The sequence below is a fragment of the Schaalia vaccimaxillae DSM 15804 genome (genome assembly GCF_000420425.1).
In the GTDB taxonomy this organism is placed as follows: domain Bacteria; phylum Actinomycetota; class Actinomycetes; order Actinomycetales; family Actinomycetaceae; genus Pauljensenia; species Pauljensenia vaccimaxillae.
The window spans coordinates 115,344-173,014 of the sequence record NZ_ATUX01000005.1; the positions used below are offsets into that span (position 1 = coordinate 115,344).

Consider the following 57,671-nt stretch of genomic DNA (forward strand, 5'->3'; position numbering starts at 1 on the left):
GTAAATCTCAGGGTCGCGTTGGCCGTCGTCGCCAACAAGGACCCACTTAATCCATGGCATTGTGCGCGTTAGTTTGCGCAGCTCGCGACGCTTATGTTCTCTACCTGACCGGAACCAACCAGTATTCGAAGGGCCAAAATCAGTCATCAGGAAACCACCGTTGGGGTAGCCACCACGCTCGAGAAAATCTCGAAGCGTTGGAACCACATTCCATGCTCCAGTCGACAGATACATGACAGGCATTGTCAGCTTGGTGCCATCCTGACCAACGGGCGTCAGCTGCTTGCGCGTAATTGCTGACAAGAGTTTTGACATCCCCGGCACGGCTTCGCGTGAGGAAACCCGGTCAACGAAGGAGTATTTCGCGGCAGTTAGAAGTCGCGGAAGCATCGTGACGATCACCGTGTCGTCAATGTCAGACACGACTCCGTACTGCTCTTGTTGGCCGACGATGCGCAGCTTGACGGGGACGGGATGGCCCGCGCGGATCCGGTCCATTCCACTTGCCGTGACGGTTGTGGTACTACGAGGTCGGGTTTGCGCCCCTGCCAGATCGTCTCCTTCGCGCAGCCCCATCGCGTTGACGTCGCCCTCGTGGAGCACTTGGATCCAGGCGGTGTGGTTTCCGGCTGCGAGCCCGTGTCCGGCAACCGTCAGATCGATGTATCCGCCGCGGTCGGCGAAGGTCACTCGACGGGCCTGTCCTACAGTGACAAGGACGGGTTGGCGGGGGACCTGAGCGTCGAAGAATTGACGCCAGCCGCGCCGATCTTTGAGCCATAAGCGTTGGTCGCGTTGGCGTTCCATAATGACTCGACCCAAGATTCTGGCCCGAGTGGTTGATCCGTGTCCGCCGAAAGCGACGACTCCGGGGTGAAAACCCCAGTCGTAGAGTGTGCGTGCAATGGTCGTGGAGCCAAATTCACCGGCTGCGTTGGCAACGGAAAGCGCCAGTGACGGCGTCTCATCGTCGATGACGGGGCGCAGTCGGGCTACTCGTCGGAGAAAATGTCGCAGGCTCACGCATGTCATTGTGCCCGATGAGTTGGACTTATGGGTGAACCGGATGTGGCCTGCGGCTTCTTATCCAGCCGTACTATCTGTGTGCGAATGCCGCGTAGGTACGCGGATCGGTCATTGTCGAGGGGGCTGTGTTGAAGCCCTGACAACGAGGCCGGGTTGGAACTTTTTATGGGAGATCCGCGCCGAATCCTGCCCTGAAGCCAGGAGCATTTCAACGGCTTCGACGCCGAGTTCTTCCATGGGTTGGCGGATTGTGGTCAGCGGCACCGACATTTCCGATGCGATCGCAATGTCGTCGAAGCCGACTACAGACACGTCCTTGGGAATAGAAAGGTGCAGGTCGCGTAGTACGGAGACGACACCGAAGGCGATGAGATCATTGGCGCAGAAAATTGCGGTCGGGAAGTCTGCAGGGAGGGTTGGTGGGGCCTCGTCGGAGGCGGCGAGGTCGATCCCCGCGCCGGTCAGTAGGCTTCGTGAGCTCATGCGGCCGGCCTCGGCGGTAAAGTCCTCGCCCTCGTGGGCAACGAGTTGGATCTGGTGCTCCGGGTGTTTGGCTTGGAAAGCATCAATGGCATCTTGGACGCCGAGGGAACGTTGGCGGGCCTGACGAACCGTGTGCGGCCCGTTGAAGAAGGCGATATTGCGGTGTCCGAGGTTAAGGAGGTGCTCGATGGCGAGGGCGGCTCCGGCGCGGTCATCGATGGAGATGGAGGGCATATCCTCGGTGTTTCCGGGGAAGTCGAAGAGGACGACGGGGATGCCGCGTTTGACGATCTCGTGAGCGACCTCGAGATTTTCGTCGGCTGGGGTCAGCAGGATGCCTCTGACGGCTTGGCCGGCGAGGGCGCGCAGGAGTTCGGCCTCGGTGTGTTCATCTGCGTGGGTGGAGGATAGGGACATGACGCAGCCTGCTTGGCGTAGGCGTTGTTCCATTCCTGCTGCTGCCTGCATGAAGAATGGGTTCGTCAGGTCGAAAACAGCGACCCCAACCAGGGGGGAGACTCCACGACGTAGAGCTTGAGCGGTTGGGTTGGGGACGTAGCCGAGTTTGTAGATGGCGGCTTCGACCCGTTCACGCACGTCGTCGCGTACGGTCCCTCTGCCATTGATGACATTGGAGACGGAGCCAACGCTGACCCCTGCTAGGGCTGCGACATCTTTGACTCCTGGAGCCTTATTGGCGGGCATTTCTTGGTCCCTCTGTACTGACGTTTGTCCGGTGGTGAATTCCAGGAATAGTCCTGGTTGTGCTGCTATAGACCCATTTAACACGTGTATGTGGCGCAAAGGAATCCGGGTTTGGGGGCAATGTAGACGAAACGATTCATTTTGGAAAGGTCACGATTTGAATCGCGTTTCAATTCTGTGTTGACATACGCGGCGAAACCGTGCCAGACTCCAGATCACTGAATCGTTTCAACCTCAACGTGGAGGTGGTCGCGTGCAACGCGAAACTACTCAGCCCGTTGTCTCCTTGCAGCATGCAGTAAAGAAGTTTGGAAACTTCGTTGCGATGGCAAATGGATGCATCGAGCTGTATGCGGGCGAGATCCACGCCCTGGCCGGCGAAAATGGCGCAGGCAAATCCACTCTGGTCAAGGTCCTCGCAGGCATTCATCAGCCAAATGCTGGTGAGTTTCTTGTTGACGGCCAGCCTGCCGTCTTCAAAACCCCAGCCGAGTCCAAGGCCGCCGGAATCTCGGTCATCTACCAGGAACCGACCCTCTTCCCCGATCTGAGCGTCGCAGAGAATATCTTCATCGGCCGCCAGCCCGCCAAGGCCCTTGGCATGATCGACCACGCAAAGATGCGCGCCGATGCCCAAGATCTCTTCGACCGCCTCGAAGTTGATATCGATCCGGCCATGTCAGCAGAAGGCTTGTCCATCGCCGATCAGCAGATCCTCGAGATTGCCAAAGCGATCTCCCTGGATGCCAAGGTCCTTATCATGGACGAACCGACTGCTGCACTTTCGGGCCACGAGGTCGAACGCCTCTTCACTATTGCTCGTTCGCTGCGTGACCGCGGCGCAGCCCTGATGTTTATCTCCCACCGGATGGATGAAATCTTCGGCCTGTGCGATCGCGTGACAATCATGCGCGACGGCAACTACGTCTCTACGCGCATGCTGTCAGAAACCGACGAGCCACAGTTGGTTCGGGACATGGTTGGCCGCTCGGTCGAACAGCTCTTCCCCAAACTTGAAGCCGAGATCGGAGACGTTGTCCTCAAGGTTGACGGGCTCACCCGCACCGGTGTGTTCGAGGACGTATCCTTCGAAGTGCGGTCCGGTGAGATTGTTGGCCTGGCAGGCCTGGTCGGTGCAGGCCGCTCGGAAGTTGCGCGCGCCATTATGGGTATCGACAAGGCTGACAGCGGTACGGTCGAAGCTTTCGGCAAGAAGCTACGCAATGCCGACACGGTCGGGGCCATCAAGGCTGGCCTCGGTTTTGTGCCCGAGGATCGTCGTAAGCAAGGCCTGGTGATGAACCTGTCGGTGCTTCGTAACACCACCTTGACACTGCGTGACAAGCTCGCCAAAGCGGGCCTCATCAATGACGCGACCGAAGCTCAAACCGCCGAAGAATGGTCCAAGAAGCTCGAGGTCAAGACCTCCAGCCAGTACAACCCGGTTTCCTCCCTTTCGGGCGGCAACCAGCAGAAAGTTGTTCTGGCCAAGTGGCTGGCTACCGACCCCAGGATCCTCATCGTTGACGAACCAACGCGAGGCATTGACGTCGGCACCAAGTCCGAGGTTCACCGTCTGCTGTCCACTCTGGCCCAGTCCGGCGTTGCCATCATCATGATTTCCTCCGAACTGCCCGAGGTGTTGGGTATGTCTGACCGCGTCCTCGTCATGTGCGAAGGCCGCATCACCGGCGAATTCTCACGTGAAGAAGCCAATTCAGAGAATGTCATGACCGCGGCCACCGATCACACGAAGGCGGCATCATGAGCACCGCAATCGCAGCCCCTAAAAAAACCAGCCCTCTGCGCAAGTTCTTCACTCAGCGCGAGATTCCCGTCATCGTGGCTTTGCTCGCCCTGGTCATCATCACCTGGGCCCTCAACCCTCGATTCCTCACCCCCCAGGGTGTTAAGGACCTCCTGCTCAACGCGACCATCGCGATGCTGATGGCGGCAGGGCAGTCGCTCATTATTTCGAGCGAGGGCGTCGACCTGTCCGTCGGTGCGATCCTTGGTTTCTCAGCGTTCTTCACGGGATTCCTCTTCGCCGAGGTTCCCAACATCCCGATCATCGTCGTCTTTATTGCAGGAAGCCTGCTGGGCGCGATACTCGGTGCAATTAACGGTACGTTGGTGACGAAGGCAAAGGTGCCAGCCATGGTCATCACCTTGGGCACCATGTACGTGTTCCGAGGAGCCCTGAACTGGTGGGCCGGATCCACCCAGTACTTCGCCGGTGACCGTCCCCATTCCTTTGGTGAGATGGGTGTGGCCACAGTCTTCGGATTCCCCGTACTGACACTCCTTGCCATCGGTGTGATCGCTCTGGTGTCGATCTACCAGCGTTACTTCCGTTCCGGTCGTGACCTCTACGCCATCGGATCCGACCGCGAGGCCGCCGCCGTCTACGGCATTCCCGTCGGCAAGCGCGTGTTCTCCGCGTTCGTTATCAACGGTGCCCTCGTTGGACTGGGTGGCGTGCTCTACGCCTCCCGATTCAATGCCATGGGAGCCACGACCGGTACCGGCATGGAACTCGACATTGTTGCGGCCTGTGTCGTCGGCGGTGTGGCCATGACCGGCGGTGTCGGTTGGGCCTACGGCGCGGCGATCGGTGCCCTGCTGCTCAACACCATGACCTCGGCGCTGACAGCAGTGGGGGTGTCGAAGTTCTGGCAGAAGGCCGTCGTCGGCATGCTCATCATCGTCGCCATCCTCATTGATCGGATCTCCACGATCCGTCGCCAGGAGGCCTTGCGTAAGAAGGGAGCGGCAACATCATGAGCACCGCTAGAACCCAGACGAAGAAACAGGGCAGCGAAGTTATGCGTCGCCTGTGGGTATCCAGGGATACCAAGATGGCCCTGATCCTCATTGCAGCCGTCCTTCTCGCCCTCGTATTGATCCCGCGATTTGGCCAACCCAGGACCCTGACATTCCTGACCCTGGACGTGGCCACCACCCTCCTCATGGCCCTGCCCATGACGCTGGTGATGGTTAATGCCGATATTGACCTATCCGTCGCCTCCACCGCAGGTCTGATCTCAGCGGTCATGGGTGTTCTGGTCCAATCCGGCATGAACTTCTGGCTCGTCGTTGTGGTCTGCCTGCTTGTGGGTATCGCCTGCGGTGCCTTCAATGGCATCATCACCGCATACGTCGGGATCCCAGCCCTAGCGGTCACCATCGGTACCCTTTCTCTCTACCGAGGCCTGGCTCTGGTGGTCATCGGCGATAACTCGATCTCCGCTTTCCCCGAGTGGGCAACCAGCTTCGCCACCGGTAGCTTTGGTGCAACGGGGATCCCGTATGTGTCTGTGCCTCTGGCGATCTTTGTCCTCGCCTTCTGGATTCTTCTGCACAAGACTCCCTACGGACGAGGCCTGTACGCCCTCGGACATTCGCAAGAAGCGGCGCGCTTCGTTGGTATTGATACGAAGAAGTCACGCATGATTGCCCTGACTCTCTCAGGCTTCATGGCAGCGGTGGCAGGTATCTTCTACACGCTTCGCTACTCAGCCTCCAAGTCCGACAACGTCGAAGGCTTGGAACTGACCGTCATTGCCGCGATCGTCTTTGGTGGCGTCTCGGTCTTCGGTGGTAAAGGCTCGATCTGGGGTTCGCTCTTCGGTGTCTTCACCGTCGGTGTCCTCAACTACGCTCTACGTCTCAACCGCATCCCAGAGGTCGTCCTTGTGATGATCACCGGTCTGCTCCTCATCGGATCCGTTGTGGCTCCCTCGATTGTCAACGCCTTCAAGGAATGGCGATCGAAGTCGCAGCGATCCACCGCCAAGTAACTGCACACTCACCCACAACACTGGCGCGACCGCGCCGACTGAAAGGAAAGACGAAGATGTCTCGACTCAACCGCAGCGTCGCTGCATTTGGAGCCATGGCCATCATGGCCTCCATGTCCCTGGCCGCATGCTCGGGAGGCGCCGACACCACCACCGATAGCACCGCCTCGGGCTCCACCGAAAAGCCCGCAGCCACAGCTGACGGCAGCTACGACGTTGCCGACGCCACGATCACTCAGATCCCCAAGCAGCTCAATAACCCCTTCTCCGACGTCATGCTAGGTGGAGGCAGCGAAGCTGCCAAGGAACTTGGATTTGCCGATGCCCAGGTTGTTGGCCCGCTCGAGGCCTCGTCCTCGTCTCAGGTGTCCTTCATCAACACCGAGATCCAGGCCGGAACCAACGTCCTGGTCATTGCAGCCAACGACCCCGATGCGGTGTGCCCTGCGCTGAAGGATGCACGTAGCGCAGGCACCAAGGTTGTCACCTTCGACTCCGATGCTTCCGAGGATTGCCGTGACCTGTTCATCAACCAGGTCGATTCCAAGCAGGTTGCGCTAACCATGCTCGAGATGGTCTCCGAGCAGATCGGCGGCGAAGGCAACATCGCCATCCTGTCCGCTACCGCGACCGCGACGAACCAGAACGCCTGGATCAAGTTCATGGAGGAAGAGATTGCCTCCAACGACGCTTACAAGGGCATCACCATCGTTGACAAGGTTTACGGCGACGACGAGGACACCAAGTCCTTCCAGGAGACCCAGGGTCTCCTCCAGGCTCACCCCGACCTGGACGCCATCGTTTCGCCGACCACCGTTGGTATCGCGGCGGCTGCCCGCTACCTGTCGACCTCCGAGTACAAGGGAAAGGTTGTCCTGACCGGCCTGGGCCTGCCCAACGAAATGCGCTCCTTCATCAAGGATGAGACCGTCAAGGAATTCGCTCTGTGGGATCCCGCCCAGCTTGGCTACGTGGCCACCTACGCAGGTGCTGCTCTGCACTCGGGTGCTATCACCGGCGCCGTGGGTGACACCTTCACCGCTGGTTCCCTGGGTGAGCGTACCGTTGAAGAGGGTGGCGTTGTCCTGGTGGGTGACCCGGTCAAGTTCAACGCTGACAACATTGATGACTACGACTTCTGATCCTCGATAGTCCAAGTGGCGGGGCGGCTGGGGATATTCCCCGACCGCCCCTGCTGCTCAGAGGCCAAGCCCTTTTGTGGGCGGGTTTGGTTGAGGCAGAACGGCCTTGCAGCGGCTTGAACATGCTTGAAAAAGTGCGTATGCCCTTGACAAGGTGAAACGATTCATTTTATAGTTGCGGCTAACAGTTCCTATTCAATGACGAAGGAGGATACATGGCCGAGTTCCCAGATCTTGACAGCCTTCTGGACAGCAATGAACAGCAGTCGCCAACACGCCAATGCTTCCTGCTGAGAGTCCGCCCCGAGATGCTCGCCGAATACGTCGACGTCCACCAGCGAGTCTGGGACGAAATGCGCCAAGCCCTCACCGACAGCGGATGGCGCAACTACTCACTCTTCCTCGAAAAAGAAACAGGACTATGTGTCGGATACTTCGAATCCGATGACGTCGACGCAGCGCAAAAAGCCATGGCAGACACCGAAGTTAACACCCGGTGGCAAACGGCAATGGCCAAATACTTCCAGCCCAACGGTGGAGGCAGCGCCCAGATCCTGCCCCAATACTTCTACCTTCCCTAAACAGCGGAACCCGGGCGGCCTCGCCCTCGTCCCCACACACCACGAAATAAACCTCTGAGGAGAAACCCCATGGTCGCCCTATCTGACCTCACCGCCGAGCAGCGCCGCCTACTCAATGAACAAACCATCGAAGTCCCCTCGTGGGCCTACGGCAACTCCGGCACCCGCTTCAAGGTATTCAGCACCCCCGGAACACCTCGCGACCCCTTCGAAAAGATTGCAGACGCTGCCCAGGTCCACAAGTACACCGGCCTAGCCCCCCGAGTCTCCCTGCACATCCCGTGGGACAAGGTCGACGACTTTACCAAGCTGCGCCAGTACGCCGAAGAACTCGGCGTCCAGCTTGGCACCATCAACTCCAACGTGTTCCAGGACAACGACTACAAGTTCGGCTCCCTGACCAACACCGACGAAAAGATCCGCGCCAAGGCCATCGCCCACCACGTCGAATGCATCGACGTCATGCGCGCCACCGGATCCAAGACCCTCAAGATCTGGCTGCCTGACGGCACCAACTATCCCGGCCAGGACTCCATGCGCGTGCGCCAAGACCTGCTGGCAGACTCCCTGGCCCAGATCTACAAGGAACTCGACGACGACCAGCAGCTCCTCCTCGAATACAAGTTCTTCGAGCCCTACTTCTACACCACCGATGTGCCCGACTGGGGCACCTCGCTGGCCCACTGCCTCGCCCTGGGTGAGCGCGCCGTCGTCTGCCTCGACACCGGCCACCACGCCCCCAATACCAACATCGAATTCATCGTCATGCAGCTGCTGCGAGCCGGACGCCTGGGTGCTTTCGACTTCAATTCGCGCTTCTACGCAGACGACGACCTGATCGTCGGCGCCGCTGACCCGTTCCAGCTCTTCCGCATCATGCGTGAAATCGTCACCGCGAACGCGCTGGACAAGGACTCGGGCGTCAACTTCATGCTCGACCAGTGCCACAACCTCGAGGAAAAGATCCCCGGCCAGATCCGCTCCGTCATCAACGTCCAGGAAGCCACCGCCAAGGCCCTGCTCGTCGACGAGGATGCCCTCAAGAAGGCTCAGCTCGAACACGACGTCATTGCAGCCAATGACATCCTCATGGATGCCTTCTGGACTGACGTTCGCCCGCTGCTGTGCGAACTGCGTGAAGAAAAGGGTCTCGAGGCCGAGCCACTGGCAGCCTTCAACGCCTCCGGCTACCTTGCCAAGATTGCCGAAGAACGCGTGGGTGGCCAGCAGGCCAGCTGGGGCGCCTGATCACCACTGACACCTAAGGCCGCTCCGCCCAAAGTATTGAACCGGATGGCAGCGAATCCCACTATGGGGACACATTGCGATGGAGGGCCGTCCCGCACCCCGGCACGGGTGCGCGGGACGGCCTCATTCGTGCCAACGCCGTGACCACGAAACGAGAAATAATATGACTTGGACCGTTGCAGCAGTTGACCTAGGAGCCTCATCCGGGCGCGTCTTGCGTACCGTATTCAATGAGGGCGTCCTGAGCGTCGAGGAATGCGGGCGCTTCCCCAATGGCCCGGTGCGCGTTCCTGTCAACGGCGGCGACGACTTCGAGTGGGACATTCTTGCTCTGTGGACGGGCGTGCGTCAGGGCCTGGCCGAGGCTGCGCGCCGAGGACCCGTTGATGCCATTGGCATCGACACCTGGGCTGTGGACTACGGCCTGCTGGATGTCGATGGACGCCTCGTCGGCAACCCTCAGTGTTACCGCTCCCCGCGCACGGCGGACGCCGTTGATGCCGTCTACGCGGTGATGAACGCCGACGTGCTCTATGCTCGCAACGGTCTGCAGTTCCAGCCCTTCAACTCGATGTTCCAACTCATTGCCGACAAGGAACAGGCCCGTGCCCGTGAGGGCGTCAAAATGCTAATGATCCCCGACCTTCTTGGCTATTGGTTGACAGGTCGGCGTGTCTGCGAGGTGACGAATGCATCGACGACCGGCCTCGTAGATCCCCACACCCGCTGCTGGGACCCCGAGGTTCTCGCACTCCTCGCTGAGCACTTTGGCGTCGATGTGCCCGGTCTCCTGCCCGAACTCGTCGAACCCGGCGAAATCGTCGGCCCCGTGCGCCTGGACGGTGTTGACCTGCGGACCTCTGCGGGTGAGCCGACTCCTTTGGTTGCTGTGGGGACTCACGATACCGCGTCGGCTGTGGCAGCAGTTCCTGCAGTCGACGGCAAGCGCTTCGGTTTCGTGTCATCAGGTACTTGGTCGCTAGTTGGCACTGAATTGGATGAGCCGGTGCTTTCTGCCGACTCGCGCGCCGCGAACTTTACGAACGAACTAGGGGTGGACGGCACTGTGCGATACCTTAAAAACATCATGGGCATGTGGGTTCAGCAAGAGTGCCTGCGACAGTGGCGAGCCCAAGGAGACGCAGACCTATCCTGGCCCATCCTGGACGCTGAAACGGATGCGGCCCAGCCCATGCGAACGCTCTTCGACATCAATGACCCCGAGTTCTTCGCGCCCGGAGACATGCTAGGGCGGATCAACGCCTGGTGTGCGAAGGTCGGTGAGCCCTTGCCTGAGAACCGCGGGCAGCTGCTGCGCTCGATCACCGAGTCACTTGTGGTTGCCTACCGGCGGGCACTGCGCGAAGCCTCGGAGCTATCGGGCCGCCTCCTCGAGGTTATCCACATCGTTGGCGGCGGCTCGAAGAATGCCCTCCTGTGCCAGGGGACCGCCGACGCAACCGGGCTCCCCGTGGTTGCAGGCCCAGTTGAGGGAACGGCCTTTGGCAATATGATCGTGCAGCTACGGGCTGTTGGGGCTCTTGAAGGCAGCCTGTCGGATCTGCGTGTGGTGGTTGCTGCGTCTGAGACGGTGACCCGGTATGAACCGCGGCCCGAGGCAATGGCAGACTGGGATGCCGCCGAGAAGCGGGTGTGTGGCTAGGCCCCGGCAGCCGCTTCCTCCCCGCCGACTCCCAGTCGTTCCTTTTTCCGCCGAGAGCAGACCTTATGGTCGTTTTTGGCCCGAAATTGGGCTGGATTTGCCCACAAAGTCTGCTCTCGGCGCATGTGGGGGCTAGAAGACGCTCTGAAAGCCAAGTCATTTCGGTTTCACCCGCAGTTTTAGACACAGTCGTTCGGCAAGTTTGGAGCGCTTCTGGCGTTTTCGCAGGTCACAGAGGTGCGCCTAAATTTGCAGCGGGTGCAGACGCCACGACTGTGTCTATTTTTGCGGGTTGGGGAAGGCTAGAGCCGGTATAAGGGCAAGACAATCGGGGCCTGCCCGTCCAGAATCGGACAGGAGGCCCCGATCCTTATGCGGGCTAGCTCTGCGTCATCCATTTCCGGCTGGCCAATGAGATGCCACCCGCACAGGCCGTGATTGCCGCAGCAGCCAAAATCACCGCGGTCGTCAAGCCAGTTGCGGCTAACGAGCCCGACTTTCCTGACGCTTTCTTGGCTTTAGTGGATGACTTCTTTGCCTCATCAGACAAAGATGAACCTGCACCATCCGAGGCTTTGTTGCCTGAGACGATCACCGTCACACGCGCCTCCGCTGACAAGGCCGGATCGGCTTGGGACAACACAACTCGATGTGCTCCCAGATCAGCATCTGTGGGAATCGTAAATGTGAAGGTCACCGAACCATCCTCATCAGCAACAGCAGAACCAATCGTCACCGGATCTGAATAGAACACAGCATCGACCGCGACCTCTGGGGCGAAGCCACTGCCTTTAATGATGATTGCTGCGCCTTGCTCAACGCGCTCGGGATCGACCTCAACTGACGGTGCAAAGGTGGGAGTGCTCTGGTCAACGGGCGTCACCGTTCGCAACACGACTGGCTCCATCAGACCTGCCGGCATTAACTGATCCGAACCATGTGTTGACGCATAAGCTATGTACTTCGCGTTCGCTACCGGATCAGTCGCGTAAGCCTGTTTCAGACAAACCCTGCGATTGTTTTGCGCAGGCTGAACTTCAATCTCGATGGTGTTCTCACCAGAGACAAGAGCCTCGGCAATATCCACACGGAACGGTGAATGCGTCAACTGCTTCGTCAAGGCTGACGGCAGTGCCGAATTCACTCGGACAGTAACAGCTTGGCCAACAGAACCAAGGTCAAGAACGGCTCCGCCCTCGCGAATCTCGTCAACATTCGACACGTTGAAGCTGGTCCGGTAGGTGCCAGCATTGGTTACGCACGCCAGCTGCCCATCAAGAAAATCCGAGGATGTCCAGTCTCCCAGAACACTGCCGCCGTCTTCACCAAAGACCTGGGATTTAGAAACAGAAGGCACCTTTGCTCCGATATTGTCCGCGGTGACTTCCAAGGTGAAATCAGCCAGTTCAAGTGTCTGATCACCGCCGAAGGTTGTGATCGAATCAGGTAGCCCAGCCGATAGATGCTCAGCGGAGAAAGCTGAACCCGCGGGCTGACAGAGGAGAACAACTGCCCCATTGGCTTCAAGAGTTGCGTTGGCCGTGCTATTTTCAACATCTGACTTGTGGATTGTGCCTTGCTCGAGGTCGAGCCAGAAGCAGGTTGCAGACGCATCTGCGACCTGCGCTGTCAGCGTTGTCGCGGAGTCAGCTGAAGTGTTACGGAAATAAGCGAGCTCAGCGCCCTCGTCGAGGCTGCGGCGGTTGAAACGCACCGAATCGTTGGTCGCGTAGGAGATCGCCGCCGTCGAATCCGCCTTAAGGGCAGTCACGAGGGTGTCCGTTGATGTCAGACCGCCCATCGCTTGAAAGATTGCGACTGCCTGCGCGTCGAGGTCGGTGTAAGCGCCATCGGCATAACCCGGCTGCGAGCTCACTGGCGTTTCGTGGAAGTAAATCGGCGCTCCTGCAGACCGCAGGGTCTGCAAAGCTTTGAGAGTTTCCAACGGAACCGAAGCGGCTTCAACGACGAGGGCGTCGTAGCGAGTGTTGCCATTGGCAATCAGTTCTCCGCCTTCCCAGACCAACCCATTGATGATCGTGTCGTCGTTGATCATGTCCCAGGCCAAGCCATTCGATTGAAGGACGTTAATCGTTGAAATCGGTGTGGCGTCGGAACCAAAACCTGCAGTCTGAGCGAGGTCTTCCAGCATGGGCTTGTAAACAGCCACGTCAGCGCTGGGCGAACCCAACTGCATGGTGTAATTCGCGCGCGACGCATAAGCGTTCAAAGTTGGCCAGTACGAGTTCAGAGGATTTTTTCCTCCATAGCAACACCAATGGTTGGCCATGCACGCCATCCTTCCTCAGTGAACAGATCGTCATCCGAGGACGATGCCTCAGAGCCGAAATAAGGGGCGGATAGGCCGTGGTAGAAGAAGTTATTGACTCCCGAAGTGGCCATCAAGTCGTAGCCCTGTTTGAGGAACTCTGGAGTGACAGTAAATGGTACTGAACCAAGAGTGAAGACCTCCGATGTCACCAGCTTCTTTCCATACAGGTGAACGCCCGAGGACACGCGTTTGAGGTTGTATTCGTTGAGGCCTTCAGTTTCTGGAATGTCGACGTACTTGGCTGCTCCCAAAATATCGATCGGGGATTGTAAGCCTGCTGGCGGTACAAGATGCCGTAGTTAGCTAGGGTCGTCGAGAATGCTTCCATTCCGTCCTGGAATGCTTCGTTCACGAGCTGCGCATAGTCGTAGTTGACACGCTTTGCCTCGTCAGCAGTCAGTCCTGCATCAACCAGGCTCACGTCGCCTCCGCTGAAGCGGCTGAGCTCAAGTGGATTAAGCCCCTGATCAGCAAAGTTCAGCTTGATAGTCGGAGCACCGTCAATAAGGAACGACTCCCCGAAATACTGGTAGAAACTGGGAATGAACTTCGTGATGTCGTAGCCGAGCAGCTCTTTCGACTCTGCGGCTGCCTGAACTACCTGGTTGTAGTGCGCATCCGTGTAGAACTCGTAGGAGTCATTGAAGGCTGCGCGCACATCACGCGAATTGATGATTTTGTTCAGCTCGGCTTGGCCTAGCCAACCGTTGACCATGTTGGTTACTGCTCTGCCATCGAGGTGGTCAACGACGCGGTTGCGCTGTCCGGTAGTCGTGTTCTCAACGATTGAGTTGAAGCCATACGAGCCAGTGTGTGTTGAATCCAAGGCGATGACCTCATAGCGACCAGCTTCAAGTCCCGCCGTATCGAGATTGACAGTAGCGGCCCCTGCTTGCGGATACAGGACCGTCGCATTCGCCAAATCAACGACTGTCTTATTTTGGTAGGTCTTGACCGATGAGAGATCCGATGACAAGGACTGGTTGTTGCTGGATAGTGGCTCGCCCTCGTCAAGGACTTTGGCAATGATTACGCTGGAAAGCTCAGCTACCGACGGATCCCATTCGGCAAAGTCGAAGCCAAATTTTTCGGTGGCGAAGATGGGGGAAGCTTCGACATCAGGAATTTGAATGTCAATGGCGGCGCCGGGGGTGATGTTAAGCGTTGACCTACCCAAGGCCATTGTGGCCTGAGAATCCGCTAGCGCCACAGAGTCGTCGTTGGCCAGGTATCCCGAACCGATATTGAGGTCAACGATGATGCCAAGTTTGTTGGCGTGGGCAATGACTTTGTCGAGTTTTTCGAAGTATTCGGGGGACTCGTAAGAGGCAATCTGTTCGATGTCGTAGCCGAGTCCTTTGGAGTCGTAAAAGTATCCGGTGGTTGTGCCATCCCCTGTCAGGAAGCCTTTGGAGAAAGCCACGATCTCAACAGCTCCGAAGCCCTTTTCGTGGAGGTAGTTAACTTGAGCAATGAGATCTTCAGTGGAAGCAGCATTGCCGGGCCACCACCAGCGCACACCTGGGCGGTAGGTGATGTCCGGATTGGCGAATTGTTCCGCGTCCAGAGTTGGCGTGGTTGCTGCGTGAGCTTGGTTATGGGCCGGTACGTTGATCATGGTCAGCGCCAGTGGGAGAGCTGCGAAAGCCACGAGTGCTCGTGCTCTGTGTTTGTGCGAAAACGCCATAGGTTTCTCCGTTGAAATCGATGGTGATGGGCGTGATCGAAACATCGATGTAACGATTCACGTGATAGGGACTACAGGCGATTCGCTAGAGGAATCTCACGGATTCGCTCGATTGAAGTACGAGTTGTCGTTGATTGTCAGCTCCGGGCTGGGCCAGATGTCGATCGCGCTACGAGTCGGGGCGTGATGACTTCGTGAACGGAGTCCTTGCGCCCGTCGATGCGCTCGAGAAGTAGCCGGATCGCGATCTGTCCTGTTTGGATCCCCGACTCGTCGATGGTGGTCAGCGAGACTCGGGAAAGGCCTGCAGTGTGTACGTTGTCGTAGCCGGTGATCGACAGGTCGTCCGGGACATGCAAGCCGAGCTCGTCGGCGGCCCGAAGTGCGCCGAAGGCGGCGGAGTCGGCTCCTGCGAATATCGCTGTCGGAGGATGTTTCCTCTTGGTGACTCTGTGTACCGCGTCGAATCCGCCGGATTCTGAGTATGCGGTGGTGATGACGTCGGGGGTTAAGCCGTGGGCCTCCATCGCGTCGGTGTATCCCTGTAGGCGTGCGGTATGGGAGAGTTTGAAATTCTGCTCGGTTGTTGTTGAGGGCATGGTGATGTGGGCGATCCGCTCATGTCCTAGGCCCGCGAGGTGGTCGATCATCAGGCGTGCGCCGAGAGCCTCGTCGGTGACCACGGTGTCGAAGCTTGAGGCGGCGCCGTGCAGTGCGATCGTGACGATTGGGAGTGTTCGGGAGAATCGGGCTAAGAGCTTCTCGTCGAGGCGTGGAGCGACGAGAATCAGGCCGTCGACTTGCAGATCGATGAGCTCCTCTAGCCGCTTGGCATAGCGGTCGGGGTCGAGTCGTCCGTTGACGATGAGGTCGTGGTAGTCAGTGTTCTCCAGCTCGTCCGCGATCGCCTGAGCGATCTCGAACTGGAAGGGTGAGGAGAAGTCGACGAGTATGACGCCGATTGAGTAGCTGTGGCCCCTCATTGCGCGGGCTCCTGCTCGAGGGCGATAATTGAGCTTGTCGATCGCTGTGGTCACGCGCTCCCTCATCTGGTCTGATACGCCGTATGCGCTGCGCAGGACCTTGGACACTGCTGCCACTGAAACACCTGCCTCTGCAGCCACGTCCTTGATGGTTGCGCGCGGTGGAGGGGTAGCCATTGATTGCCTCCGTTCTTTCGCTGTCTTGATCAGTCTATGTCTCAAGGGAGGGCAATGTCGATAACGGTATACGTGAATGCATTCCTGCAGATATTCGCTCAAGGTGGGGTTATCGAATCGTCGTTGAGTGGTGAGGTTCCTGCTGAAGTTAACCTGGAATACCTTGCGATTCCGCTTAATTCATCTTCTTGTTCGGTAGCTTTTTCGACTGCTTTTCAGGCCGTTGTCCTATGTTGGAGCAAAGCCTTGACAGTCTGGGACGCGTGTGCGTATCGTGACGCGTAGAACGTTACACGATTGGTGTGGCGCTCGGAGGATGCCTCGATTTCGTTCAATGACGGACAGTTACCGGAACGGGGTTTCAAGTGACGAAGGAGTACACGATGAGACGCAGTCTTCCTATGACAGTTGCAGGAGCCGCCGCTCTCTGCCTCACCCTCGCGGCATGCACGGGAGGCTCGACTGGACGCAGTGCCGCAGGAGTGCAGAAGACCCTCACCCTGGGTATGGCCGCCGATATCCAGGGTTGGGACCCGTCGAACCAACCTGGATATCAGGGCTGGGCCGGCGAGGCCGTCTGGGACACCGTCATCCGGTGCGATGAATTCGGTAAGCCGCTTCCCGCGATGGCTGAAACCTGGGAGATCAGTGATGACCAGAAGAGCTTTACCGCACACCTGCGCGAAGGTATGACTTTCACCGACGGAACGGCTGCTGACGCGGAGGATGTGAAGGCGACCTTCGAATTCGTCTCGCAGAACGGAGGCGCTCAGGGCAACTATGCGGGTATCGCTCTCGAAGTCTCCGATGCCAACACCATCACCGCATCCTGGCCGGAACCCCAGGCGCAGATGATCAACCGGATGTGCGCTCCAAAGATCACCAGTAGCGAAGTCATCGCATCCGGCGAAGTCAATGACGTCCCGCTCGGGTCGGGCCCCTACATCCTCGACGAGAAGGCGACCACACGCGGCTCCGTCTACTCCTTCACCAAGAACGAGGCCCACTGGAACGCGGACTCCTACCCGTACCAGAAGCTCGTCCTCAACGTCTACGACTCTGAGACCGCGGCACTCAACGCACTCAAGACCGGACAAATCGACGGCACCCTCATCAACGCCCAGACCTACGACGAAGTCGTCAACTCGGGCTTCAAAGTTGCCACCATGAACGGACAGACCACGCGTCTGCTCTTGACGGACCACCTCGGGCAGGACATCCCCGCCCTCGGCGACGTGCGAGTCCGCCAGGCGATGAACATGGTCTTCGACAAGGAAGCAATGGTTAAGTCCCTCTACACGGGACACGGTAAAGCCTCCGCTCAGATTTTCCGCGAAGGATCTGACGCCTACATCGACGACCTGACCGATCCCTACCCCTTCGATGTTGACAAGGCCAAGGCCCTCATGAAGGAAGCGGGCTACGAGAATGGATTCACCCTCCAGCTGCCGACGATGGCAGGACAGAACCACGACGTGCTCATGCCCTATGTCACCCAGCAGCTCGCCGAGCTCAACATCACCGTCGAACAGGTGCCGCTGTCGGGCGCGAATGCCATCTCGGACCTGCTCTCGGGAACCTACCCCGTCGTCCTCTGGCAGTTGGGCAACCTCGGTGATTCACTCACCGATATCGACATCGTCGTTCGATCGACCGGCTACTGGAATCTCAAGCACCAGGACGACGCCTTCATTGAGGAGCAATGGAGCACCATCCTGACGGGCGATGAGTCCCAGAAGAAGGATGCCCAGCAGGCGATCAACCAATACGTCATCGATCAGGCATGGTTCGTGCCGATGGTCAACCCCGACGGCTTCTACGCCCACACCGCCGATGTGAAGATCCCTCACATCTCGGACGTCGAGGGCCTTTCGCCCAAGCTCATCGACTTCCAGTGAGTCCGAGCAGCGGCTGGTCAGGAGTTCGACATGCTCAACCTGTTCAAGAACCTCGTACGATCTTTCGTCGTGCTCGTCATGGTCACTTTCGTGGTCTTCTCTCTCATGTATGGGAACGGCTATGGGATCGCCCGCGCGGTGCTCGGCCTCCGCGCCCGTGAAGAGGACATCCTTGCGAAGGTCGAACAACTCGGATTGGACCAGCCGCTGCTCGTTCAGTACTGGAACTGGGTGACCGGGATTTTCCGCGGAGACCTGGGACGCTCCTTCTACACGGGGCAGGGCGTTGCCGAAGCACTGTCCACTAGGGTTCCGGTCACCCTGGCCCTGGTCATCATCGCCCTGATCTTCACCGCCGTCCTAGCCGTGATCCTCGGCGTCACCGCCGCGGTGGCGGGAGGCTGGGCCGATAGGGTCGTCCAATTGACCTCGGTGCTGGGAACCGCGATCCCATCGTTCGTGCTGGCCATCGCGCTCGTCTTCGCCTTCGCGATCTACTGGCGGGTTCTGCCGGCAACCGGTTATGTCTCCCCAGACGTCGATCCCGTCGGATGGGCGGCTTCACTCGCCCTTCCCGTCACCGCCCTGCTTGTCGGATCGGTCGCGTCCGCTGCACAGCAGTTCCGCACGGCCACCCTCGACCAACTCGGTAAGGATTACGTGCGGACCCTGCGCGCACGAGGCCTAGACGAACGCGCGATCATCTTCCGGCACGTCCTGAGGAATGCCGCTGCTCCAGGACTGACCGTCCTCAGCCTGACGGTATTCGGTCTCCTCGGCGGCGCAGTCTTCATCGAGCAGGTCTTCGCCCTTCCCGGAATGGGCCAGCTGGCCAATCAATCGGCCCAGATTTACGACGTTCCCATGGTCATGGGCACCGTCCTCGTCACAGCTGTCATCGTTCTGATCGTCAACTTTCTCGGCGATCTGGCGATCGCACTGCTCAACCCGAAGGTGAGGATGCGATGAGCGCCTTTAAACCACACGCAACCGATGGGCGCAGCTCCGGCGATGAATCCATCATTCAGGCACTGCTGCGCAACCCCATCGGTCTCATCACCCTGACTTATCTAGTGTTGATGATCCTCGTTGCGATCTTCGCGCCCGTTCTGGCCCCCACGGGCCCGCAAGTCACCGATTTGTCCGCCACCAATGTCGCTCCGCTGACAGAGGGACACATCCTGGGTGGTGACGGCTCGGGCAGAGACATCTTCTCCCGCTTGATCTGGGGATCCCGACAGACTGTGATGGCCAGCCTCATCATCCTCGCGGTATCCCTCGGTGTCGGTGTCACTTGTGGACTCCTCGCTGGTTTCTACCGTGGACGCTTTGAGACGATCTCCGGATTCATCTCCGACATCCTGATGTCGTTGCCGTCGATCATCTTGCTGATCGCGCTCTACGCCTTGACCGGGCCGAACATCCCGGTCGCCATGGCGGCATTCGGCCTGCTCACGGCCCCCAGTTACTACCGGTTGGTGCGATCCGTTGTTTTGGGAGTGCGCCGCGAGCTGTACGTCGACGCCGCCCGAGTCGTGGGCCTGTCGGATGCACGGATCATCGGCAGACATGTCCTGTGGGCCGTGCGAGCCCCCGTTATTATCCAGGGGTCCTTCATCCTGGCCTCTGGCATCGGTATCGAGGCAGGGATCTCCTTCCTGGGATTGGGTGATCCTGCCGGAGTGTCCTGGGGCATCATGCTCCAGAATTCCTTCAACAGTATTTACACCAACCCTGTTGCGGTCATCTGGCCCGCCGTCGTCATCTCTATGACGATCCTGGCACTGATTCTTCTGGGCAATGCACTGTCGGACGTTCTCCAGTCCTCCGCACGTGCACGCCGCGTCCCGCGCGGCCTTCGTGTGCGCGCCGCCGCCGAGACTAAGGAACTCCATGATGGTTCAACGGGAGCACCCGACGCAGATGCTCTGCTCTCGATCCGTGGCCTGAGGGTTGGATACCCGACTGACGACAACGATTTCCGTGAAGTGGTCCATGGCGTCGACTTCGATGTGCACCGCGGAGAGATCCACGGCCTTGTCGGAGAATCTGGATCGGGTAAGTCCCAGATCGCTTTCTCCATTCTCGATATCCTTCCTCAGGAAGCTCTGCGCTTGGGTGGCGCCGTTTACTTCGACGGCGAGGACATCAGTACCCATTCGGAAGCGATGCGACGAATTCGCGGAAGACGCATTGGCTACGTGCCACAGGAACCGATGTCCAACCTCGACCCGTCCTTCACCATCGGTAAGCAGCTCGAATACGGCATCCGAGCGTCAGAGTCTGCGCCGAAGGAAGACATCGAGAAGAAAATTGTCGGTCTGCTCGAATCCGTGGGGATCTCTGATCCACTCAGAGTAATGAACCTGTACCCACACGAGATCTCGGGCGGGATGGCACAGAGGGTGCTCATCTGCGGTGCCATGGCCTGCGATCCCGACCTCATCGTCGCTGATGAACCGACTACGGCCCTGGATGTCACCGTTCAAGCGGAGATTCTCGACCTCCTGCGTGAACTGGCACGGACCCGCGGGCTCGCAATGGTCCTCGTCACCCATAACCTCGGTGTCGTCGCTGATCTGTGCGACCGGGTCTCGGTGATGAAGGACGGGCATATCGTCGAAGAGGCCGACGTGACCGATCTGTTCGAGAATCCCCAGGAGGACTACACGAAGGAACTCCTGTCCTCCTCCCTGTCCGTTGAAATGTGCAAGGAAATCTGATGAGCACCGAAAATGCCGATCCACTGCTCGAAGTTGATGGACTCGTCGTCGCCTTCCCGGGACGCCGGCGGAATGAAACCACGACTGTGATCCACGGAGTGTCCTTCACCCTCGAACCGGGTAAAACACTGAGCCTCGTCGGGGAATCGGGTTCCGGCAAGACCACGATCGGCAGAGCGATCCTGGGCCTTGCGCCGGTAACTGAGGGCAGGATCCGCCTGCAAGGCAGAGAGATCTCGTCTCTGGGCCGTGCTGAGAGGCGCTGCGTTGCTCATGACATTCAGGTCGTTTTCCAGGACCCATATACCTCCCTCAATCCGGCAATGAAGATTGGAAAGATTCTTGCCGAGCCGCTGGAAGCTGCAGGCGTTGGAGAAGCATCGATGAGGGTCAAGGAATTGCTGGACGCCGTTGGGATGCCCGCTGATTCCGTCACCCGTTACGCCAGAGAATTCTCCGGAGGACAGCGTCAGAGAATCGCCATCGCACGCGCCTTGGCGTTGGAGCCGAAGCTCATTATCTGCGATGAACCAACGAGCGCGCTGGACGTCACCACTCAGGCGAGGGTCCTCGAACTCTTCACGCAGATTCAGAAAGAGACAGGGGTCTCATACCTGTTCATCAGCCATGATCTGGGTGTCGTTAACTCCATCAGTGACGATATTGCAGTCCTGTACCACGGACGCATCGTCGAGATGGGGGCCGCTCGCAGGGTTGTTACGGCACCCCAGCACGATTACACGCGTGAACTTCTTCTGGCTGCCCCACTGGCAGATCCCCCTCGTCAACGTGAACGCCGCCGGGCTAGACGCGTGCTGTCGGCGCGCGAGCTCTGACGATTCCCCGTCCTGTTGTCACACCCCAACCTGGAGACCACTATGCCTACTCAGTCCCTTCCCATCGCAATACTGCTGCGCGCCGAACACCTGCCTGCGTCTTCGACGGTCATCGGCATAGCCAGCCCCGCCCCCCGCCTGTCCTGGCAAGTGGAGGGCGCTGCGCCCGGATGGACTCAAACGGGGTATGAGATCGAAGTGACTCGTGAGGGCTCAGTCGGCACCTTCCCGACTGACGGGGCCGCAGGAAAAGAGCAAATCCTCGTTCCGTGGCCAACTTCCCCCCTTGCCTCGCGCGAGCAGGTGACTGTTCGCGTACGCCTGGCCGGGGGCACGGATACCGATGCGCAGCGAGAGTGGGGACCTTGGAGCGACCCTGTGATATTGGAGGCCGCGCTGCTCGATGAGAGGCAGTGGCGCGCGAACTTCATCAGTCCAGTCGGCATTGGAGGAATGGGCCAGGCGTGTCCAGTCATGGGAACCGTCGTGGAGCTGCCCGATGACGTGAAGATCGTCAGGGCGAGACTGCGCTCAACTGCTCATGGCATCTACACGATTCGGCTCAACGGTGAGAATGTCGACGACTCGGTGCTCAATCCCGGATGGACTGCCTACCAGCATCGAATCCAGTACATCACCCAGGATGTCACCGAACGCCTCGTACACGGAACCAACATCATCGAGGCGACTATCGCCGATGGCTGGTATCGCGGGACTGTCGGCTACTATCACCGGAGGTGCCTGTATGGCGACCGTCTGGCACTCCTTGCTCAACTGGAGGTCGAGTTGGCTGACGGCACCCTTCTGGTCTTCGGAAGCGACGAGTCGTGGCGTGCATGGGAGAGCCCAGTGATCTCCGCCGACCTCTACCACGGGCAGGAGACTGATCTTCGACTCGCCTCGGCACCCGTAGACCCGCGTGACGAGGCGACTACCCACCCCGTTGAAGTTGTGGCTCGAGCCGATGGACATCTCGTTCCATTGGATGTGCCCAGAATCCGGCCTACCGCCATCCTGACGTGTCAGAGGATCTGGACGAGCCCGAGCGGACGGACGTTGCTCGACTTCGGTCAGAATGCGGTGGGCTGGCTGCGCATTAAAGTACGGGGACTGGACACCGGTACAGTGGTCGTCGCGCGCCATGCCGAGGTCATCGAATACGAAGAACTCGGCGTGCGCCCCTTGAGGGCGGCTCGTGCCACGGATACCTGGATCATCGCGGATGAGGGAGAGCACGTGCTCGAACCCGAATTCACCCTGCACGGATTCCGCTACGCCGAGGTATCCGGAATCGCCGACCTCTCGCCCGAAGACATCGAATTTGTGGTCATCGGTTCGGATATGGTCCGGCGAGGCTGGTTCGACTGCTCCGATGCGGATCTGACCCGTTTGCACGAGAACGTCGTGTGGTCCACGAAGTCGAACTTCGTGTCGATCCCCACCGACTGCCCACAACGCGATGAGCGCCTGGGGTGGACCGGCGACATCCAAGTCTTCGCCCCCACGGCCTGCTTCCTCTTCGATACTGCATCGTTCTTGTCCTCGTGGCTGAACGACTTGGCCGCAGAACAATATCCGGACGGCGGTGTCCCCCACGTCATCCCCACCTTCACGCCTGAACTTCCGCCTGATCCCGCGGCAGCCGCGTGGGGAGATGCGGCCGTCGTCGTGCCGTGGACCCTCTATCAACGCACCGGGGATATCGAGATCCTGCGCCGACAAATGGAGTCCATGGCCGCCTGGGTGGACAGGATCACCGACCTTGCCGGTCCCGGACTCGTGTGGTCCGGGGGTTTCCAGTACGGAGATTGGCTGGACCCGACGGCGCCGACGGAAGAACCCGCGATGGCGAAGGCCGATCCCGACCTTGTCGCCACGGCATGCTTTGCACGATGCGCGCAGATTACTGCCACCGCCGCTGAGACCATCGGCGATGCCTATCGGGCGGCGAAGTACTCAGATTTGGCCTCGCAGATCCGCGTAGCCTTCAACGAGGCCTTCGTCAGCCCCCAAGGCCGGGTCCACTCCGATTCCCAAACGGGATATGCCATGGCAATCTGCTGGGATCTGCTTCCCACTCAGGCGCAGAGATCTTTCGCAGGAGCACGCCTGGCCGACCTCGTGCGCCTTGCAGACCACAGGATCGGAACGGGGTTCGTTGGCACGCCCCTGATCTGCGATGCACTAACCGCCAGCGGTCATGAGAAGGTCGCAATGAATCTGCTTGAGCAGAAAGAATGTCCGTCATGGCTGTATCCGGTGAGGATGGGAGCGACCACCATCTGGGAGCGGTGGGATTCGATGTTGCCCGATGGCACGATCAACCCCGGCGGAATGACTTCTTTCAATCATTACGCCTTGGGTGCCATCGCTGACTGGATGCACCGAGTCATCGCGGGCCTCGATCCCACTGCGCCCGGCTACCGTACGATCCGCATCGCCCCACACTGCTTCCCTCAGCTCACCGGTGCGAGCGCACAACACGACAGCCCCTACGGCACCATCCGGTCGCAGTGGGCTCGCGAGGACGACAGGATCCGCTTCGAGGTTGAAATTCCGGTGGGCGTCGAGGCACAGATCATCTTGCCCTCAGGCGCCGCGAGCAAAGTCGGTCACGGAGTGCACGTCTTCCATGAGCCCCTGACCCAGGACTCACCGGACGATGCGTACGGAGGAGACGCAGTCGTTCGAGACGTCCTTGACGACGTCGAACTGTGGCAGCAGATCTGCTCGGAGGTGAATCGAAACCGTGAAATCCCTGTCACCCCCGACCAACTAATGAGGATGCTGCGAACCTACCTGGACTTCCCCGCTTCAGTACTCCCACACGTCCTCACTCCTTTCCCAGCCAATGCGCCGGAAGGGCAAATTCCCCGCCTCGAAGCTCTGCTCCGTGAAGGTGGATTCGCTGAATGGGCCACCCCGATCTCCGCAGAAAGGCGAATGCTGTGATACTGCGCAGTTTCCGACCCGGACAAGTCTGGATGGATACATCCGGCAGGCCGATCCAAGCTCACGGCGGCTCGTTGATCACCGTCGGTGACGACTTCTACTGGTACGGAGAGAACAAGGAATACACCACTGCCGATGGATCGATCTGGCATTGGGGAGTGCGCGCGTACCGCTCACGAGACCTTTACAACTGGGAGGACTGCGGACTCATCATTGAACCCGAACCCGACGATCCGGAATCGCCGCTCCATCCTCACAACTGCATGGATCGCCCGCACATTGTCTTCAACGCGGAGACCGGCCTGTATGTGTGCTGGATCAAGGTGATGACGGACCGTGGACAGCGTTCCTCCGTCCTGACGTCCACTGATTTTCTGGGGCCGTGGACCTTTGCCCATCAGGATTTCAAACCCCTGGGAATGAACGCCGGGGACTTCGACTTGGTAATCGACCCGACGGATGCGAAGGGCTACTACTACTTCGAACGTGTTCACTCCGAACTGATCTGCGCAGACCTAACGGATGACTACACGGATGTCACGGGATACTACTCGACCCACTTTCCACGGCTGCAACCGCCGTTCGTACGCGAAGCACCCGCCTACTTCGAGCGCGGTGGGCTCCACTACCTCGTAACCTCTGGAACCACCGGCTACTACCCGAACCCCTCCGAGGTGGCGGTTGCAGATACATACCATGGGCCGTGGACAGTGCTCGGAGATCCACACCCCGGCGATCCTTCGCGCACCTCCTTTCATTCCCAGATCAGCAGCGTGTTCAAACATCCGGGGAAGAAGGATCTGTACATCGCGATGGCGGATCGGTGGCTTCCGCACTACATGGAGTCCTCCGACGCCGCGATTCGTATGCATGCCGAGCGCTTCCGCCCCATGGGTGGGCACGCCACAGGACCCGTGCAAGACCTGACGCACGTTGACACCGCGAAAGCTACCTACGTGTGGCTCCCTTTCCGCTTCGATGACGGTCTGCCGCTGCTCGACTGGAAGGACGAGTGGCGCATCGAAGACTACGAGGACGTGGACTGAATATCTGACAAATATGGTTCGCCGCCGTGGAACTGGTGACGATGCCCCAAGAGCACCTCAATGAAAGCCGACATCATGATCATCGACGACTCGACCCTCAACATGTCCCCTTCGCAGCGAGCAACGGATCTCATCAAGAGAATGGACGTGCAGGAGAAACTCGCCCAGCTCACATGCGTCTTCCTGCGCAAGCCCACATTGACCCTGGACGATGGATCCAACCATCTCGACGAGATCCTTGAAGATCGGCCCTACGGAGTTGGCCACGTCTCGTGCCTGGAAATGCGGATGGGACGGGATCTCGGCGAATTGGCCGAGTTTCAAAAGGAAGTGCAGAAGCGCATCATGGCGCTGAGCCGCCATGCGATCCCCGCAGCCTTCCACATGGAGGCGATCAGTGGTGCCTACCTGCCCGGTGCTACCAGTTTCCCTTCAGGGATCTCGCGTGGAGCCTCCTTTGACCCCGAACTCGAGGAACGCATCGGCTCCTTTATTGGGGCGCAGGAACGGGCCATGGGCATCACCTATTCCCTGGCCCCCGTCCTCGATCTAGCGAGGGACACCCGTATGGGCCGAGCGAACGAGCCCTACGGTGAGGATCCGACCCTCGCCGCGCGTATGGGCAGCGCTTTCACGCGCGGTCTGCAAGGACTCAGCCGTCGTGGTGAGGACGCGCCTCTTAGGCGTACAGAATCCATCGCGAAACACTTTATGGGATTTCACGCCGGCGAAGGAGGGATCCATGGAGCCCACGCGAATATTCCCGAGCGCCTGATGCGCGAGGTCTACGGCAAGCCGTTCCAAGCCGCGATCACCGAGGCCGGGCTTCGAGGGATCATGCCCTGTTACAACTCCATCGGCGGTGAAATTGCTTCGTCATCCCACCACCTGCTGACTGAGGTGTTGCGCGAGGCAATGGGTTTCGACGGTGTGGTCGCATCCGACTACGGAGCCATCGGAAACATGCACATGTTCCAGCGCACGGCAGCAAGCTTCCCCGAGGCGGGGTTGGAGGCCATGACCGCGGGAATGGACATTGAATGGCATGTCGTCCAGGGATTCTGTGAAGAACTCGGTCGTTGGTTCGAGTCTGGGCGGGCTGACATCGCGATCCTCGATCGTGCCGTAACGAGGGTACTTGAGTCAAAATTCCGCATGGGCTTGTTCGACGACCCCTTCGCCTTCTCAGGGGCCGACCTCTATGCGCCCTTCGAAGATCCTCGAGGCAGAGAGCTGGCGCTGCAGTCCGCGCGCGAGTCGCTCGTGCTCCTGAGAAACGATGGAACTCTGCCGTTGTTCCCCGAGGCCGCCCAGAGCGGACTCAGCAATTCATCGATTAGTCGGATTGCAGTCATCGGTCCGCACGCGGCGAACGCACGTTATTTCTTTGGTGGGTATACCCACCTGTCGATGGTTGAAGCTACCCTCGCCGCCTCGGCCTCGATGGCTGGCATGGTCAACTTGGACAACGGGGAGTACACGTATGTACCGGTGCCGGGGACCAAGGTGCAATCTGATGAGGAGCAGCGTTTCGATGATGTACTCGACGCACTGCACCCGCGATGCCGATCGCTGATCGAGGAGCTGCGCGAGCGGCTTCCCGGAGTCAATATCACTTGGTCCAAGGGATATCAGATCGCTGGAGCCGACGACTCGGCCGCTGCTGAGGCGCTTGAGGCCGCTAAGGGAGCCGATCTGGTTATCTGCACCCTGGGCGGGAAGAACGGCTCGGGGTCGATCGCGACGATGGGAGAGGGCGTCGATGCTGTCGATATCGGTCTGCCTGCTGGCCAGGAGAACTTCTTGGAGCGTCTCGCCAAACTTGGGATCCCGGTGATCGGTGTTCATATCGATGGGCGTCCCATCTCCTCGGATGCGGCAGATCGGTGCCTCAATGCGCTTATCGAGGCCTGGAATCCCGCGGAGTGCGGGGCTGAAGCGCTGGTTGATCTCATCCTCGGTGCGATTGAGCCGAGCGGCCGCTTGCCCCTGTGTGTCGCTCACTCGGTCGGGCAACTGCCCGTCTACCACAATCACCCCAATGGATCCCAGTGGCACCAAGGATCGTCCATCGGATTCCCCGACTATGTCGACTCCCCGCATACTCCGCGCTTCCACTACGGATATGGCCTGTCCTACACGTCCTTCGCGTACTCGGATATGAACGCCTCCTGTGAACAAGTGGAAGCGACAGGCTCCGTGGCCGTCAGCATGACAGTGACCAACACGGGAGAACGGCGGGGAACGGAGGTCGTTCAGCTGTACGGGCGTGACTTGTACGCCACGATGGTTCGACCGGTGCTCGAATGTATGGGCTTCCAGCGCGTGGACCTCGACCCCGGAGAGACGGCAACGGTCGCCTTCGAGGTTCCCATGTCTCTGTTCGCATTCTTGGACGTCGATATGCGGTGGCGGATCGAAGCCGGAGAAGTTGAATTGTCAATCGGTGCTTCGAGTGACGACCTACGCGCAACCCGTCGGATCACGATTACGGACACCGCGTTCGTACAGGAGCGGACTAGGGCTTTCTGGGCCACCTCCAGCATCGTCCGCTGATAGTCCGCCATCTTCCCATTGCGTCGCTGCTTCATCGGGATCGGGGAGCGGGGATCGTCATGTATTCGCATCCATAGGAGGCTTGAATGTCCGCCATGACAGCACGTACTCCGGTATCCACAATCCTCGCCACCAAGGGGGCGGGGGAGCTTCTCATAGCGGTTTGTCCGATCGCTGGATCCGAGGAACTCAATCCCGAGCTGCTAAAATTCCCGGTCGGTGTTTTCCTGGCGTTGCATTTGGGGCCGGATTCGACGATCAGTTCCGATCTACTCGGCAAACTTGAGCAATTTGAAGACACGACGCCCCGATGGACGTCCAATCCCACGTTGCCTCCGTCGCCCTCATATGAGGACGAAGCAACCCCCATCGGCTCTGCCACAGCCGAGGTACACAGACTCGACGGAAACCCTGGGCCCTTGCGGATGCGCGAGGGCATCGAATTGGTCTTGCGGGGCCCCTCCCACGGCAACCCATTCGTGGATGTCGAGGCGCTTGCCATCTTCACTAGGCGGGACGCCGAGGACGAGGCGTTGACAGTAGGTGCCGTCTATGACGGTATGGACGAGGACGGAGCCGGTCGCTATCTCGTACGTTTCCTTCCTCCCGAGGCGGGAACCTGGTCGTGGGAGATCGCCTCTAATGCTCGTTCGCTGGACTCTCTGGCAGGTGTCTTCGAAGTTGAAGAGTCGGAGTCACCCGGTGTAGTCCGAGTTGCGGGTATGGGTTTTGTGCACGCCGACGGGACCCCGTTCACTGCTTTTGGGACAACCGCCTACGCCTGGATCGCCCAGCCTAAAGCCGTACAAGACCAGACTTTGCGGACCCTCGCCGCATCCCCGTTCAACAAGCTGCGCATGTGCCTGACCCCTAAGCATTACTCCTACAACTCTAATGAACCTGAGCGTCTGCCCTTCGAACGCACCGAACGAGGATGGGACCCGGAGAGGTTCGATCTGGCTTTCTGGCGGAATCTTGATGAACGGGTTATGCAACTAGGACAGCTGGGCATCCAAGCGGACATCATCTTCTTCCACTCCTACGACAGGTGGGGATTCGCGACGATGCCGGGCGAGGTGGATGAACGTTACCTGCGCTACGCGGTTCGTCGGCTGGCAGCACAGCCGAACGTGTGGTGGTCGATGGCGAACGAGTACGAGTTGCTCGTGAACAAGCAGAACGATGACTGGCACCGATTGGCCGAGCTTGTCGTCGCGGAGGACCATGCGGCCCACCTCCTGGGGATCCACAATATTTTCAAGGTCTTTGACCCCGAGGCGCGATGGCTCACGCACGTTTCCGTTCAAGGTGGCGGAAGCTCGATGGGTGACGTTGTGGCTTCGCTGAGGCGCAGATGGGCCAAGCCGGTGACCATCGACGAATTCGGCTACGAGGGGGATCTCGAGTTTGGGTGGGGCAACCTCACTCCGTACGAAGTAGTACGACGCTTCTGGCTCGGGACACTCGCGGGCGGGCATCTGACCCATGGGGAGACGTATCACCGTGATGACCAGCTGCTGTGGTGGTCGAAGGGTGGGGAGTTGCACGGTGAGAGCCCGGAGCGAATCACTTTGCTGCGCCGACTGGTCGAGGAATCACCTACGGGGGCGGTTTCTCCACTATTCAGGGGTATCGACGTCACCGCTGCGGGAGTTGAAGGAGAGTACATCCTTGAGTATTTCGGCGAGCGCCAACCGCGGCGGCGTTCCGTTGAACTGCCGAGGGGACTGTGGGCGATCGAAGTTATCGATACGTGGAACATGACGATCAGCCCGGTCGGCGACGATGGCTCCTGCTCGGAGCAAGCCGGGACGCATCGGCACCGGGTCGTCGTGCATCTTCCCAGTCGTCCCTGGATGGCCTTGCGGGCCCGACGCCTCGCCGACTAACACGCGCAATGAAGCGCCGTTCCACCATCCGAACACTCACATTGAGGAGGAATATGTTTCTGAGAAACTCTGACCCCGGTCGAGGGGTTCGCGCTGGTGCCGCCAGCGCACTCCTGGCCGCATTGCTGACACTCGGTTCTGGTCCCACACTCGCCGACGACGGCCTGCCAGCGGGCGAAGACGGACCATGCCAGACGAACCCTCAGGGGGCACTGATCATCACCGCATCCTGTACGGATGACGCCTATGCGACTCCTGTCATCGACTCGATGGAGGACCGTGATACTCCGATCAGCGGGCGTGTCATCACCGGTCACTTCGAAGGCACCTCTAATCGCTTCACCTTCGTCTTCCCCGCTCAGGGGTGGCAAGGGCGTTTCTTCCAGTACACCCACCCTGTGACCGGTGAAGTACTCACCGATGACGCGATTGCCTTCGGCGCTGAAGCCGGCGCTTACACTGTGCAGGCTACTGGCCAGGCTGGATACCGGCACCTCGCGGCTGCGGCGAAGCTGTCCCGTGACCTCGCAGCCGACTACTACGATGTTGAGGCCGCGTCCATCCATGGTTATCTCTACGGCCCGAGTGGCGGCTCGTATCAGACCATCGGCGGAACCGAGAACACAACGGGGGTCTGGGATGGGTCTGTCCCCATCGTCATGGGAAACGCAACTTCCATCCCCAACAACTTTTTCATGAGAGCCATGGCGAGACTCATTCTCGCCGATGACGCCCAAGCGATCTCGAATGCCGTTATCAGCGGCGAGGACCCGTACAGCAGTCTTGATGAGGCCTCCGCCGCGATGCTCAAGGAGATCACGGCGCTCGGGGTTCCCCTGTCAGGCTGGGATATGCCCGAGTATCTTCTCGCCCAGTCCTTCGACGACGGGGGACTGGGCTTTGGAGGTCTCGTCCAGGCGCTTGATCCGACATACGTCGATGATTTCTGGGCTGAAGCGGGATACCTCGGAACCGAGGATTCCCCCCTCGGAGACGCCGTCCGCGCGGCGCTGGTCGATGCAGTCCTCGAAGTGACGGGAATCGAGCGAGACGAGAACGGGACGGTGACGTCGTTGAACGTCCGCGGATTCCCGGCAGGAGCGTCCACCGAGGGCGTCGAGCTGAATGTCCTGGACGGCGCAGGGGCACAGCTCGGTGCCATCCAGGGTGCGATCGATGCCAGCTCCGGTGTTATCACGCTGATGGATAGCAATGAGGAAGCGCTGCTTCAAGCCCTGCGGGTGGGGGCGAAGATCGACGCCGATAACAGGTGGAACATCGCATTGCGCTCCTACTACCGCCACCAGATTCCTGCCTCCGGTCAGGGATTTGAGCCCTACGATTTCCTGCGCGATGACGCAGGGGAGCCCTTGTACCCCCAACGGGCGCTAAGTATCCCGGGCATGATGGCGCGCAATATCTCCGGTGGAGCCGCGTACTCCGGAGTGTTCAACGGCAAAGTGATCCTGGTCTCGAATCTCCAGGACGTTGACGCGTTCCCCTGGCACGCAGACTGGTACGCGAAGCGGATCACAACCGCAACTGGCCCAGGAGACGTCTCTGATCGCCTGCGTATCTATTACAACGAGAATGCCGACCACCTGGAGGGCGAAGTCGTCGGAGCGAAGACCGCCCGGGTCGTGCCCCACGATCCGATGGTGCGTAGGGCGCTGAAGGATCTGGCGGCTTGGGTGGAGGAGGGGATCGAGCCTCCCGCGTCAAGTGTCTACACGGTCACTGACGGACAAGTGCAGGTGCCTAAGGACTCATCACGCAGGGGCATCCAACCCGTCGTCTCTCTGACGGCTGTCGGTGGGGAACAGATCGCCGAACGCCGATTCCAGGTGAGAGCCGGCGACTCCCTTACCTTCGAGGTACTTGCGCAGATGCCGGTCGGAGCCGGGAATCTTACTGGAATCGACTGGGATATCACGGGCAGGGGTGAGTGGTCCGATCTGAGGGTATTGACGGGCACCTCAGGATCGGCTCGACTGACTCATACTTTCGCCCAGGCTGGGACCTACGACATCACCGCTCGAGTGTCGTCGACGCGTTCGGGTGGAGAAGAGCCTTTCACGACGATCTCGAATCTGGCGACCATCCGCGTCGTTGTCCTTGACTCCTCCACTGAACCAGAACCGTTGCTGGAGGTCTCGTCTTCGGTCGTTGAGCAGGGCGGAGCCGTGATGATCACCGGATCGGGGTTCGAGCCCGATGCCCGGATCACACTGACGGTTCATTCGGATCCCCTGGTGGTCGGCGTTGTGACCGCATCTGCGGATGGAGTTATCACCCTGAAGTGGGATGTACCCATGGATTTCGCAACCGGAGATCACACGGTGGTTGCCGCTGGTGCCGATGGGGCAGAACTCGCGCGTGCAGGGCTCCGAGTGACGGCGAAGACGACCGGAGCTTCAGATTCGCAGACCGTCAGTGCGGCTGGATCTGAGTCGCGCGGTGCAACGGCATTAGGGAGAGCAGGGGGTACGGATAAGCGTCTGGCTGTGACGGGAACAAATGCGACCGTCCTGCTCGGGGTGTTTGCAGTCGCACTCGGATCCGGAATCGTGCTGATTCGTCGTCGGGCATGATGGAAACGCGCGCGTAAGCGCTGTGTGTGGGGGTGGGGAGGCAACGCCTCCCCACCCCCACATGGTGATCGAGAGGGTTGTGCGTTTCTGAAAAATGGCTCTCCTACCTGATTTATTGTTTTGTGGGCGTGCTGTCTTCAAGAGTATGGGCGAAGGTGATCGTGTGTGATTGGACAGTGTGCGAATGGGCCAACATTTCCTCGAGAGATGAGTACTGCACATCCGAGAGCGCTGAAACCGAGACACCATCACAAGCCTTCAGAACAGTGCCACATTCATCATCAGACATCCCCTAGCAGGGCCAGGGGGACCACCGCAACGCCGTCGGGGCGTCGATAGGCGCTGGGGCCCGTATTGATGATGACGAGGTCGACGACTTGATCGGGGATCTGCTTGCGAAGCCACAGCAGATGCCTAACGTCCGAGTCTTCGACTGCACCCGCTAGCTTGACCTCGATGGCGAGCACTTGCCCGTCGGGGCCCTCGACGATGAGGTCAATCTCGCGATCTCCTCCCGTCAAACGGAGGTGACTCACGCGCGCATCTGCAGCGTGTGCAGCGACACGAACGCCGAGGCATACGAGGGACTCAAACAGGGGGCCGAGCATGTGCGCTCCGGAAGGCCCGGACAGACTGACCTCCGTCAGTCCGAGGAGCCTGGCGGCGAGTGCGGGGTCGGCGAGCTGGTGCTTGGGCGCCTGTTGCAGCCTCTTGATGGGGTTGTTCGCCGGGATCCAGCCGGGGACGGGATCCAGAAGCCACAGTTCGCTCAAGTGCTCCCGATAGGCGAGCGTCGTCGTTTTAGCTGGTTGGGAGCCGTCTCCACCTGTTGCAGCATCGAGGAGCTTGGAATATGCCGTTGTGGTTGAGGAGGCTGCGGCGTATGCCGCAAGCCATCGGCGTAGGGTCTCCGGTCGGCGTACCTCGAAGCCTTGATCAGGAAGATCTCGGTCGATGATCCGTTGAATGTAGGAGTCCAACATCTGTCGGCGGAGTCGCGGTGCGGTTCGCGTTATGCCCGGAAACCCGCTGGCGATGATCGCGGCGATATAGTCGCTCAACGCGAATGAGGAAAGCCCGCTGATGCTTCCGACGCGTCCCATCAGCAGATCCGATAGGGAGACGGTGGGCTGGGTGATCCCTCGCTCGTGCAGGGCCATCGGTCGCATGCGCAGGGAGAGGATTCGACCCGCTCCCGAATGAGTGCCAGCCGCGTTCATGGGAGTTGCTGAGCCGGTCAGGAGGTAGCTGCCCGGCTTCGCTCCTGCGTCGACTCGCCGACGAACCGAATCCCAGACTTGGGGCAGGAGCTGCCACTCGTCGATCAGAAGCGTTCCCTCCGGTGCTGTTGCGAGTTGGAAATCGGCTCGCGCGATATCGCGTTGCGCTGGGTCATCCAGTTGCCATTCAGCGGACGCTCGTCGTCGTGCCGTGGCGGTTTTACCAACGCCTTTGGGGCCGTCAATCGCGATAGCAGCAACTTCGGGCAGCAGTTCATCGAGTAAATGATCGACTGTTCGGACAAGGTATTCCATAGGGCTACGCTACCGTTTGCGAGTTGCCTACGCTACCGTTTGCGAGTTGCCTACGCTACCGTTCGCGAGTTGTATTTTGCCAGCGTGTGGGGGTGGGGAGGCTAAGCCTCCCCACCCCCACACGTGATCGAAAAGGGTCAGCCCTTCTTCGCAATGGACTTCCGGTACGCTTCGGCTTCCCAGTTCTCAATGAAGTGACGCTCGCGCTCATCCATGACCCGAACCGTGCCCAAACGATCAGCATCCGCGGCCACGCGCAACGCATCCGTGTAGATAGCCAGCGCATTGTCAGCGCTTGACTGTGAATCAGCAGTTGCAATCACCAAGGCCCCCGGAACCACAGCGACGATCGGCTTACGGCCACGTGCAGTTTCAAATCCGTGAACCTTGGAAGCCACCTCCACATTGCTTTCGGTGCCATCCAAAACGACCGGGAAAGAACCGGAGTAAACAATCTGGTCTGGAATGAGGGGGCCCTGGGAAACAGGCCCGGCCTCAGCTGATGAGGCGTTGCGAGCCAAACCGTCGCAAGAAACCGCGGCTGCTTCTGCTCCGACGGCGACGCGGAAAGCTTCAACCAGTGCGTCGACGTCCGCGACTACGGGGTGAGCGGGTTCAACATGGGCTGGGGAAGCTTCGATGGCGGCGCGAATCTTGTCGGTGACGAAGTGGACGCGTTTGGCGACCTCGTCGTAGGTGTTGCCCGAAACAATGATGCCGTGGTTGCCGAGCAGCACAATTCCCGGGGCAGGCTTGCCGGTGCGCTCGGCGTGCGCATTGCGAGCATCCTCAACGCCGCGAGCCAGCGGCACACCCGGGTCGATGTAGTCGACCCACACAGCGTCATCGCCCAGGATTTCGCGGGCGAGGGCGGGCCCGTCCTCGTTGCAGGTCAGGGCGTTAGCGGTCAACGGGTGCAGGTGCAGGACTAGGGGCTCTGGGATGAGTGCATGGAAGAGGATTTCCACGGAGGGACGGCGGCCGTCATCCTCACCTACTCGGGCCTTTTCGGCGGCAACGCGCACGGGGTCACCTTCGACCTCTTCGTCGGAGTGGAGAGCGTCGAGCAGCACGTCAATTTTGAGGGGCACGAGGTCTTCGGCGGCGAGGGTAGCCAGGGGGACGCCTGAGGGCTTGATGTGGAGAATGCCGTCGACCTTGACCGAGGCGTTGCCTCCACCGGCGCGGGAGAATTCGGTGTCTCCGCCGATTTCGTTGGCGGCGCGGATGAGTTGGGCGGTGATGTCGGACATCGGGGCATCCCTTCTTCCTTGAAGAGTATGAAACGTTTCAGTTAAAGGCTAGGAAAAGATGAGGGGGCTGTCAATGTTCTCAATGAAATCAACGATTCTGCGTAGTTAAGTCAATATGGGCCACTCCGGTGAATCGCTCACCATTGAACACAAGCTCGACTCCTTCGGGGATGTCGACATCAAGCCGGTTATGCGTAGCTACAACGCAGATGTCTCCAGTTGCTGTCGGAATTACGGCAGACGCCCACTCCAGTTCACCCAGGAGCGGATCGACTGTGAATTCGCGCCACCCTGGAGACAGGGGAGTAGCCCCCAGCACCAATGACGGTAACAGTTCTGCGGGTCCGGACGACCAACCGTGGCACAGAGACTTACCGAAAGGCCGTCCATACATTTCCGTCGACGACTTACCGTCGAGGTCGAACTCTTCCCAGAAGGTTGCAGTATCGGGACCGAGCATCGACCCCCACAGATGCAGCATCTGCGCAAGAGTCTCGGTTCGTGCACCCAGATGCGCAGCCGCCCGCAGCGACCATGCCCGCATCGAGGGCGTGCCCGAGGCCGTCGCCAAAATCTGCGTCAGAACACCAATGTCGTCGCTATCGTGGGGCAAGGAGGCCAGAGTCGCTAGGGTGTTCGCAAGAGGTACGGGTGCAGAAACACCATCGACGTACTCACGCCAAGCTTGTTTCATGGGATCCCAGGCAAGAGCGGACAAGGTTGAAGACACGGTGTGGGAGCACTGCTCCCACTGCGGATCGGGAACCGAGCCGCAGGCAGCGACGACGCGGCTGGCCGCATTGAGAGCTGCGAACCACAAGGCTTGAAATGCGGTGGAGACTCGTTGGGGATCCAGCGTTACTCCCCAGTCTAAGAAGACTCCACCGGGACCGGACTCTGGGAAAGAGTGCTGGTCCTTGACGGTGCGCAGTAGTCCGTCTTCGCCGGCGCATTCCATCAGACCGTTCATCACCGATCGTAGGTCGGGCTCGACCTCGCGCAAGAACTCGACATCATCAAAATGGTCAAGGACCAGTGAAAGAGCGAATATTCCCCACAGCGTGTAGTCAGCGATGCCATTGGCATACCCACGGCGCGAACGCAGCAGGGCATTGATCCCATCGCGAATGATCTGACGATCCCCAAAAGCGTAGGCGTTGGGCAAAATTGCCGAAGCATTGTCAGTCAGCCATGGGACGCGATCACGTTTAATACCGTCAACAACCAGCGTCTGCATGACGGTTCCCAAGGTTGTCGCGGCTACCGTCCACATACGCGTCAACTCGGGGTCGGAGCAGACGAAGGCTCCGCGGCGAGGGAACCGGCGCGTATGAGCCAAAACCTGAATTGATTCAATGCCTGCGCCTTCGGCATGCGCGTAGAGAACAGCAAGGCGATGACGTGAAACCCAACGTCCCGGAGAGTCTTCGACAAGGTCTGTGCGTGCTTCGCCAGCAGCAGGGGCCGCTAGGGCTTCAGCTTTCGATTCGCCAACGGTCAATACAGGGGCGCTATCCGGCGAGCATTCAATGACAACCTGTCCCATTACCGGCAAGGGAGCCAAGAAAAGGCCGTCACCTTGCGGGGCCAACTCAATAGGGTTGACTGGCTCCCGGGCTGTATGCGGGGGCACGGACGACCCTAAACGCTGATCTGCAAGCTCCCACGATGTTCCAAGCAGGCGTGTCTCGACTCTGACTGTCTCAGTTTGACCAGACAGAGCAATTGCACAGGGGCCACTGGCCGCCTCGACTGTCAGAACTGCCTCGGAACCGGCCACAAGATTGTCCCCAACTTCTACGACCCTCCCGCCCACATCACGCACAGTCCCAGTGCTGGCCGCCAGTATGGCGCCGCCGTGACCACTGATCCGGAACTGGGCAGATCTTTCAGGAAGGACCGCGTTGACCGGATAGCACACGTGCTTCATTGTCCGATCGCTTTCGGTGACCATCTCCTGTAGGGCTCCGCGCGCAAACTGGGCACGCGGATAGAACCATTGCAGTGCTGACTGGTCAGTGTGCTGGTCTGACGCCCCCTCTTCCTGGCTACGCAAGCTCAACAGGGGGAGGGGGCAAAGATTCAGAATGTCGGCTCGACTTAGCGACGGCGGTGTAGTCACGATGCAGGTGCGTTGACTTCGACAACCGAAGGCTTCGTCACGGTGATTCGATATTCGCCATGGCTGACGCTTTCGGGAGCTTCGTCGCCATTCACGCAGACAGTCGATTCAGCGGTCACCGGCAGGTCAAGCATTGCTGTCACACCGAATGGGACTGTCAGCGCAACTTCAAGATCGCCTGTTTCTTGGACCTTCCAGTCGATTGCCAAGGCTCCGTAACCGGTGTCGATTGCGGCTTTTGCTTGAGTTAGAGCCGATGAGGGGCGTGGACCAACGCGTACAGTGCGGTAGCCGGGTTCCACAGGTTCGAGGCCAGCAACGTTGCGGTACACCCAGTCAATGACCGCGCCGTAGGCGTAGTGGTTGAAGGAGATCATGCCTCCCTCGTCGTCCTCCATTTCACCTGCATGGATGGATCCGTCAGGCTTGATAGCGTCCCAGCGTTCCCACACGGTAGTGGCTCCTCGGTCCACCTGGTATAGCCAGGATGGGGCATCGCGACGCAGCAGCATCATGTACGCCTCTTCCCACTTTCCGCTGTGGCTAAGAGCGAAGAGCACCAGAGGAGTTCCCAGGAATCCAGTGGCAATACGGCCCTTTTCGCGTCGCACCTCATCGGCGAGCGACTCAACGAGGGCGGCCCTCTCCGCCACGGGCACGATTCCGAACTCGAGACACATTGCTGCGCCTGTCTGAGTGCGGTGAGCGTCCTGGGACCAGCGTTGCCACACGGCGTCGGCGACGCGGTTGGCTAGTTCTTCACGAGCTTGGGCTTCGTCCTCGTTGCCAAGGATTTTCTCGGCACGCGCAAGGATGCGAGCGGATTCAACGTAGAAGCAATTCGCCACGAACAGAGCTGGGGTCTTCGCATTCCACGGTTGTGCTGCCGGAGCGTCGGGGTCAAGCCAGTCGCCGTATTGGAAGGGTTCTTCGGGTAGTAACACCTCATGACCTGCACGGTTCTTGAGGTGATCGACCCACCGACGCATTGAGTCGAGCTGATCCGACAGGATTCGAGTGGATCCGGTGGAGACGTAGGTGGACCACGGCACGATGGTGGCGGCGTCGGCCCAACCGGCACGTCCCATATGGTTGATCTTTTCTCCACCCATGGAGACGTCGTCAGTCAAAATATTAGGGACCAGAGAGGCAACGGCTCCGTCCTCGTCCTGGGAAATTTCGACGTCACGCATCCACGATGCCCAGAAGGATTCTGCGTCGAAGAGTGTGTTGGCGGTGGCGGCAAAAGCCTGTGCGTCACCAGTCCAACCGAGGCGCTCATCTCGCTGGGGGCAGTCGGTGGGGATGGACACGAAGTTGTCGAGCTGGGACCACACGACGTTCTCATGGAAACGGTCGAGGGTGGCGTGCGAGCTGGAGAAGAGGGCACGGCGGGTCAAATCTGAGGAGATTGCTACCGCCGTAGCTGAGACGATTTCGACCGGGCCGGTCACATCCGCGTAGCGGAACCCGTGGAAAGTGAAGGCTGGCTCTAGGGTGACTTCCCCGTCTTCGCCCAGAATGTAGGTATCGGTGGCTTTTGCGCTGCGAAGGGATGCAGTGTGGAGGCTGCCGTCAGGTTCGAGGACCTCAGCGTGACGCACCACGACCTGTGCGCCGGGTGCACCCTTGACAGTGAGAGCAACCCAGCCGGAAATATTTTGAGTGGCATCCAAAACGACAGGCTGGGATGCGTCCTTGGGATCTCCGGACAGAACATGCATGTCGAATTCGTCAACGACTCGCACAGGGGGCGTGGGGCGAGGCTCGAAGACAGAGAGGTCTTGGTCGATGATCTGTACGGGCATCCACTGCGTGTCATCGAATTCGGGGGTTGAAGCGTCGGCTCCGTCAATCCGCAGATCAATGAGGGAACCGTCGTAGATGGAAGCGGAGCGAATCTGACCAAAGCCACCGGTCCAGCTTTCGTCGGTTTCAATGGTGACCGAAGAGCCATCTTCGGCGAAAATTTCGAGTTGGGCGATGGCGCCGGAACGGTCACCGTAGATTTCGGTGCGCGACGCAAACCCCATGCGGCCGCGGTACCAGCCGTCGGCGACAGTCAGTGAAATGGCGTTATCGCCGACGTGGATAAGGTCGGTGACATCGTATGTGTCGACGAGGATGCGGGTGTCGTATTCAGTCCAGCCGGGGGTGAGGTGAGCGTCTGAGGCGGCTTCTCCGTTGATGCGCGGACTTACCAGTCCGAGGGCGGAGAGGTAGAGGCGCGCTCGCACTGGCGTGAAGTCGAGTGAGAACGTCTTGCGCAGGATGGCGGTGGGGCCTTCGAGCTCAGAATCGATGCCGATCACTCGGGCTGTTAGGGATTTGGTGTCGAGGCCGGCTTCGATGCGAAGAGGATCAGACCAATTAGACCACCCCTGTTCGGTGGCGATGCGGACGCTGTAGTCGCGGCGCTCGCGGGCAATGAAGGTGCCGGCTGGAGCTGCAACGTCGAGTGATTGGGCCGAGGCAATGGGTTCCTCGAGTGTCCACTCGGAGTCATTGGAGCGGTGGCGAATTTGGTACCCGACTTGATGCGTTGAACCAGAGGTAGCGTTAACTGTCCAAGTCAGGCCGGTAGGAGCCAATGGTGTGCCGATGAGGGACTCATTGAATCGTGATGTTAGGGATTCGATATGGACTGTGTGGTCTGAGGATTCTTCAGTGGGCAGGTTCATCTTGCAGCTCCTCGAATGGGTCCCAGTGCTTCTTTGCAGGGACGGTCAGTTGTTCATTTTTTATTGAAGCGCTTTGATTAGAATTGTGCAAGGGTTTCCCGAGTTCAGCCATCTGTTCTTCTTGGTTTAGATGCTTATTATTTGTTGCAATTGAGCGAAAAGAAGCAATCTTTTGCGTTCTGATCACAACGGAGAAACAAAATAGTGAGATCTCTTGACGCGAAGGAAAAACGATCCTATCGTACAAATGCAATGAAGCGCTTCAACTTCATGCTCGCGCCGTCCCAATGGAGGGACGGTGTCAGCCCCCTAACGCACGAGGAAGACAGCATGAGAATTCGTAAATCAGCCGCAGTGTTTACTGCAGCTGCACTCATTGGAACCATGGGACTGGCGGCTTGCTCCAACAATGGCAACTCCGGTGCCTCCGCAGACGGTGTCGCAAACCTGTCGATTTACATTGACTCAGATCCCTCGTCGATCGCCCTTTGGGACGCCCTCCTTGAGTCCTTCAATTCGTCGCACACCGATATTCAACTCTCCTACGAAACCCACCCCACGGGTTCTGAAGGTGACAACCTCGTCAAGACTCGTCTGGCTAACGGCGATATGAACGACGTGTTTTGGTACAACTCCGGATCCCTGCTCAAAGCCCTGAGTCCCGACAAGACTTTGATCGATCTGTCCGACCAGGCATGGGTCTCGAAGACGAACGACAACTGGAAGCAGGCGGCTTCGACCGAGAATGGCCTCTACGGCCTGCCCGTCGGAGTCTCGTTTGGCTTCGGCATGATCTACAACAAGGACATTTACAAGGAACTCAACCTTGAGATCCCTAAATCCTGGGATGAGTTCATGGCGAACAACGAAAAGATCAAGGCTGCTGGAAAAGATCCAGTCGTCCAGACCTACTCGGATACCTGGACCTCTCAGGTCCCAGTCCTAGGTGATGCCGCGAACGTCCTTGCTGCAGATCCTGAATGGGCAGACAAGTACACCCACAACAAAGCGAAGTACGCTGACGAGCCCGCGCTGGCCGGCTTCCAGCACATGCAGGATATTTTCGAGGCCGGCTACATGAACGCTGACTATGCGTCAGCCACCTATGATGACGGTGTACGCATGCTTGCCGAAGGCACAGCCGCCCATTACCCGATGCTCACCTCCAACGTTTCTGCGACCATCGGCGCCAACTACCCCGAGGCCGACGCCTCCCTTGGTGTGTTCCCCATCCCCGCAGATGATGCTGCGAATACTACTTTGACCATTGGTACTCCCAACGGCATGTACATCCCCAAGACCACTGAAGGCGCCCAGCTCGAAGCCGTCTACAAGCTGCTCGACTGGCTCGCCACCTCTGAGGCGTGCGCTGTCGTGGGATCGGCTATCACCGTTGGTGGGCCCTTCGTGAACAGCGACTGCGAACTTCCCGATACCGCCACTCAGATGGTTGGCGATATGGCTCCTTACTTCGAAGAGGGCGATACGGGTCTCGCACTTGAGTTCCTCTCACCCATCAAGGGTCCGTCGCTTGAGCAGATCACCGTTCAGGTGGGATCCGGTATCTCCTCGGCCGCAGAGGGCGCTGCCCTGTACGACCAGGATGTCCAGAAGCAGGCCCAGCAACTCGGTATCGAGGGCTGGTGACCCATGTCTGATGCGCCGGGGCCGTACCCAGCCGGTCGGCCCCGGCTCGCGGCACTGGAGGAAAAATGACAACGACCACCCCAACATCGGCACCGATACAGCCAGAACCAATAGCAGGAAAGACGAAAACGAAGAAGCGCCGGGGATCCAAGCTTGATAGCTATTACCCGCTGTATTTCCACATCCCTGCGGGAATTTTCTTTATCGTCCTCTTCCTCATCCCTACGCTTGCGTCTTTCTACTTCTCGCTGAACCGCTGGACTCTCTTCGAGATGGACTTCATTGGACTCGATAATTTCGTCCAATTCTTCAAAGAGCCAGCGCTAGTAAAAGGCTTTATTAATACCTTCATCTACGCGTTCATTACCTCGGCAGCAAAGGTCGTCCTCGGCCTCGCCCTCGCGGTTCTGCTCACGTCGCAAGTGTTCGGACGCAACTACCTACGGTCCGTTGTCTTCTTCCCCGTACTCGTCTCCACCATCGGTGTGGGCGTCACGTGGAAGGTTCTCCTTGATCCCCAAGACGGCCTCGTCAACAGAGTTTTGTCGGTCATTGGTATTGACGGACCCGGCTGGTTAACTAACCCGAATCTCGCCCTTTTTTCTGTGGCCGGCGTTGACGTGTGGAAAGGCGTTGGCCTCGCGACTGTTATCTACATTGCTGGCATCGTCGCAATCCCGAAAGACTACGTGGAAGCCGCCAAGATGGATGGCGCCGGATCTTGGGAAATCTTCAAAAACATCACTTTGCCTCTGTCTCGGCCAGCCACAGTTACCGTCATTATCTTGTCTCTCATTGGTGGTTTGCGTTCCTTTGATCTCATCTGGACGATGACGCGGGGCGGCCCTGGATTCTCCTCTGACGTCATCGCATCAGTCATTTACAAGCAATACCAAGCTGGGTTCTACGGTCTATCCACCGCTGGAAACGTCGTCCTGTTCCTGGTGATTGCGCTCATCGTGATCCCACTGAACATCTGGCTGAATCGAAAGGCGGATAACCAATGAGCGCCGCAGTCACAGTCTCCGAAAATAAGAAAACGAAAAAAGGCCTGATCCCTGGGATCGTTGCGATCCTGGTTAGTGTTGTCGTTTTTATCGTCCCGTTTGTCTTCATCGTCCTGACGGCTTCAAAAACTCAGAAGGAAGCCTCGCTGCTTGACTTCTCTTTGCCCACAGAATGGGCGTTTGTTGAGAACTTTAAAACGGTCATCGCAACCCAGGACTATGTGATTATCCGAGCCTTCATTAACTCGGCGATTGTCACTGTTGCTGCTGTTGCTATCCAAGTAGTCCTGGGTGCGATGGTCGGATACGTCTTGCAGCGACGTAAGTCGAAGTGGAACCCGGTCATTAACCTCTTTGTGATGATGGGCCTGATCATTCCTCCGGCCGTCGTGCCGACTATTTGGGTGCTTGACGGGATCGGTTTATACAAGTCATTGGCCGGTTTAATTGCCGTACATGTCGCGTTTGGTTTGTCATTCTGCATCATGCTGTTCCGTGCCTTCGTTGCCACCATTCCCAAAGAGCTTGACGAGGCTGCTGTAATCGATGGTGCGGGTCCCCTTCGTCTGTTCTTTACGGTGATCTTCCCGCTGCTTCGATCAACTATTGTCACGGTCGTTGTGGTTCAGGCAGTGTCTGTGTTCAACGACTTCACCTACGCCCTGTATTTCTTGCCAGGAGCGGGAAATGAAACTGTTCAATTGACGCTCTACAATTTCCAATCGCAGGGCTTGAATCAATGGAACCTCCTATTCATGGATGTCCTATTGATTACGATCCCCCCGCTCATTATGTTCATGTTCTTCAACCGTCAGATTCAAGAAGGCATGACGGCTGGAGCAGTGAAGGGCTAAGTCGTTTTGGTTCCCGAATACGTTCGGGATGGAAGAGGAGAATTGCATGCCTGCCGCAGTGGGAGGCGCCCCCAAACTACACGATGTGGCTGAAAGGGCGGGAGTTTCTTTGGGGACCGCATCCAATGTTCTCAACCACCCCGAACGTGTGTCGCCCTCGACCATTGACCGTGTGCGCCGGGCGATTGATGAGTTAGGTTTCGTGCGCAACGCAAATGCCAGTTCTCTTGCCGCAGGCGGTTCGGGCAGCATCGGACTAGTTGTCATCTCGCTGGCCAACTCGATGTTCGTCGAGGCGGCTAGAGGCGCTCAAGCAGCAGCTCGCAAAGCTGGACACAACCTGCTTCTTGCTGACTCCGTCGACGACTTCCAAGCTCAAGGGGACAATGTCGACTCCTTTAACGAGGCGCGCGTGGCAGGTTTGCTCCTTGCTCCGATGCAGGATTCTGCCCACCACATCGCCAAGTTAAAAGCTCGAGGTGTTCCTGTTGTCCTTATTAACTATGACCAGGGTGACGGTGGTCAGTGCACCGTCGTCGTTGACAATGAGCATGTTGGATATATGGCTGTACGCCACATGATTGACATTGGGTGTCATCATATTGCATTCGTTGCAGGTCAAGACGAGGAATATCAACCCGTGCGGATGCGGCGTTCGGGGATCCATCGTGCTTTCGCCGAGTGTGGCCCAGAGGTAGTCTTCGAAGAGATTAACGTTGACAACATTAAGGAATCTAATGCTGTTGAGGTTGCACTGGAAATCTTAGATCGCCCCAGTCAGGACCGGCCAGATGGCATTATTGCGGTAACTGACGGGCTAGCCGCAAGCATCGTCAACACTCTGTGCTCTCGTGGAGTGTCAATACCTCATGAAATTGCCGTCATGGGATGCGATAACAACCTCTTCGCATCTGACTGCGTTGTTCCGTTGACCAGCATTGCTATGCAGGGATATGCGATGGGCGAGGCGGCAATCAACCTGCTATTAGCAGAGATGGTTTCGGTCGATACTCATGTGCATCAGCGAACTGTTCTTACTCCTGAACTAATCGTTCGCAATTCGACTATGCGTCGGGAGACTACCTCTCGATAGTTGTTGTGAATCCTTTCATTGACAGGTTGGGTTGTGGCCTGCATCATTGGTGTTGCGTCGTTGTTGGCAGTGTTGCTGGTGGTGACGTGGAGTTAACTCATCGCGGAGCGTTGGTCGTTGTGGCTTTCGCGTCTTTGCCTTGATTGGGCGGTGTCGTCTTTTCTGTGGCTTTGCATGCTCCTGTGTTGGGTGCGTGTGTTTTGGTGTTGGTTCGATCAGTATGGATTGGACTTTTGTATGTCTCGTAGTTTGTGGAATGGTCGAAGGCGACTTGTGGCGGTTGCAGGTGCTGTTGCTGTCATGGGTGGTTTTGTTGTGGCCGGTCCGGCGGTTGCGGCGCCTTCGGTGTTGAGGGTTGTTGATCCGGCGGTGAATTCTTTGGCTGACGCTCAGTTGGTTGATGGGGTTCCTGTTTTTTCTTGGAAGTCTGAGTCTGATGCGAGGGCGGCTGTTCAGTCGGCGTATCAGGTTCGGGTGATGGATCCGTCTGGAAGTGTTGTGTGGGATTCTGGGAAGACGGAGTCTTCTAAGAGCATTGATGTGCGGTATGAGGGTCCTGAGTTGGCTGCTTCGACGTCGTATTCGTGGAGTGTGACGGTTTGGGATGGTCAGGGCAACGCGTCTGATCCTGTTGAGTCGCAGTTCCGTACGGGTTTGCGGTCTACCGATGGCGTGACGAACTGGGCGGGCGCCCAATGGATCACACAGACCTACGACGAGCCGACGCGAAACGAAGACCGTTTCGACACGATGAACTTCCAACTCTCCGCCGATTTCAAAATCAACGAAGGCGGAGCCTCTCTTAACTTTGCAGGGTACGACGACGACTATCTCGCAGCAGCCGTCAGGCAGATTGATGGAGTCTGGCACTTCCAGCTCCTCGAAGGTGACGGCAACGGTAACCTCTCCGTCTTCGCTCGCGAGCGATCTGCGCCCAGCGGTGAAACATGGACGCAAGAACAACTCTTCGAACCAGTCGATATCGTCCTGGAAAACTTCGACCCGACCCAGCCGCACACAGTGACGATCACGCAAGACGGTCCAATTGACAACGTCTTCCCCAGCGGATCTGCGTGGACGATCCAATTAGACGGCAACAATTTGACAGCGTTTAACCTGGCAGGCAACCGCAAACTCATTAGGGCCGGGCTGCTCGGGTTAGGGCTGCAAGGCCTCAGCGCACAGTACGCCAACCTCAACTTGACGATGCCCAAGGCGACTGAACCCGAGAAACTCAACGAAAACGTCGAGACCCTCACGGCGGATCCGGCCTCGTCAATCTTTGCAGGACTCGACGGTGCAGAAATCAAAGACGGTTGGATTAACGTCGACGGAACAAGCGTTCAGGAAACAGATCCGCGCCCATCTGACGGACTGTACCGAAAAGCCTTCTCCGCTCATGGAGACATCAAATCCGCACACCTTTATGCCAGCGCACTCGGAGTCTACGAATTCGAACTCAACGGACAAAAAGTCGGTGACTCCTACCTCGCTCCAGGGACTTCAGACTTCTACAAGACAGCGCTCTACAACGTCTACGATGTCAGCGATCTGATCACTAACGGAGTCAACGCGCTTGGAGCCGAAGTAGGTGACGGCTGGTACTCGGGCTCATACGGAGCGCTTCACAAACCATATGGCAGCCAGCCTTCACTCAAAGCTCTCCTTCGACTCGAGTACGCCGACGGATCAGTTGCAAACATTCCCACGGACTCAAGCTGGTCCTACTACGGCAACGGTCCGATTACTGATTCCAACCTCATGGATGGCGAGAACTACGATGCCAACCTCGAACCCGCTATTCAGGGCTGGTCAACAGCCTCCTTCGACGACTCCTCGTGGGAGCAGGCTCAAATTTCGGCAGACACTATCGGGCGTGTAGTGGGCGATGAAGCCACCGCCATCAAACTCATTGAAGAAATTTCGCCGGTTGAGCGAACAGTGGATGCTAACGGAAACGTCGTATTTGACTTCGGTAAGAACCTGGTCGGTGTTCCACAAATTACTGTGACCGGCCAGCCCGGGCAGATCGTCAAGCTCTCCCACGGTGAAATGCTCAACGATGCTTCAGCCGGAGCCGACGGTCCAGAAGGAACCATCTACAACGCCAACTTCAGGTCCGCAAAGGTCACGGACTACTACACGATCGGACAGAGCGGAACGGGCACATTCCAACCCAAGTTCACACTCCACGGATTCCGCTATCTCGAGGTATCCGGTGTCGGAGGATTCCAACCTCAAACAGTGCAATCAGCAGACGTAAAAGCCATGCTCCTATCTTCTGCTGACAAACTCACCATGAGTTTCGAATCTTCAGAAGACGGCTTCAATAAGCTGTACCAAAACACCATCAACGGCCTACGCGGCAACTTCCTGTCAATCCCCACAGACACTCCTGCTCGCGATGAACGAATGGGATGGCTTGGAGACATTCAGGTCTTTGCACCGACCGCATCCATGACAGCTGATGTGCGCGCGTTCCTAGGAAAGTTCACCACCATCGATATGGCTGACAGCCAGCTTGAAGGTGGGCACTATCCGCGATTTGCCCCCTGGCATTCAGGTTGGGGCTTCGGCAATGGTGCCTCTGACCCGTGGACTGATGCTGCCATCATCGTCCCTCATGCACTATGGCAGACATATGGTGATGTCGCGATCATCGAGGACAACTACGCTCAGATGAAGGCATACGCCCAGGCTCTCCACGACGACAAGCGTGGAGCCGTCCTCGGCGACTGGCTAGCGTTCGCAAAGACAGACACACAGTTTGTCTTCCAGGTCTATAAGGTCCACGCCATTGAACTCATGGAGCAAATGGCGCGAGCTGCGGGCCATGTCGATGACGCTGACACCTACATTGCGTGGCGTGACCAGTGGAAAGCCGAGTTCCTGTCTACCTACTTCCCCGATGGCAGCACAACGCTTGTCGGAGAAGATTTAAATACCCAGGCCGCCTACTCGATGGTCCTCCAATTCGGTTTGTATCCTGATGGCCAAGCAGAAACTCTCGCAGCCCACCTCGCAGAGTTGTCGTTGGCTGGCGAGAATGGCGAACCGACGCTGACGACTGGTTTCCTTGGAACACCCGTGATCCTTCCCGCCCTATCGGATAACGGACAGGTAGAAGCCGCCTACAACTTGATCCTCTCCCACACATATCCGTCGTGGTTGTATTCGGTGGATCAAGGGGCAACAACGTTCTGGGAGCGTTGGAACTCGTACACCAAGGCCGACGGATTCGGAGACGTCTCAATGAATTCGTTTAATCACTATGCGTACGGCGCGGTGTCGAAGTGGATTTATAACAATGTTGCTGGGATTAATTTGGATCCGGCGTCGCCGGGATATCAGCATTCGGTGTTGAGGCCTCTTGTTGATCCCAAGGGTCGTATTTCCTGGGTGAATGCGACGTTTGCTTCTCCTTATGGTGACATTGTGTCGAATTGGAAGCTGGGTGATAACGGCAAGCTGTCGTACAAGGTCGAGGTTCCGGCTAATGCGTCTGCGACGGTTTATGTCCCCACTGTTGGTGAAGGGGAGACTGTTTTCGAGGGCGAAACTGCTGTGAGCAGTGGAGTTGAAGGCGTTGAACTTGTTGGCATCGAAAATGGTGTGGCTGAGATCAAGGTTGGATCGGGTTCATACTCGTTCTCAGTTGGCGTTGCGCCGGTTGATGATCCTGTTGTGTCGCCTGGTTTGGTTGTTGATCCGTCCAGGGTTGCCCAGGGTGGTTCTGTTGAGTTGAAGGGTTCTGGTTTTGATGCGGGTTCGGTTGTGACGTTGACTGTTCACTCTGATCCGGTTGTTGCTGGGACTCCAACGGTTAGTAGCGACGGGACGTTTGCGCTGGTGTGGACGGTTCCCGCTGACTTTGCGGTTGGTGAGCACACGGTGATTGCTACCGATGCTGAGGGTGTTGAGTTGGCTCGGGCGACCATTGAGGTGGTTGCTCAGGGTGGGGCTGACAAGCCGAAGACGGACACGAATCAGAGTGCAGAGGTCAAGGATCAGTCTGGCGTTGGCAAGGATTCGAAGTCGAAGGGCAAGGCCGGTAAGGGTTCCTTGGCTCGTACTGGTACGGACACCGCGTTGCTTCTTGGGGTGGCTGCGGTGTTGGCTGCTGGTGGTGTGGTTGCCCTTGGTCGCAAACGCAAGATGATCAAGTAACAGGTATGCGGCTGTCAGGCCGTTCCTGTGATTGATGGTGGTGGCCTCAAACGAAGCGTTTGGGGCCACCACCACCCATAACGTGAAGCAACCTCAACCCAAACGAGGCCGAACAACAGCTTCAGTTTCGCGTTTCAAAGTACCCAAGCCGATGAACATGAAGAACACCATGACCCAGGCAGCGCCCACCATCATCACATAGCCGCCGTAAGATCCGAATCGGTCGATGGGGGGACCGGCAACAGCTGACCCCAACGACACACCAAGGTTCATTGACGTTGACATCCAGGTCAGACCTTCAGTCAGCTGCCGGGCGGGAACAACCTTGGCAATAATCATGTTGACGTTTGTCATTGTCGGGGCGCAGGCCATTCCTGTGGCAACCATGACAAGCGCCATAATCCACAGATTATGCGCAAAAAGGTACATTGACGTACCTGCCGCTAAAGCAACGACCCCAATAGCGAAGAGTTTCCACAATGGAGCACCCCACGGGCGGGCTCCATACACAAGGGCAGCAGCTAAAGACCCGAGTGAGAAAATCGCCAGCAAAACACCCGACATTGCCTCAGCACCCTGCTCCTCGGCGAAAGCCACTACCGCCACATCGTTCGAGCCAAACATCATGCCCGCCCCGATGTAGGTCAACGCCATCACGACAACAGCGGGCCTGCGGATGACCGATTGGCGAACCTCGCCTTCGATACGTGGAACGGGAGTGGGCTCAGACCTTCTCTGGGACAAGAACCCTGCCCCGCCAAGCGCCAAGAATGTGAAGGACAGACTAACTCCTGTGCCCGGATGAATCGTCGTCCCCAGGACGGTTGACAACACTGGCCCAAGGATGAATACCAATTCATCCATTGCAGCTTCAAAAGCATAAGCAGTTGTCAACTGGCCAGGCTCATCCACCACATGAGCCCACCGCGAACGCACCAGCGCCCCGGGAGAACCCCAGGTGGCACCCGCCAACGCCGCGCACACGAAAAGGATCCAGGCAGGCGCATGAGTCAAGGCTGCAAGCAATAGTCCCAATGTCGACAATGCCGACACCGCCAGAGACGGTCCCATGATTTTAAGCTGCCCGTGTCTATCAACGAGCCGCGACAAAGTTGGGGCACATAAAGCCAAGGCAACGACATTGACGGCGGACACAGCGCCCGCCATCGAATAGTTCCCATACTCCGCCTTGATCAGCAGAATCGTGGAAATACTGGTCATCGACATGGGCAGGCGCAGCACCAATCCCACGAAGGAAAAGCGCCAAGCTCCCTTCAGCTTCAAAATCTCAGCGTATGTCGACAGCATCCTTCCAGCCTATCGGCGCTCACACCGCCGTCCCCCAGCAGATCGCGTGGCGTTGAGCACCCTAGGAGCCCGGATCCTAGACCTTCGGTTTTAGAGGGCGCGTTAATACATCCCCCTAGCTTGATCCGCCCTCGTCGATGAGCAACCAGGAATCAGTCTGTCACTTCGAAAGTTCCCTGCTGGCCCTTCTCAGCCAAACTCATCGCATGATTAACGAAGTTGTAGTGTCCGGCTTCCAGCGGAGTGAACTCCACGAACCCGCCCTCGGCTGCCTGCAGCGCCAATACCTGGGCAGCGCCACCGCCCGTCCCTCCACCGCGAATCTCATAGAAACCTTCACGCCACACAGTGTCGAACTGGGTGCCCACCACATGGAAAGCCAGTGGAATATTGGGGCCAGCATCGAGCACCCACACGCGCACCCGGTCACCGGTCTTGATACTGATCGGATGGGCTCGATACTGGAATGCCGTGCCGTTAAAGGTCATGGCATCGGGCTGGAGCGCCGCCATTTTCTGCGCGTTTGCAACTTCGCCATCCCCACCCAAATACAATTCCCCGGCGATCATCACGTATTCGTGATCCACCGGATCTAAGTCAGTCGGATCAATGACAACCGCCCCATACATGCCGTTGGCAATATGCATCGACATGGGTGCAGTCGAGCAGTGATACAGCCAGATTCCCGCATTTTCAGCGACAAAAGTGTACTTAAGGGTCTCCCCGGGCTCAATTGAGCGCATGTTTTCATCCGGTGACACAAGGCCCGCATGGAAGTCGATTGAGTGACTCATGGTGCCCTCGTTAACCAGGGTGATGTGGAAAGTGTCGCCGACCTTCCCGTGCAACACCGGCCCCGGATTTGTGCCGTTAAAAGTCCACGTTTCGCGCGTCAGGTTGTTGGTGACCTGCTCGGTCTGCTCGGTCACGGTAAAGGTGTAGGAATGCTCGTTGCCCTCCGGCACCGGCGCGAGCTTCGGGTCGCGAGGCTCCACAGTCTGCGCGTAGGCGATGAGGTCTTCGGCGTTGACTGTCGACGAGGACGAGGCAGCGTGCCCGCTGTGACTATCGTTTGAATGTGCCGCGTGGGACTCTGCGTTGGTGCTCGTCGCCCCGGTTGCGTGGATGGTTAAAGTCATGCCGGATTGCTCATGGCCGGGTAGGGAACACCAGCCGCGCATGTCTTGGGAAATCACCCCGGCCTCGATGACAACGGAATCACCTGGGGCAACAGACCCAGAAGATTGCCCGTTTTCGAGCACGAGGTCGTGGCGCTGATCGCCGGTGTTTTCGAAGGTGATGACCAGTTCGTCGCCGACGGGCACCTCGATGGTTGATGGCGTAAAGGACATGCCGTCCACACCCACTGTTACTTCGGTGGTGTGGCCGGTGGGCGTTACCGAAGCCGACGAAGCTTGTCCGGCCGGCGTTGTTGTGGCCGTCGAAGATGTAGAGGTCGGGTCTGACAGGACAATTGCCAAGATCACTGCTGCCACACCGACGACAGCCATGACGGCCATGCCAGCTCGCGACGTAGGGGAATGGTCGCCCGAAGGGTTCTTTCGGCCCGGCTGAGCGGCCCCAGTAGTGCTGGCGGGTTGTTCAGTCATGAGTGCCTCCGGCAGTTGTTGATCGTGTTGGAGTAGTTGCGTTGTGGGACCGTGCAGCTCTGGCTGCTTTGGTCTGGCGAACGCCAGAGACCGCGATGAGCGCAATATCGATGATGTAGGTGGCCAGCAGAAGGATCCAGCACGCCACTTGTATGCGCTGATGGTTGGTGACAGTGGTCATCGCCAAGAGTGCGACCACTAAGTTGCGTGCTGTTTCGCGAGCGGGAGCCCATGACTCTAAAGTGGTGACTCCTTGGCGGACGATGGATGGTCCGCCGCCGATGACTACGGGCATGAGGTAAACCAATGCCCCCATGAATACCTGGCCCAAGCCGCCTAGACCGATGACGGGCAGCCACGATAAGTTTGCTGCCCTTAAAGCTGTGGCGTCAGGCTGTGTCATAGTTGCGGCGGCGACAGCTAGGACTCCTACGAGGATCCATGCCACTCCCAGGCACATCGACCAGGCGCCGTACTCTGATGGGCCTTTTCGTGTGGCAGTACGTGCAAGTGGGAAGACGATGCCGACGCCAGCTGATACGGCGACTAACAGCAGGCCAGCTCCCATGGTGCGAAGCTGGCCAAAGCTTGCTGCCGCGATGGCTGTGAGGAGGCCAACTACCCATGCGGGTAAAGCTGCGGTGGAAAAACGTACGGCGTCCGGGTCGATCCGAGTGCGGATGGCTGTGGGCCCCAGGGTGATGATGGTGCCTCCCATGGTCAGTCCCACCCAGCCTCCAACTCCGCTGATTGCGTGAGCCAAGGTAATAGTGTCGCGGGTTCCAACCAACCATGTGGGTGCTGTCTGGCTAAACATGGCGACGGTGGTCAAACCTGCGAAAACGCAGGTAAGGACCAAGAATGCGGCGGCGCAGATGTAGTAGCGGATGACGACGGCAAAGCGTGAAGCCAACCGGCTGCGTGCCGCCAGAACCAGACCTAGACCATGCCACGCGGCAATCACCCCAACCAGGGTTGCTCCGGTGATTGTTCCGATTACCCACCCAGACCACATTGACACGATGAGCAGAACAAAAGTGGCGTTGAAGCACAGGATGCGGATGGTGTTGTCTCGCCCTGCACGAGGATCGTTGGCTGGCAGGCGTAGAAGGGCTCTGCAGAAATACCACGACCACTGGAAAATGCCGTTAGTGAGGACTCCCAGGGTGACGACGTGGACCATGGTCCACAGTGGCTGAGGCAAGATTCCGCGGCTAAGAATTGTCAGGGCCCCTGCCAGTGCAGCGGTTAGTAGCCAAAGGGTGGTCAAGCGGTCGGTGCGTGCGACGCGACTTGCTCGTTTCGCTGGTTTTTGGGTGCCCGAATGTCCGATTTGTAGGTTCATAGCGCGGTCTCCTGTGGCTCACCCGCGTTTTTAGACACAGTCGTGGAAACCGTTGGTAACACATCCGCAGAATTCTGCGGGTCGTCAGCGGGGAGATCATGCTCTCCGGGCACGACTGCGTCTATTTTTGCGGGTGATTCCAAAGAGACGGCGCTCCGGACACGTCGAGCCTGTCGAACCGTCAGTGTCAGGGTCACCACCACAAAGATCAACATCCCCATGACGCCAAGCGTTCCGCCGAGCCTCCAAGCCCCGTCGGCTTGCCTGACGCCGGCCACGATACGAAGTAGCAGGGACGCTTCAAGGAAAACGAAAGCCAACCATGCGATCGGGTGGAAAGGTACTTCGCGTTTAGCGACCGCAGGGATGATGACGGGAGCGTGGGCCAGCACCATGGACACGACGAAACCAATGGTCAGCGCATGTACGCCTGTGTCATATGCATAGCCGTCATAGGTTGGGGGTGCCACCACCCACATAATCGCGGGTACCAGAGCCCACGAATAGCCGGTCAACATGCAAGTCGCTGCCAAGCGGGGCAGTCCCGGTAGCTTGATTGTCCTACGGGCCACGTCATGCCATGCGGTGTCGATGGCCATGATGCCGAGGGCTAATCCAAGGATTGGATAGCCAACATTGGGCACAATCAGGATCGCTACTAGGCCCAAGATGACGCCGCATACCTCAGTAAGGATCCGTCTTTCGGTTCCCGCAGCTAAGAAATTGAGTCGCGCTAATTCCAAGCGTTCACCAATGATCGTGATGACTAGAAACATCAGCCACCACCGGACAATCTGAGGAACTTCCAGGCCGCGCCACCACAGCAGTGCTCCTCCAAATCCAATAAAAGCTCCGAGTCCTTGAACGAGCACGGCGATGGACTGTTGGCGTTTGTTCCACACGTGAATGTAGATGGCAATGAGGACCATCATTGCCAGGGTCCACAGGAATCCGGGAAGCATTCGGGCCGGTTGAAAGCCAGTCAGGTGCGATGCAACGAATTGGGGGATCGGCAGGTGTGCCAGAGTGTTCCGAAGGCCCTCATTGAGTGCGACGCCCACTGCTCCCACACCTGCGGCGCCAGATAAGAGTGGAGCCGCGTACGCCCACCGCCGGGGCCTGCTGGATCCGGACTGGAGGGCTACAGCCCGTTCAAGACAGATCGCGGTCCCCAAGAATCCGTAGATCATGAGGATGCCGTGGATGGTTCCCAAGTCGGTGGAAGAAATGGGGGCAAGTGCCCCAAGGCGTACGAGGGCGGCGTTGAGCCCCATGAGCAGTGAGACAGCGGCGAAAATCAAGAAGAATAGGCGTCCCCACGGCAGCGGAGGATTGGGAACCGCTTGTTTGTGTGGCGCCTGGGCTGTCATAGCGAAGAGCTCCTGGATGACGGAATGGACTCTTTATTAAAGATAATCGGAGCCTCACCTAATTTGCAGAGGTGATTTCCTCACAATGTCAGGGTTTTGCCGCCAAGAGAGGGGCCGCAACCTCCTGGGTTGCGGCCCCTCAACGCCTGCAGTTCCTGACGACTGTCCAAGCCTGTCAGATCAGCCCAGCGCGTCAGAGACAAGTGCCTTGGCAGCTTCCTGCACCTGAGTCAGGTGCTGCGCACCCTTGAAGGATTCTCCGTAGATCTTGTAGACGTCCTCCGTGCCCGACGGGCGTGCGGCGAACCACGCGGATTCGGTGGTGACTTTCAAGCCGCCGATTGGTGCGTCGTTGCCAGGAGCGCGCACGAGCTTTGCGGTGATGCCGTCGCCAGCAAGCTCTGTGGCTGTGACGTCTTCGGGGGAGAGGGCTGCCAGCTTCGCCTTTTCCTCGCGGTTGGCGGGGGCGTCGATGCGGGCGTACGCCGAGGCTCCAAAGCGTTCGACCAATTCGGCGTGCAGTTGGGAGGGGGTCTTGCCGGTGACGGCCAGGATTTCAGACGCTAGCAGCGCCAAAATGATGCCGTCCTTGTCTGTGGACCACACGGTGCCGTCCATGCGCAGGAAGGACGCGCCAGCAGATTCCTCGCCCCCAAAACCAACGGAACCGTCAAGCAGTCCGGGCACGAAATACTTAAATCCGACGGGAACTTCGATGAGCTTGCGGCCCATGCTGTCAACGACGCGGTCAATGAGCGCTGAAGACACCAGGGTCTTGCCCACGGCTGCATCATCTCGCCAGCCTGGACGGTGGGTAAAGAGGTAGTCGATGGCAACTGCCAGATAGTGATTTGGATTCATCAGACCGTCGGGGGTGACAATGCCGTGGCGGTCCGAATCCGCATCGTTGCCCGTGGCAATGTCATAAGGCGTATTGCCGTCTGCGTCGGGTGTCATGGTCTGACGCAGCGAAGCCATGGCGTTGGGAGAGGAACAATCCATACGGATCTTGCCGTCCCAGTCCAGTGTCATGAAGGGCCAAGCAGGGTCGACTACCGGATTAACCACGGTCAGATCCAGACCGTAGCGCTCTGCAATGGCAGCCCAATAGTCAACGGAGGCGCCGCCGAGAGGGTCGGCTCCAATGCGGATGCCTGCTTTGCGGATTGCCTCGATGTCGATGACGGTGTCGAGTTGGTCGACGTAGCAGTGCATGTAGTCAAAGGACTGAATGCAGTCGTATTCAAGCAGGTCGCTGCCGGTCACACGGGGGACCTTGCGCCAGCCTTCTTCAAGGATTTCGTTGGCGCGGTTGGCAATCCATCCGGTGGCGTCTGCGTCTGCGGGGCCGCCGTGAGGTGGGTTGTACTTGAAACCGCCGTCGCGAGGCGGATTGTGGGAAGGCGTAACAACAATACCGTCGGCCAGTCCCGGGCCCGTCGTGCGCAGATTCTGGGGTGCGCCGTTTGCGCCCAGGATGGCTACTGAAACAGCGGGGGTTGGCGTGTAAGAGTTACGCGAATCAATGCGAGTCTCGATACCTGCGGCTGCCAGAACTTCGAGGGCGCTGCGCCAGGCAGGCTCAGACAGAGCATGGGTGTCGCGGCCGATAAAGAGGGGCCCGTCGATCCCCTGTGATGCGCGGTATTCGATGATGGCCGCGGTGATGGCCACGATGTGGCCCTCATTGAACTTGCCGTCCAAAGAGGAACCGCGGTGACCGGATGTTCCGAAGGTGACCCGCTGATTGATATCACGCGGATCTGGTTCGATGTCGTAGTAGGCCGAGATGACCTCGTCGACGTTGATGAGGTCTTCTGGAAGGGCAACTGTGCCAGCTCTTTCATGCATGGGCTAAGTGTGGCACCCGTCGCCCTCGTTTGTGTACTGCCGACCGATCTGCGGAACTCTTTCCCGCCGTCCTCGAAGGGAGCGAATATGGAGATGAGGGCGGAACCCGCTACTCTTATTGACTGTAACGGCGGTCACGCCGAATCCGATTCAATGACGAGGACGTCAGGAGAACTCCCGTGGGATGGTTCGATTCCGTTGAACACAATCGCTGGTTGTCTGCCCAGATGCAGGCTCTGATTGCCGAGGCAGAGGGCGCGATCGTTGCCACGGGCTTTGCCCACCTTGACGATGACGGCCAGCCTGATCTTGAACGCAGCATCGACCTGGCCGTTACAGCGCGTATGCTCTATGTGTTCTCTCTAGGGACCCTTATGGGGCTGCCCGGCTCGCGCCGCTACGCCGACCATGCCCTCAAATCGCTCACAAACTACTTTGTTGATCCGGTTAATGGCGGCATGTGGACGTCAATTAAGCCTGAGCCGGACGACCCAGGCCACGGTGTGCCCTGGGATGAGGCTGGCCGCTCAAAGTCTCAGTACCACAATGCCTATGTGATCCTGGGTGTGACGGCGGCTGCTGTAGCTAACCGCCAGGGCGCCTATGAGCTCCTCAATGAATTGCTCCACGATCAGGAACGTCATTGGCTTGAGGGCCATGATTTGGTGCGCGATCAATTCGATGAGGCTTTCACGCAGGCGCTGCCGGTGCGTTCAATGGGAACGCTGTTACATACTGCGGAGGCATATCTGGCGGCTGCTGAGGCCACGACTGATCCGGTGTGGCTTGAGCGAGCCGAGGCAATGGCCTCGTTCGTGCACGAGGTTGCTGCAGCGAATGACTGGCGCCTGCCCGAATACTTTGACGCGCAGTGGAAACCCCTAAATGGTGAGCCTCAAGGCCATCACGATCGGCGTCGGATCTATCACGGTTACGTGGTCGGCCACGCCTTGCAGTGGTCGCGTCTGGCGCTGCAGATTCGCGCGGGACTACGCTCCATGGGACGCAGCCAGCCCGATTACCTCAAGGAAATGGGAATCGAGCTTTTCGAGCGTGCGCGCGTCGATGCTTGGCGTCGCAACGAGGGCGAGCCCGGTTTTGCCACGGTTGTTGACCAGGATGGGCAGCCTTTGCCTGGCGAGGACGAACACCAGCAGTGGGTGGTGTGCGAGGGGATCTGTGCGACGGTCGCGATCCGGCGCGCCATGCTTGACGATGGCGCCGGCATTGCCGAGGTCGAGCACTATGAACATTGCTACCGCTCATTCGTTGACTACGTCAACGACTACCTCATTACGCAGCCGGGTCGATGGATTCGTCGCCTGGACTCCTTGAACCGTCAGCTGGTGTTGGCAAAGTCTTCGCGTTGGGATGTTTACCACGCAGTCCAGTCGATGTTGGCTGCGCGGGTCCCGTTGTGGCCGCCATTTGCTTCTGCGCTTTCGCGCGATCTGCTAGATCATCCGGAAGAACCGCCGTCGGATAAGAAATCTTGGAATTTCTTCTCACG

General features: G+C 58.6%; 37 protein-coding genes (2 of these 37 cut by a window edge). 22 read left to right on the forward strand and 15 right to left on the reverse strand.

What is annotated here, in order from left to right; all coding sequences use genetic code 11:
• Window positions 1-1,023, reverse strand: the 5' portion of a protein-coding gene (locus tag G439_RS0100630) for an App1 family protein (RefSeq protein WP_022867258.1). Its footprint begins 207 nt before the window's first position; only the first 1,023 of its 1,230 coding nucleotides appear in the window; it begins with the start codon at window positions 1,021-1,023; its stop codon lies off the left edge, out of view.
• Between the two features lie 111 nt (window positions 1,024-1,134).
• Window positions 1,135-2,214 carry a LacI family DNA-binding transcriptional regulator gene (locus tag G439_RS0100635; protein WP_022867259.1) on the reverse strand — a complete coding sequence of 360 codons (1,080 nt, stop codon included), beginning with the start codon at window positions 2,212-2,214 and terminating at the stop codon, window positions 1,135-1,137.
• 253 nt (window positions 2,215-2,467) lie between these two features.
• Here G439_RS0100635 and G439_RS0100640 point away from each other — a divergent pair, with 253 nt between their 5' ends.
• The 7 genes from G439_RS0100640 to G439_RS0100670 all read left to right on the forward strand — a co-directional run bounded on the left by G439_RS0100640 (window position 2,468) and on the right by G439_RS0100670 (window position 10,648).
• On the forward strand, window positions 2,468-3,982 hold the full coding sequence (locus G439_RS0100640) for a sugar ABC transporter ATP-binding protein (protein WP_022867260.1): 1,515 nt from the start codon (window positions 2,468-2,470) through the stop codon (window positions 3,980-3,982).
• Window positions 3,979-4,998 carry an ABC transporter permease gene (locus tag G439_RS0100645; protein ID WP_022867261.1) on the forward strand — a complete coding sequence of 340 codons (1,020 nt, stop codon included), beginning with the start codon at window positions 3,979-3,981 and terminating at the stop codon, window positions 4,996-4,998. The genes G439_RS0100640 and G439_RS0100645 overlap by 4 nt, the downstream gene beginning before the upstream one ends.
• Window positions 4,995-6,014: an ABC transporter permease gene (locus G439_RS0100650; protein ID WP_022867262.1), complete on the forward strand. Its 1,020-nt coding sequence runs from the start codon at window positions 4,995-4,997 to the stop codon at window positions 6,012-6,014. Before G439_RS0100645 ends, G439_RS0100650 begins: the two co-directional genes overlap by 4 nt.
• A 56-nt stretch (window positions 6,015-6,070) precedes the next feature.
• The gene (gene rhaS / locus G439_RS0100655; protein ID WP_022867263.1) at window positions 6,071-7,156 is read left to right on the forward strand and encodes a rhamnose ABC transporter substrate-binding protein; all 1,086 of its coding nucleotides are present in this window, start codon (window positions 6,071-6,073) and stop codon (window positions 7,154-7,156) included.
• A 215-nt stretch (window positions 7,157-7,371) separates the two neighbouring features.
• Window positions 7,372-7,737, forward strand: coding sequence for an L-rhamnose mutarotase (locus G439_RS0100660; RefSeq protein ID WP_022867264.1), 366 nt, complete (start codon window positions 7,372-7,374; stop codon window positions 7,735-7,737).
• A gap of 69 nt (window positions 7,738-7,806) precedes the next feature.
• On the forward strand, window positions 7,807-8,985 hold the full coding sequence (rhaI, locus tag G439_RS0100665; RefSeq protein ID WP_022867265.1) for an L-rhamnose isomerase: 1,179 nt from the start codon (window positions 7,807-7,809) through the stop codon (window positions 8,983-8,985).
• A 163-nt stretch (window positions 8,986-9,148) separates the two neighbouring features.
• Window positions 9,149-10,648 (forward strand): rhamnulokinase, encoded by a 1,500-nt coding sequence (locus G439_RS0100670; protein ID WP_022867266.1) that lies wholly within the window; start codon window positions 9,149-9,151, stop codon window positions 10,646-10,648.
• 379 nt (window positions 10,649-11,027) lie between these two features.
• Here the strand turns inward: G439_RS0100670 and G439_RS0100675 are convergent, their stop codons facing one another.
• From G439_RS0100675 to G439_RS0100690, 4 genes are all read right to left on the reverse strand, one after another.
• Window positions 11,028-12,938, reverse strand: a complete 1,911-nt coding sequence (locus G439_RS0100675; RefSeq protein WP_165544507.1) for a glycosyl hydrolase — start codon at window positions 12,936-12,938, stop codon at window positions 11,028-11,030.
• On the reverse strand, window positions 12,896-13,129 hold the full coding sequence (locus tag G439_RS12830) for a hypothetical protein (RefSeq protein ID WP_022867268.1): 234 nt from the start codon (window positions 13,127-13,129) through the stop codon (window positions 12,896-12,898). The genes G439_RS0100675 and G439_RS12830 overlap by 43 nt, the downstream gene beginning before the upstream one ends.
• Window positions 13,126-14,631 carry a hypothetical protein gene (locus G439_RS0100685; protein WP_022867269.1) on the reverse strand — a complete coding sequence of 502 codons (1,506 nt, stop codon included), beginning with the start codon at window positions 14,629-14,631 and terminating at the stop codon, window positions 13,126-13,128. Before G439_RS0100685 ends, G439_RS12830 begins: the two co-directional genes overlap by 4 nt.
• Before the next feature lie 173 nt (window positions 14,632-14,804).
• Window positions 14,805-15,827, reverse strand: a complete 1,023-nt coding sequence (locus tag G439_RS0100690; RefSeq protein WP_022867270.1) for a LacI family DNA-binding transcriptional regulator — start codon at window positions 15,825-15,827, stop codon at window positions 14,805-14,807.
• Window positions 15,828-16,210: 383 nt separating this feature from the next.
• Between G439_RS0100690 and G439_RS0100695 the strand changes: the two genes are divergently transcribed.
• The 9 genes from G439_RS0100695 (at window position 16,211) to G439_RS10610 (ending at window position 32,318) form a co-directional block, all read left to right on the forward strand.
• Window positions 16,211-17,725, forward strand: coding sequence for an ABC transporter substrate-binding protein (locus G439_RS0100695; RefSeq protein ID WP_026459244.1), 1,515 nt, complete (start codon window positions 16,211-16,213; stop codon window positions 17,723-17,725).
• A 30-nt stretch (window positions 17,726-17,755) separates the two neighbouring features.
• The gene (locus tag G439_RS0100700) at window positions 17,756-18,694 is read left to right on the forward strand and encodes an ABC transporter permease (RefSeq protein WP_022867272.1); all 939 of its coding nucleotides are present in this window, start codon (window positions 17,756-17,758) and stop codon (window positions 18,692-18,694) included.
• Complete coding sequence (locus G439_RS0100705; RefSeq protein ID WP_022867273.1) at window positions 18,691-20,448, forward strand: dipeptide/oligopeptide/nickel ABC transporter permease/ATP-binding protein; 1,758 nt, start codon at window positions 18,691-18,693, stop codon at window positions 20,446-20,448. Before G439_RS0100700 ends, G439_RS0100705 begins: the two co-directional genes overlap by 4 nt.
• A complete protein-coding gene (locus tag G439_RS0100710) occupies window positions 20,448-21,284 on the forward strand; it encodes an ABC transporter ATP-binding protein (protein WP_022867274.1) in 837 nt (278 codons plus the stop codon). The genes G439_RS0100705 and G439_RS0100710 overlap by 1 nt, the downstream gene beginning before the upstream one ends.
• Before the next feature lie 42 nt (window positions 21,285-21,326).
• Window positions 21,327-24,236 (forward strand): alpha-L-rhamnosidase, encoded by a 2,910-nt coding sequence (locus tag G439_RS10605; protein ID WP_022867275.1) that lies wholly within the window; start codon window positions 21,327-21,329, stop codon window positions 24,234-24,236.
• Window positions 24,233-25,282: a family 43 glycosylhydrolase gene (locus G439_RS0100720; protein WP_022867276.1), complete on the forward strand. Its 1,050-nt coding sequence runs from the start codon at window positions 24,233-24,235 to the stop codon at window positions 25,280-25,282. The genes G439_RS10605 and G439_RS0100720 overlap by 4 nt, the downstream gene beginning before the upstream one ends.
• A gap of 60 nt (window positions 25,283-25,342) precedes the next feature.
• On the forward strand, window positions 25,343-27,838 hold the full coding sequence (locus G439_RS0100725; protein ID WP_022867277.1) for a glycoside hydrolase family 3 N-terminal domain-containing protein: 2,496 nt from the start codon (window positions 25,343-25,345) through the stop codon (window positions 27,836-27,838).
• Window positions 27,839-27,924: 86 nt separating this feature from the next.
• Complete coding sequence (locus G439_RS0100730) at window positions 27,925-29,727, forward strand: DUF5605 domain-containing protein (protein ID WP_022867278.1); 1,803 nt, start codon at window positions 27,925-27,927, stop codon at window positions 29,725-29,727.
• 53 nt (window positions 29,728-29,780) lie between these two features.
• Window positions 29,781-32,318: a hypothetical protein gene (locus G439_RS10610; RefSeq protein WP_022867279.1), complete on the forward strand. Its 2,538-nt coding sequence runs from the start codon at window positions 29,781-29,783 to the stop codon at window positions 32,316-32,318.
• 281 nt (window positions 32,319-32,599) lie between these two features.
• Here G439_RS10610 and G439_RS0100740 read toward each other — a convergent pair whose 3' ends face one another.
• The 4 genes from G439_RS0100740 to G439_RS10620 form a co-directional block, all read right to left on the reverse strand.
• Complete coding sequence (locus tag G439_RS0100740) at window positions 32,600-33,853, reverse strand: ATP-binding protein (protein ID WP_022867280.1); 1,254 nt, start codon at window positions 33,851-33,853, stop codon at window positions 32,600-32,602.
• Window positions 33,854-33,990: 137 nt separating this feature from the next.
• Window positions 33,991-35,106 carry a class II aldolase/adducin family protein gene (locus G439_RS10615; RefSeq protein WP_022867281.1) on the reverse strand — a complete coding sequence of 372 codons (1,116 nt, stop codon included), beginning with the start codon at window positions 35,104-35,106 and terminating at the stop codon, window positions 33,991-33,993.
• 88 nt (window positions 35,107-35,194) lie between these two features.
• Window positions 35,195-37,168, reverse strand: a complete 1,974-nt coding sequence (locus tag G439_RS0100750; protein ID WP_131333460.1) for an alpha-L-rhamnosidase C-terminal domain-containing protein — start codon at window positions 37,166-37,168, stop codon at window positions 35,195-35,197.
• A gap of 56 nt (window positions 37,169-37,224) precedes the next feature.
• Window positions 37,225-39,909, reverse strand: a complete 2,685-nt coding sequence (locus G439_RS10620) for an alpha-L-rhamnosidase (protein WP_022867283.1) — start codon at window positions 39,907-39,909, stop codon at window positions 37,225-37,227.
• A 330-nt stretch (window positions 39,910-40,239) separates the two neighbouring features.
• Here G439_RS10620 and G439_RS0100760 point away from each other — a divergent pair, with 330 nt between their 5' ends.
• The 5 genes from G439_RS0100760 (at window position 40,240) to G439_RS0100780 (ending at window position 48,677) form a co-directional block, all read left to right on the forward strand.
• Window positions 40,240-41,556 (forward strand): ABC transporter substrate-binding protein, encoded by a 1,317-nt coding sequence (locus G439_RS0100760; RefSeq protein ID WP_026459247.1) that lies wholly within the window; start codon window positions 40,240-40,242, stop codon window positions 41,554-41,556.
• 65 nt (window positions 41,557-41,621) lie between these two features.
• Window positions 41,622-42,563 (forward strand): carbohydrate ABC transporter permease, encoded by a 942-nt coding sequence (locus tag G439_RS0100765; RefSeq protein WP_022867285.1) that lies wholly within the window; start codon window positions 41,622-41,624, stop codon window positions 42,561-42,563.
• Window positions 42,560-43,417, forward strand: coding sequence for a carbohydrate ABC transporter permease (locus tag G439_RS0100770; RefSeq protein WP_022867286.1), 858 nt, complete (start codon window positions 42,560-42,562; stop codon window positions 43,415-43,417). The genes G439_RS0100765 and G439_RS0100770 overlap by 4 nt, the downstream gene beginning before the upstream one ends.
• A gap of 46 nt (window positions 43,418-43,463) precedes the next feature.
• The gene (locus G439_RS0100775; protein ID WP_022867287.1) at window positions 43,464-44,510 is read left to right on the forward strand and encodes a LacI family DNA-binding transcriptional regulator; all 1,047 of its coding nucleotides are present in this window, start codon (window positions 43,464-43,466) and stop codon (window positions 44,508-44,510) included.
• Window positions 44,511-44,747: 237 nt separating this feature from the next.
• The gene (locus G439_RS0100780; RefSeq protein ID WP_131333462.1) at window positions 44,748-48,677 is read left to right on the forward strand and encodes an alpha-L-rhamnosidase; all 3,930 of its coding nucleotides are present in this window, start codon (window positions 44,748-44,750) and stop codon (window positions 48,675-48,677) included.
• A 93-nt stretch (window positions 48,678-48,770) separates the two neighbouring features.
• On the opposite strand, the gene G439_RS0100785 is transcribed toward G439_RS0100780, so the two are convergent.
• The 5 genes from G439_RS0100785 to pgm all read right to left on the reverse strand — a co-directional run bounded on the left by G439_RS0100785 (window position 48,771) and on the right by pgm (window position 56,161).
• Window positions 48,771-49,985 (reverse strand): MFS transporter, encoded by a 1,215-nt coding sequence (locus tag G439_RS0100785; RefSeq protein ID WP_022867289.1) that lies wholly within the window; start codon window positions 49,983-49,985, stop codon window positions 48,771-48,773.
• A gap of 152 nt (window positions 49,986-50,137) precedes the next feature.
• Window positions 50,138-51,595 carry a multicopper oxidase domain-containing protein gene (locus G439_RS0100790; RefSeq protein ID WP_022867290.1) on the reverse strand — a complete coding sequence of 486 codons (1,458 nt, stop codon included), beginning with the start codon at window positions 51,593-51,595 and terminating at the stop codon, window positions 50,138-50,140.
• Complete coding sequence (locus tag G439_RS0100795; RefSeq protein WP_022867291.1) at window positions 51,588-52,940, reverse strand: membrane protein; 1,353 nt, start codon at window positions 52,938-52,940, stop codon at window positions 51,588-51,590. The genes G439_RS0100790 and G439_RS0100795 overlap by 8 nt, the downstream gene beginning before the upstream one ends.
• Window positions 52,937-54,310, reverse strand: coding sequence for a hypothetical protein (locus G439_RS10625; RefSeq protein WP_022867292.1), 1,374 nt, complete (start codon window positions 54,308-54,310; stop codon window positions 52,937-52,939). The genes G439_RS0100795 and G439_RS10625 overlap by 4 nt, the downstream gene beginning before the upstream one ends.
• Window positions 54,311-54,490: 180 nt before the next feature.
• Window positions 54,491-56,161, reverse strand: a complete 1,671-nt coding sequence (gene pgm, locus G439_RS0100805; RefSeq protein ID WP_022867293.1) for a phosphoglucomutase (alpha-D-glucose-1,6-bisphosphate-dependent) — start codon at window positions 56,159-56,161, stop codon at window positions 54,491-54,493.
• Window positions 56,162-56,340: 179 nt separating this feature from the next.
• Between pgm and G439_RS0100810 the strand changes: the two genes are divergently transcribed.
• On the forward strand, window positions 56,341-57,671 hold the 5' portion of the coding sequence (locus G439_RS0100810) for an AGE family epimerase/isomerase (RefSeq protein WP_022867294.1). It continues 7 nt past the right edge of the window; only the first 1,331 of its 1,338 coding nucleotides appear in the window; it begins with the start codon at window positions 56,341-56,343; the stop codon falls past the right edge of the window.

Excerpts from the sequence above, each read along its gene's own strand:
- G439_RS0100635 (WP_022867259.1), bottom strand. The coding sequence starts at position 2,214 with ATGCCCGCCAATAAGGCTCCAGGAGTCAAAGATGTCGCAGCCCTAGCA.
- rhaS (WP_022867263.1), top strand. The coding sequence starts at position 6,071 with ATGTCTCGACTCAACCGCAGCGTCGCTGCATTTGGAGCCATGGCCATC.
- G439_RS0100705 (WP_022867273.1), top strand. The coding sequence starts at position 18,691 with ATGAGCGCCTTTAAACCACACGCAACCGATGGGCGCAGCTCCGGCGAT.
- G439_RS0100675 (WP_165544507.1), bottom strand. The coding sequence starts at position 12,938 with ATGGCCAACCATTGGTGTTGCTATGGAGGAAAAAATCCTCTGAACTCG.
- G439_RS0100765 (WP_022867285.1), top strand. The coding sequence starts at position 41,622 with ATGACAACGACCACCCCAACATCGGCACCGATACAGCCAGAACCAATA.
- G439_RS0100725 (WP_022867277.1), top strand. The coding sequence starts at position 25,343 with ATGAAAGCCGACATCATGATCATCGACGACTCGACCCTCAACATGTCC.
- rhaI (WP_022867265.1), top strand. The coding sequence starts at position 7,807 with ATGGTCGCCCTATCTGACCTCACCGCCGAGCAGCGCCGCCTACTCAAT.
- G439_RS0100760 (WP_026459247.1), top strand. The coding sequence starts at position 40,240 with ATGAGAATTCGTAAATCAGCCGCAGTGTTTACTGCAGCTGCACTCATT.
- G439_RS0100650 (WP_022867262.1), top strand. The coding sequence starts at position 4,995 with ATGAGCACCGCTAGAACCCAGACGAAGAAACAGGGCAGCGAAGTTATG.
- G439_RS10610 (WP_022867279.1), top strand. The coding sequence starts at position 29,781 with ATGTTTCTGAGAAACTCTGACCCCGGTCGAGGGGTTCGCGCTGGTGCC.
- pgm (WP_022867293.1), bottom strand. The coding sequence starts at position 56,161 with ATGCATGAAAGAGCTGGCACAGTTGCCCTTCCAGAAGACCTCATCAAC.
- G439_RS0100730 (WP_022867278.1), top strand. The coding sequence starts at position 27,925 with ATGTCCGCCATGACAGCACGTACTCCGGTATCCACAATCCTCGCCACC.
- G439_RS0100660 (WP_022867264.1), top strand. The coding sequence starts at position 7,372 with ATGGCCGAGTTCCCAGATCTTGACAGCCTTCTGGACAGCAATGAACAG.
- G439_RS0100775 (WP_022867287.1), top strand. The coding sequence starts at position 43,464 with ATGCCTGCCGCAGTGGGAGGCGCCCCCAAACTACACGATGTGGCTGAA.
- G439_RS0100795 (WP_022867291.1), bottom strand. The coding sequence starts at position 52,940 with ATGAACCTACAAATCGGACATTCGGGCACCCAAAAACCAGCGAAACGA.
- G439_RS0100645 (WP_022867261.1), top strand. The coding sequence starts at position 3,979 with ATGAGCACCGCAATCGCAGCCCCTAAAAAAACCAGCCCTCTGCGCAAG.
- G439_RS10625 (WP_022867292.1), bottom strand. The coding sequence starts at position 54,310 with ATGACAGCCCAGGCGCCACACAAACAAGCGGTTCCCAATCCTCCGCTG.
- G439_RS10615 (WP_022867281.1), bottom strand. The coding sequence starts at position 35,106 with ATGTCCGACATCACCGCCCAACTCATCCGCGCCGCCAACGAAATCGGC.
- G439_RS0100710 (WP_022867274.1), top strand. The coding sequence starts at position 20,448 with ATGAGCACCGAAAATGCCGATCCACTGCTCGAAGTTGATGGACTCGTC.
- G439_RS0100695 (WP_026459244.1), top strand. The coding sequence starts at position 16,211 with ATGAGACGCAGTCTTCCTATGACAGTTGCAGGAGCCGCCGCTCTCTGC.
- G439_RS0100740 (WP_022867280.1), bottom strand. The coding sequence starts at position 33,853 with ATGGAATACCTTGTCCGAACAGTCGATCATTTACTCGATGAACTGCTG.
- G439_RS0100780 (WP_131333462.1), top strand. The coding sequence starts at position 44,748 with ATGTCTCGTAGTTTGTGGAATGGTCGAAGGCGACTTGTGGCGGTTGCA.
- G439_RS0100770 (WP_022867286.1), top strand. The coding sequence starts at position 42,560 with ATGAGCGCCGCAGTCACAGTCTCCGAAAATAAGAAAACGAAAAAAGGC.
- G439_RS0100690 (WP_022867270.1), bottom strand. The coding sequence starts at position 15,827 with ATGGCTACCCCTCCACCGCGCGCAACCATCAAGGACGTGGCTGCAGAG.
- G439_RS0100790 (WP_022867290.1), bottom strand. The coding sequence starts at position 51,595 with ATGACTGAACAACCCGCCAGCACTACTGGGGCCGCTCAGCCGGGCCGA.
- G439_RS0100785 (WP_022867289.1), bottom strand. The coding sequence starts at position 49,985 with ATGCTGTCGACATACGCTGAGATTTTGAAGCTGAAGGGAGCTTGGCGC.
- G439_RS10620 (WP_022867283.1), bottom strand. The coding sequence starts at position 39,909 with ATGAACCTGCCCACTGAAGAATCCTCAGACCACACAGTCCATATCGAA.
- G439_RS0100670 (WP_022867266.1), top strand. The coding sequence starts at position 9,149 with ATGACTTGGACCGTTGCAGCAGTTGACCTAGGAGCCTCATCCGGGCGC.
- G439_RS10605 (WP_022867275.1), top strand. The coding sequence starts at position 21,327 with ATGCCTACTCAGTCCCTTCCCATCGCAATACTGCTGCGCGCCGAACAC.
- G439_RS0100700 (WP_022867272.1), top strand. The coding sequence starts at position 17,756 with ATGCTCAACCTGTTCAAGAACCTCGTACGATCTTTCGTCGTGCTCGTC.